Origin of the sequence: Microcoleus sp. FACHB-672 (genome assembly GCF_014695725.1) — a bacterium.
Classification (GTDB): domain Bacteria; phylum Cyanobacteriota; class Cyanobacteriia; order Cyanobacteriales; family Oscillatoriaceae; genus FACHB-68.
Genome location: NZ_JACJOU010000033.1, coordinates 460,856 through 518,526, shown reverse-complemented (window position 1 = coordinate 518,526; position 57,671 = coordinate 460,856). Strand labels below are relative to the sequence as shown.

Genomic DNA, 57,671 nt, shown 5'->3' with positions numbered 1-57,671 from the left:
GATATGATTACTTGAAAGCGCAGCCCGCTTGGAGGTATTAAAGCACTTGTGGTTTTTCTTCACCGGCACGCAAGCTTTCACGATTAACTTCTAACTCTTCTCGCCGCAAGGTTGCTGTGGCGTCTACTGTGTGGCGAGCAACTTCTTTTTAATAATGATGACTTGTTCTCGCACAAAGAATTCTTTGTGAATATCAGCGGTTTCTTTATCAATTTTGATGCCGATAACTTCCCCGCGCGGAAAGCAAGTTCATGCGCCGGCATCACGCGGGCGGAATCGGCTGGAGTTGTTCTTTCAATTACAATTCGCTCTTTTTCAACCGGCACTGAAACTTCAACGATTTTGGCTTAAACCCGCTTGCCAATCACAATCTCCCCTGTCTGATGGCGAGATTTATTGGTAATCAGGCGTTCTTCGTAGAGGTGAAACGTTTGATGTTCCGGCTGATTGAGTTACAGAGGGAGGCCGATCTATTTTTTCGGGAGGAAGAGTGGGTTGATTGCCCTGAGATTTGGGGGGATTCTCTAGAGGGAGTGTGACTTGATTTGGGTACTCTTCATAATTGTAATCAACGGTTACCCCATCCGCATACTCTGGTAATTCTTTTATGTGCTTTTTGTTAAGAATACCTAGGGCATAAACGCGTCGTGTGCGATTGTCGAGCCGGCAGCAGCCAATGGGTATCAAAACTTTTTTCTGAATCCCCCAATTGCTTGTATCAATTACCAGATAGCGGAACCGGCCTGTTAGATCGACGACATCATCGAAAACGGTGCCGATTTTTTCATCCGTCTGACCCGCATATACATCAAAGGTTTGAATATCTTTGCCGCCTAAAACTTTTTGGCGATAGTTGGGATAAAAGTCTTCCAGTTTGACCAGAGCCATGCTGTTATCCCCGCAAATTATTAATATAAGAAAAATATAAAAGTTTGAGCGCCCCAACTTGCTCTCCCTAGAGACTGATTTAGCAGGGTGATATTTTAAAAGATCGCTCGCGAAAAACTGAGTCTATCGCAAATTGTGAACATATTCGATTCTCCTTGGTTAACTTTGTTGCAAGAGCATCGCGCTATTGCGGTGGTTCGTTCCCCCCAAATGGAATTGGGTTTCCAGTTGGCTAAGGCGGTTGCCGCCGGCGGGATGCGTTTAATTGAAATAACTTGGAATAGCGATCGCGCCGGCACACTGATCACCCAATTGCGAGCTGAGTTGCCTGGATGTACGATCGGCACCGGCACCCTATTAACCCTCGCTCAGTTAAAAGAAGCGATCGCAGCCGGCGCTCAATTTTTATTCACTCCCCACACAGAAGAGACGATGATTCACGCAGCAGTTGCAGCCGGCATCCCGATTGTGCCGGGAGCACTTTCCCCCACAGAAATTGTCAGGGGTTGGCAAGCCGGTGCCGATGCGGTGAAAGTGTTTCCCATTTCAGTGGTGGGGGGTGCCGGCTATATTAAAAGCTTGCAAGCACCACTGGGCAACATTCCCCTGATTCCTACCGGCGGCGTCACCTTAGAGAATGCCAGGGAATTTATCGAAGCCGGTGCGGTGGCGGTGGGTTTAGCCGGCGATTTATTTCCCAAGCAATGGGTAGAGGCGCGAGATTGGGAGGCGATCGCACAACGAGCGGATAACCTTTTGCAAAGCTTAAAGAGCGACTAGCGGTCTGCTAATTGCTAATTAATAATGGATCGCTGATAATTTTAGAAGATAGCTTGCCGGCTTAACAGCTCATCAAAAGAAATTCTCCCGATTTGCCGAAATTAGCAGGTAAGCATTTGTAGTTAAATGCTGGAAAAGGCAGATGAGAAGCTTTACAGTTTTAAAATCCCAGGAGTGGTAAACGATGAATAGCACAAACAACGCTTCTTGGTTGCGTCGCTCTGGCACATTCTGGGCCGGTGCCTCGCTAATTGTTTCTACCTTTTGTGCTTGGTCAGCTCCTTTTTTAGCAGAGCCTGCCTTTGCAGATGCTGAGCATAATAAAATTGCAAACGCTATTTTAAATCTACAAGAATCCAGTCAGCGCTGGATTGAAATAGACTTAGCAAAGCAGCGATTAGTTGCCTGGGAAGGTGATAAAAGCGTCTACGCCATCGTCATTTCTACCGGCAAAGACGGAACCCCCACTCCTACGGGCGCGTTTGCCGTTCAAACCAAGCATCGTGTCGCCAGAATGCAAGGGGACGACTATGACGTTCCTGATGTGCCTTTCACTATGTATTATTTTGGCGGTTACGCAATTCACGGGGCGTACTGGCATAACAAATTTGGCACCCCTGTCAGTCATGGTTGCACCAACGTTGCCGTCAATCACGCGGAGTGGTTGTTTAACTGGGCAGATGTCGGAACGCCGGTGATTGTGCATAAATAAATTGCGGAGTGCGGTTAACTGAAATATTGAAGTAATTTCAATAGCAATTAGCAAGCTTGCCCGGAAATTAATTTCCGGGCTAATAGCGAAAGTCTAGTTAAAACTGACTAAAAGCTTAAGTGAGTTTGTATTTCATCCCAAATCCGGTTTCGCTAAACTCTTGTTGTTAACCCCAAACTTCTCAGTAAGCCAGGATTATTAGTTGCGTATAACCGAATTTGGGGTCACCTTTTAGTCTGATTCTTAACTTAATTGGACAACCGGCTTATCTTCCAATAAAGTTTGATTGGTCAGCAAGTCTTCCACCGTAATTTTAAGGAAGCGCCGATCATCTACTTGGAATTGAACTCGGACGCGATCGCTGCCTGGAAAGCCGGGAGGCATCAATTGAGCGATACTGCGTGCGCCTTCTTTATCGTTGAGGGGTTGCACTACAGTTTGACCGCTTGCTAAACTGCGCGTAACTAAACGATCCCCGTCGAAATACACTTCCGTGCCGCCGGTTTGTGCGGCTAACTCCCCAATAATTAATTCAATGCTGGGTTGGTTTTCAACAGAAGCACCTAAAACTAATTCTACCGAGTCGCTCATAGGGTAAGACTGGCCGGCTTGAATTAACGGATGCCAACTGTGGCAGTTTTCGCGCCGGTTCCAGTAGCGAATGCCGTAACTGTGATAGAGAAAATCTTTGATTTCTATACCCTGTGTGAGTTGCAAAGCGCCGATTGCGATTGCTTCAAATGGTTTTTCACAACGAATTTTATCAGCCTCAAAATACTGCTGCACCCAAGTTTGAACCGAGGGAATTTGAACAGTGCCGCCGACTAATAAAACTGCATCAATATCTGAAACTTCAATGCCTTGACGTCGCGCTTGTTGCAAAACTTGAGTCATCGCTTCATCGAGATTTTCAAAAAACTCGTGTTCTTTAAGAATTTCTTCAAATCCAGCGCGATCTAGTTGCAATTCGTAACTTTCTAAGGTTTCATCATCGAAATAAACTTCACTCGCCTGCCGCTGTAAAGAAAGTTGAATTTTTAACCGTTCAGCTAAGCGAGTGGTTAAGGGAGCTTTCGTTAGACCTTGATTGGCGACGAAGTAATCAACGAGCCAGTTGTCAATATCAGTTCCGCCTAAATTTAGGCCGGCTTTTGCCAAAACACGAGCAGTTTTTACCTTCTGTGCGGAAGATTCAGCTAGGGTTTTTTCACCCCATTTGAGAATGAAACCAAGCGGTTTTTTGCTGGTTGCTGCACTACCACCGGCATCTAAGCGCACCAGGGACAGATCCAAGGTTCCGCCACCGAAGTCTACCACCAGCAAAAGCTGCCTGTCTGCCAGCCCATAGCCTAAAGCGGCGGCGGTGGGTTCATCTAGCATCCGCACCACCTCCACCGGCAGCTTTTGACAAACTTTACCTAGCCAGTGGCGATAAGCTTCAAAGCTGTCCACCGGCACGGTTAACACCAGAGATTCGCCCACATCTGGCCAAATTGTTTTCATTTGGTCGATAATTTGGCTTAAAAACCACTCCCCTACCTGCTCAAACGTGACGGTTTTGCCATCGAGTTCGGGGAGAAATCCTTGAATATCGGTGCCAATTCCCCGCTTAAAGCTGCGGAAAAAGCGGGGATCGTTTTTGAGGTCAAGTCCCTTGTCGCGCACTGCTTGACCGGCAACGATCTCACCATGCGCGGCATTTTCAACATAAACCAAACTTGGAATTAAGGGGGGATTCTGTGCCAACTGCACTGAGAGGGCCGGCAGTTTCAGTGTTTCTGCCTGCTGGGTGGCTGGGTTCCAGCGAGCGATGACGGTGTTGCTCGTGCCAAAATCAATAGCGATGGTCATTCTAGCTGTGTTGTTCCCGGGTTGCGAGATACAGAAAAAGGCGTCTTTAGTAGTTTATCTCGTAGGAAAACAGCATAGGCTTGCGCGTCCGAACTCACTAGATGGCTTCCGTCTGAAGTGACCCAATTTTTAAAGGCTGGTGCCGGCAGCCATTCATAAGTATCTGCCGGAAACTCTTCTCGCATGATTTGCTGTATTTGTTTTTCCTCTATCGTGTTCTTAACTTGCTTTTCTCCCGGCAGATCATAGAGGATAATTCGTAACCCTTGTTTTTGCAATTCTGCGATTTGAGTTTTAATCGATTTCGCTGCACTTTTTAAGGTTTGCCGCTCACTTTGCGAGAGTGGCTGCATCTTGGCGCTGATTTGTTGTGCTAGAACTTTTTCTCTCAATTTTGGATTGAAGTTTTCCGCTTGTGCCGGTGGCTCGTTTTTCTCTTCTTTCTTAGCAGATTTCAAGCGATTTTTAACGGCTTGAACCAAAACATCCACAGGTTTATATTCTTGCCGTAACATCGGAAAATGAAGCTGGCTGAAGTGTGACACCGGCTCATAAATCGAGTCAAGCAATTGCTGATCGAGCTTGCGCTCAATTGTTTCGTTAATTTCTACGAGTAATATCGCTGATTTTAATTTTTCTTTCTTCACAATTTCCAGGCCGGTTTGACTAGAACCTCCCGCCATTCCTAAATTAATCACATGACTGCCGATGTCCTTGGGTTTAATCGTAGCAGTTAGAGAGCTACCCACTAAAATCAACTTCGGTGATGGATTTTCATAAACATACTTTTGGGCTTTAATCACATTACTTTGCGCCTGATTGATTCCCGAAGTTGCCGGCACGACTCTCTGTTTCACTAATACATGATACCCTAACAGCAAAAGCAAGCCGATGCTGATCGCTCTGTATATAGAACGAATTTCTGAGGTGGAATCAGTCGAAACCGTTTTAGAATTGGAAGTAGATAAACTCATTAGCGCTCCCCTTATTCAAAATTAAAAGTGCCAGCATAATCCCCATCAACACGTCTTCTAGCAGACGCCAACGCCTCCTTTTTATTGGGTTTAAGCTTTGAGCTTGAAAAGTTTGTAAGGTAGGAAAGTGAGGTAAATGATACAGGATAACCGGCAGAGAAAAAATGAATACTGGAAGGATATGATTGAAATCTGGCTTGATCCAGATATTTCGAGACAAAGTTACCAAGAAGTCCATAGCTTGGTCAAATCGAGGTAATTTAAACAAAAGCCATCCTAAGGAAACAAAACAAAAAACAGATAAAACTTGAAGTGAATCAATTGCAAACTTTTTCCAAGCCGGCAACTCATCTTCAGATTTTTTTATCGATTTCAGTCTGCCAAAAAAGAACCTTTCCAGCGCTAAGCCAATGCCATGAAAAATCCCCCAGACTGCATAACTCCAAGCTGCACCGTGCCAGAGTCCGCCTAAAGTCATCACAACCATCAAATTTATATAAGTTCTAACTTCCCCTTTTCTATTACCTCCCAAAGGGATATATAAGTAATCTCGCAACCAAGTTGATAAGGAGATGTGCCAGCGTCGCCAAAATTCAGAAAGGGAACGAGAAATATAGGGAAAATTAAAGTTTTCTGGCAGAGTATAACCAAAGGCGGCACCTAAACCGATTGCAATTAAAGAGTAGCCGGCGAAATCTGCAAAAATTTGCATTGAGTAGCCGAACAGCAAGACTAAATTTGTTAATGTTCCTAATCCTTGATAGTAGGGATAGTTAATCCAAAATGTATAGTCTTTTAAATTATCGGCAACGACCATTTTTAAGAAATATCCGTAAACCAAGGAACGGAAAACAATCGGCCAAGGGATACTTTGAATAAACTTAGGCTTGACTTGGTCATAAAAATCATTTGCCCTCACAATTGGCCCAGATAAAATCTGCGGAAAGAAGGCCAGAAAGAATGAGGTGTTAACTAAGTGATTTTTCAGGTTGGTGTTAACAAAAGAACGGGTCGGCAGCGAGGTTCCTGCTGCAACCAAATTTTGATGACGAAATACGTCAACAACCAAACTAATTCCTTCAAATGTATAAAACGAAATCCCAATTGGTAAAGGTAAATGTAAAAGGACAGAGATTAAACCGTCTTCAGGCGTAGTGGATGCGTTAAAGATTTTAAGGGAAAGATTGGTGAGTAATGCGCCATATTTAAAAAGAGCGAGAATTGATAAGTTGGCAACGACTCCGCTCAATGCCCAAAAAAAACGCTCCCGGTTTTGAGAAGCGTTAGCAACTTTGTAGCTAGTAATGCCATTAATAAGGATCGAGATTAAAAGTAAAATGAGAAGTGCCGGCGAACTCCACCCATAAAAGATGAAGCTTGCAGCAATTAAAACGGGAACCTGTATTTTCTGAAATTGTGGAATATAATAAATAAAGAAAGTAACGGTAACAAAGATAATAAAAACTGAGCTATTGAATAACATAAGATTGCAACTTAATTTAGTAACATAGGGGTTAAATCATTTCTCTGCTCGGCTTTTCTTCTTAAATAGGAAGTCATTAAAATTTTATGAACTCATGAGAAATTAACCGCTCAATTTTTTTGAGTAAAAATGGGCGATAATGAACATCGACCGGCTCAGGGAAAAGATGTTAAAGGGGCATATTCTAAAAGCTAGGAAACACAGGGCAACATTTCTCAGCCAATGCCGCTTTGCTTTTTTTTATTTATAAAGATATATTAAAGCAACCTGTTCTTTTCCATCTCAGTCTATAGGTAGAAATACTTAACTAAAATAAATCTATCTGGGGTTGTACAGCAACGCCTTTAAAGTTTCGAGGGCGTAAAAAACCCAGAACCTTTGTCAGTTCTGAGTCTGAAGTCCCCAGCCGCCAGAGGCTGTTACAGTTGAGACACGTTGCGGCAAAAAACGCTGACCGAACGTGCCATTCAACTTAAATTAAGATCGCGTTGCGGCGCTTGCCTGACGCACACCGGCATCTGCCCCAGAAAGCGATAGCGGCGGACGTAGGCACAAATAAACTAATGGCCCAAGCACCGGCACCAGTGCAACTGCCCAGAAAACGCGTTGATCCTCAATTCCCCGCCGCGCCATGTCATCGCCTAGCACAGTGGGGAAGAGCAGGCAGAACAAGCAAAACGCCACAGTCATTGCATTCACAAACCGGCTGCTGTGAAACTGCCCAACAAAATCTCCCCAGTCGCCGGCTAGCCAAGCAAATGCAAGCAAAGCAAGGGTGTTGAGGCTGAGAATTACGCCAGTCCAGCGCGAGTCCATCAGCTTGAGAAACGCATCCTTGTCGCCAGAAAATGTTTGATTTGATTCGCGTAGCGCCAAATAGGGAATCAAGCCAATCACGCCGGTTCCCGCGCCGGCAGCGACAAATGGCCAGAAAGGAATCTTTTGCATTCTGCCATCAATAAACAGAACACAGCTATAAATCAGCAGCAAAATGCCAATTAAAGCGAATATGGACAGAATAATCGGGTTGATGGCAGCCCACTGAAGGGTAAATAAATTCTTCAGCAGCGTGATTGAAGCGGCTTGGCGTTCCGGAGTCAAGAAGAAAGCGTAGGCGATAAAGCCGGCCCACAGCAGCCAAAGTGTAATTTTTCTCACCATCGTTTTAGCTCGGTGACATTTACTCTTTACTCTTTTACTTTAAAAGCCTTACAACCGGCTTCCCGACTACCGGCTGCTCAATCTGCAAAAACCGGCCATAAATCAGCGAATCTGATTTTGCTGGATGGCTTGCGGTGCTTGTAACGTCTTGAGCCAAAGGAAGTAACTCTATCTTTCGGTAGATATCACGGATGCCAAATCGTGCATAAGTCTTTCTTTGGAATTATGGCAATTAAAAAAAACATTTCTTAACATGAAGTTACAAAGGGAGTAAAGGAACTCGAACAAGACCTGAAGCCCTTGAAACGGTTGATTAATCGAGATATTTCAAGAAAAAGGGCGGAAACCATGAATAATCAGCAACCTTCCGAACTCTCAATCTTTTTAGGAAACCTCAGAAACGGGATTTGGCTTTTGGGTATCTCCTCTTGGGTATTTGGCATTACCGATAGAAGCATTGCTTCTTTCTCTGATGGCTATTTATCTGCTTTGGATCTGGTTCAATTATTTACAGCGTCTTTCTTTTTTGTGAGTTGGCTGTTTTTGAAGCCGGTGTCGAAAGCTTAATTCCCATTCGCTGTAATATTGCAGTATCGAAGGCGTGAAATCTCCAAAATCGGGTGAATTTCAGGGGCAGCAGAGATAGATTTTTTCCACTGATAAGCGAAATCAAATGATTCAGTTTTTTAGCAAGCAATAAGGTTTTTATTTCGTTCCTTGCAAAAGAACTGACCAAAGGTGGAATGAACGCTGTGGTTTTTTCACAATTGAAAAAGCTGACTGGACTGCCGGCGAAGCGCTATCTAAAAGTGTTTCGAGTTGGGTGATCGCATCGGGTGGCGTCTGCTGCCGCGCTGTCCAGTCGGCAAAATCAATCGGTAAGTCCCATTGTGCGATCGCATTTAATGGCATTCCGATCTCCTCTCCTGCTGCCTGCCACTCGGAGATCATCCAGTCACGACTGTGAGAGGGATCTCGTAATAATTCGACTTGGTTAATAAAGGCTGCGAGTTCCGGTTCTTCGGGTGAAATAATGTCTACGACCAGAAACTGTCCCCCAGCTTTGAGAACTCGGTAAATTTCAGTGATTGCCGGCATTAAGCTAGGGAAGTGATGGGCAACATACCGGCAGGTAACAATATCAAATTGCTGATCTGCAAACGGAAGTGAAGATGCGATCGCTTCTTGGAAATGCACATTGGTAATATTTCGCGCATCGGCTTGCTGGGAGGCTTCTGCAAGCATTCCCTGACTAATATCGACACCGATAACTTCTTGAACGTGCGGTGCGAAGGCAAATGCAGTGTGGCCGGCTGCACATCCGACATCGAGAACTGTCATATCGGGTGCCGGTTTTGCGGCTTCTACCATCAGTTTGAGATCGTGTCCTTTAGCAAAAATTGGCGAGGTGCTATAAGCGCCGGCAGCCCGATCAAACTGTTCTTTAATTTTGTCTTCCGGTTCCATTTTGTTTTTCCTCATTTGGGTTAATTAATCACATTTTTATTTAATTTTAGTGAATTTATAAAAGGCTTTCCGAATATTTATAAGCCTCTTGTAAAACTTTTGATATATCAACCAAAATCCAGCCTTAATTGATTATTTTCATATAAAAAATATTAGATTTATTCAACCCAATCTGATATTTTCTGAGACAGAATTAATTCAGCTTAAAACAATGGATACCCTATTATTTTGAGCGCCCTAACTTTTGTAAAATCGTTTTTCGTAATTTCTGCGCTTGTTTAAAATTCGGATTAATTTGCAGTGCCTTCTCCACAGACTCAAGTGCTTGTTTATTTCGTCCCAGCAAATATAACGCATTGCCTCGGTTATGCCAAGCAGCAGCAGCATCGTCAAGCTTTAATTGAATTGCCTTGTCATAAGAAGCAACCGCATCCTCATAGCGGTTCAAATCCTGTAGCGCATTGCCTCGGTTATACCAAGGACTAGCATAGTCAGGCTTTAATTCAATTGCCTTGTCATAAGAAGCAAAGACCTCTTCGTAGCGTTTTAAGTCCCTTAGCACAGTGCCTCGGTTATTCCAAGTTTCAGCCAAGTCAGGCTTAATTTCAATTGCCTTGTCGAAAGAAGCAAGGGCCTCATGGTAGCGGTTGAGATCGCTTAGCGCATTACCTCGGTTATTCCAAGCATCAGGCTCATTAGGCTTCAATTGAATTGACTGGTCATAAGAAGCAACCGCCTCATGGTAGCGTTTCAACTTCCTTAGCACAATGCCTCGGTTATACCAAGCATCAGCATAGTCAGGCTTCAATTGAATTGCCTTGTCGTAAGAAGTAAGCGCCTCATCGTTGCGGTTTAAGTACCTTAACACTACGCCTCTGCTATACCAAAAATCAGCCGACTTAGGCTTAAATTCAATTGCCTTTAGAGATAAAATCAAAAGAATGCAGCCAATGATCCAGTATCGAAGCTTCATAGTTAACCTAAAAAACTTAAGGGTTAAGGCTAAGATGAACCTTTGACAGATCCTTCTCACTTAACATACTTATGGATTAGAAACTAATCATTATTTGCTAGAAATCTTTAGCAAAAGATTTACAGATTTTAGATTCTCCAACTGCCGACAAATCAACTTGGTGTGGAGAATCTAAAACCCTAGCCTTTACTCTTGATTCTCTAATCCCTCATTAAAACTCGGCCAAATCTGATCGCAGAAAAACAGCGTTCCAGAGGTGACGCAGAGGGAAACCGCCAAAAGATTGAATAAGGGAATACTGATTAAACCCAAACAAACGAGGGCAAAACTCGCAGAAGCCGGCAAACTGCGACGAATGATTCCCAACTTATCTTTAAAACTCAAACGCCGGCGTTCTAAAGGCGCATCTAGAAAATCTAAACAGACAAGTGTAGCAGCTAATACAATGCCGCCGACACTTGCAATTGCTGTGCCAAATCCTGGTAAAAAATTTAGCAGCAATAAGGGCAAACCTACCTGAATTAAAAGCAGCAATTTATTCAATTCAAACAGCAGCGCCCGCCCAATATCGCGAGGAATTGCAGCGACTCCGCCCTCTGCTTTCGGCAGCTTACCCGTGCGTGACAATTCTAACTGTTCCGAGAGTTGCCCGTACCACGGTGAACCCAGAATAACGCCAAATTGCACAAGCAAAAAACCGATGGCAACGAGTAGGAGTGCGACTAACAGAAAGCGCAGCAACCAACCTAACCCAGTGTCTAGAAAATCCAGCACGGATAACCAAGCCGGTAAGCCGGCAATTAAGGCATCTGTGCGAGCATCCAAGGTGGCAACTAAGCCATCAATTCCGTTTAATCCTGGCAAAAGCAGCCCGACATACAAACCAATGCCGGCAACAATATTAACTAAAATGGGAACTAGCACATAGCTCCAAAGACGCGGTGTGCGTCTTAAGAAGACAAGCGCTCGAAATGGATAAGTAGCCCCTGATACAAATCCGACTGGGGCGTGAATTATATTAGACATTTTTTTTGCTCTGACTGTTCTAGGATCTTGTAATCCTAGATTTATATTTTTTATATTTTAACTTCACTTAGTCGCAGGAACGGCGGGATACCTCTGCTGCAAGTTAGGAATTTACTATTTTCTAAGAAATCAGCTTAAATGGGAATTTATGGGTCTTTTAAATTAAGAAAGCTTGATCTAACAAGTGCCAGCCGGCAACCTTGCAAAATAAATTTAATGATCGGGGACTAGATAACTTCTCATCCTCTAACCCCCGAATTTCTGCAATCAATTTCACTTAACCATTCGCGCCTTGACTCACAGATCCCTTGCCAAAAAACTTTGGAGGTTCTGCCATTGTATAAACTTGGGTTTCTGATTCAATTGCTCGCCGCAAATGACCCGGCACCTGTAAAATTCCCAACAAAGTGGTGCCGTCAAACATTCGCAAACCGCCTGTGGTCTGTTTAGCCAAAATCTCGTCAATTTTTTCCGGTTCAGGACGAGTATTAATTGGCGAGGCTGAGGCAACCGCAAAACCCCAAGGAGATCCATAGGTAGGGATGTAGCTGGTGTAAGATTTTACATTGGGGAAAACCGAATTTAAGGTTCGCACAATGCGAGCGTGAAGCTTCATTTCAGACGGAGAAACCGGCCCTGCTTGCACAACAAAAAACCCGTTTGGTGAGAGCACGCGCTGGACTTTCTCGAAATATTCCTTGGTAAATAGCTGGAAAGATGGGCCAGATTCGATAGGATCGGAAAGATCGGAAATGACGACATCCCACCGATCATCGGTGGTATCTAAGAAATGCAAAGCGTCACCGATAACAACTTCGGTACGAGGATCATCAAATGCATTTTGGTGCATTTCTGGCAAATGCTGGCGGCAAGCTTCCACCACTTCGCCATCAATGTCAATCATGGCAACTTTCTCAACGGTTTTCCAGCGCAGCACTTCCCTCACTGTCGCGCCTTCACCACCGCCAAGGACAAGCACTTTTTTCGGTTCCCCGTGAAATATCATAGCGGGGTGTACGAGTGGCTCGTGGTAGAGAAACTCGTCGCCGGTGCATGATTGCCATTTGCCGTCGAGCACCAGTCCTTTGCCGTAAGCGCCGGTTTCCACGACGTACATTTCTTGAAAATCAGTTTTTTTGTAGGCGAGGACTCGCGTTACCCCGTGAACATAAATGTCCCAAGGCGTAATGTACTCGCTGATCCAAATATCGGCACGAAGCTCACTACCGGCCATGCAATCCCCCTCCTCTTCTTTAATTACACAGACCGTAAGAAATACCACAAAATGGGGTATCGTTGCTAGTCCGCAGGATACGAATAAGCAAGATAAGGCTGAAAAGGTCAAGGGTGAAAGAAAAAATTGTTTGCGACAGGCAGCTAATGGACGAGCATTTTCAGGAATAAATGACTAAAATTTTAGCAATTCTGCTATTTTTTTGTTAGCTTGACTCAGGATAAACATTTGGCTTTTTCGCTTTTGTAAAACTGGTTCTTAACTGTCCACCAACCCATGATATTTTTATTTTTTAAAGCTTTGCAAGAGGTGGAATAACTAAGGTACAACTATAGGAAGGTTGGGTCAAGGGAAAAGAGGGAAGGGTGAAACAAAAGACTCTCTGTTGACTTCTCCCTGTAGAGAAAATCGCCGGCACACACAAGCGAGAGGTGCGAAACACCAGCAATGAACCAAAAATTTGTGGGTAAACCGTGGCTAGACGCACGCATTAGAAACATACTGACGCCTCTGCTTTGGACTCAATCTGTGTCTAATGCCGGTGATTACGGAACATGGCGGCATAATTTTATACAAAATCGGCTGCGCTTAGGATTGTGGATTGCCTTTACCTCTTTCTTGACATTTACCGGCCTTGAGGTGAGAAATCATTTTTTTAAACCAGACCAGTTTAACTTTAGTTGGGTGGTGACCCAAATTACTGTGGAATTGAGTTTGCTAGTCTGTTTTGCATTTCTGCGCTCAACGTTTGGTCAAAAATATCCAGGTTTAGCATTCCTAATTTTCTCTTGGTCTGTCACACTTAGCCCACATATTAGAGGGACATTTAGTGGTGTTTTAGAGCCTTCTATTCTTGTGTGGCCTTTAATGTTTTTCGGTCAAGCAACGCTGATGCCGGTCCACTGGCGTTTGCACTTAATTTCCCAATTAGGAGTGTTAGTTTACTGTGCCGGCACCACAGCAGCGCTGAATTTGCAGGTCAAAATGCCGGCTCCTTGGCTGACACCGGCAGCCTTATATTTATATATGTTTTGGATTTGTTTTATTTGCGACCTTTCAGTATATTTATATGAGCGCGTCCAGCGAGCTGAATTTAACGCTCGCCAAGAATTAGAACTTGCCTACGTGGAACTGACAGCAGAAAAGGAACGCTCAGAACGTCTGCTACTTAATGTTTTGCCAGAGTCTATTGCAGTTCGGTTGAAACAAGAGCACCAAACGATTGCCGAAAGTTTTACAGATGTCACGGTTTTGTTTGCAGATATTGTGGGTTTTACTGAACTATCCTCGCAGATTTCACCCCCTGAATTAGTTGAGTTGCTTAACCAAATCTTCTCAGCATTTGATCATCTAGCAGAGGAGCATGGGTTGGAGAAAATTAAAACCATTGGGGATGCCTACATGGTTGTTGCCGGCCTGCCGGTGCCTCGAAAAGATCACGCTCAGGCGATTGCTAACATGGCACTAGATATGCAGCAGGCATTAGATCAATTTAATGCCAGAACGGGGCAATCCTGTCGAATTCGTATCGGCATTAGCACCGGCCCTGTGGTTGCGGGTGTGATCGGGATCAAAAAGTTTATTTATGACTTGTGGGGAGATACGGTAAACATGGCAAGTCGCATGGAATCCCAAGGAATTGCCGGCTGCATTCAAGTCACCCACTCAACTTACGATTGTTTAAAAGATCGCTATCAGTTTAAAGAGCGAGGAATCATCCACGTTAAAGGCAAAGGTGAAATGACAACTTATTTACTGACTGGCAAAAAATGAAACATTTAATTGCCTGTTTTTTGATTTATGCTCAAATTTTGAGCCTTAAAACTAACTAAAAATTTTATTTTTAAACAATCTTGCTAAGTAAAATCTTTTTTGGTACTATTTACATAGTGCAAATTAGTGTTATTCAAAAAAAAAGAAAGATTGATTTAAAAACACCAAATGTTACTAAAAAATTGCCTAATATTTAAAAATTGTAATTTTTCTTAGATGAAATTCAGAATAAGAAGTCTATAACATAAAGTTTCCTAATGCAGTACAAGCAACTCGGCCAAAGCGATTTATCCATTTCTGAAATTTGTCTTGGCACAATGACTTACGGGCAGCAAAACACAATTGAGGAAGCCCATCAGCAGCTTGATTATGCGGTTGCTTGTGGGGTTAATTTTATTGATGCAGCTGAAATGTATCCAGTGCCGGCACAAAAAGAAACTCAGGGACGCACTGAAGAATATATCGGGCAGTGGTTAACAAAACAGCAACGGGATCAGTTAATTATTGCAACAAAAATTGCCGGCCCGACTCGCAGTATGTCTTGGATTCGAGGAAAAAACCGGGCAATTAACCGGCAGAATGTTGAGCAAGCAGTCAATGACAGTCTTAAACGACTGCAAACCGATTATATTGATTTATACCAAATTCACTGGCCTGATCGCTATGTCCCGTTGTTTAGTCAAACAGCTTATGAACCTCATTTAGAACGGGAAACTATACCCATTGCCGAACAGCTTACGATTTTTGCGGACTTAATTAAAGCCGGCAAGATTCGCTATCTGGGTTTGAGCAATGAAACGCCTTGGGGAGTGGGTGAGTTCTGTCATTTATCCAAGCAGTTAGGATTGCCGCCGGTGGTGTCTATTCAAAACGCTTATAATTTGCTCAATCGCGTATTTGATAGTGCCTTAGCAGAAACCTGCCGGCGCGAAAATGTGGGATTACTCGCTTACAGCCCCTTGGGATTTGGCACACTCACCGGCAAATACCAGCAAGCGCCACCAGCAAACGCACGGATGACTTTATTTTCCAACTTTGGTAGCCGGTATCTTAAACCAAATACAAGTAAAGCTGCCGCAGCTTATATAGAAATTGCCAACAAATATCAGTTGAGTCCGGCTAAAATGGCTTTGGCATTTGTACGATCTCGCTGGTTTGTCACCGGCACGATTATTGGGGCAACAACTCTTGAACAGTTGAAGGAAAATTTAGAAAGTGTTGAGGTGGTGCTGAATCAGGAAATTCTGGCGGATTTGGAGGCGGTACACGCTCAATATCCCAATCCTGCACCTTGAAGAAAGGATTTTTTTCGCTTAGTAGTTAAAGTTTTGAAAAATTTGATGTTTTAACCGCAGATGCACACAGATAAACGCAGATAAATACAGATAAACACAGAAGCAAAAGTAAATCTTTTGGATGTAAGGGAGAGGTTGCGAAAATTATTAGATTGAATGAAATTGGCTCTTTGCAAAACCCTCCCCTACGCTTAAAGTTGCTGTTTCAAACTCTCTGTTTTAGCTTCAACTTCATTTATCGCGTTCATTTCCCGATCTTCCATTTCTAGTAATTCCTGCACTGAGACAAATCGGTAGCCACGCAGTTTCAATTCAGCAATAATTGGCGGTAAAGCTTGTAATGTTCTTGTGCGGTTGCCGCCTCCGTCATGCAACAGGACAATTCCCCCAGACTGGGCATTATCAAGTACCGCTTTGACTAATAATTGTGGGGAGGTACTTTCCAACCAGTCCAGAGGATCTACTGACCACATAACAACCGCATTCTTCTGGTTTCTTGCGTACTCGGCTAAGCCATTTTCCAGCCGGCCTGCCGGTGGGCGAAAAAGCTGAGTTTTTACACCCGTTACCTGGAAAATGCGATTAGATGTATTATCAATTTCTGTTGCTGCTGTAGCCCCATCCATCTGATGGGTATAATGATGCCAAGTGTGATTGCCAATTGCGTGCCCTGCTGCAACAACTTGTTTGGCAATATCGGGATAGGTTTGTACGTGTTGCCCAATCATAAAGAAAGTAGCCTTGACATCATATTCCTTTAAAATTCCTAACACTTTTGGCGTTTCTATCCACGGCCCATCATCAAAGGTGAGGGCGATAACTTTTTCTTTACTCTGCAGTTGGGAGTGATAAATAACTTTTCCTTGAAATCTTGCCGGCGGTGCATAGATTAGGGGGCGATCTGGTTCCACCGGCACCGGCTTAGCTTCGCTGGGTTTGGGTGTTTGTGCGCTGACTCCCGCTGGGGGTTGCTGTTTTTGCCCAGTAAATTGGATCGGTGCCGGTCGTTGATTTTGAGATAAAGCTTGCCGCCAAGGTAAGTGCGTACCGATGTTGAACAAGCCGGCGACGGCAATCAATGTAATTAATGTTCGTTGCTGCCAGCCAAATGAGTCACGCTCTGCCATATAATATTTGCCTCACTCCTCATATTCAGAGTCGCGGGATTTGGGTAATTTAACCGATAAAATTCTCTTGAATAACCGAGAAATCCGGAATTACTTAACATAAAAAAACACAGACAAATTAACCATTCTCAACGCTAAGGCAAACCGAGTCGGCACACGCTGTTCCCAACAGCCTGGGTTGCCAGAGCGCTGCAGGCAGAGAGTCGAATAGACACGTGCCCTTGCGCCACTCCTCGGTTATAGTGGGCGCACAAGGGCGGCTCAACCAATCTGCCAGAGACAGTAGCGACCCGACTGGCTATAAGAGACCCTTTCAGCTAACAAACTGTTGCTTAGACAGACAAAACTTAATGTGTTAAGGTACTATTTGTAAATTAGATTCAGTTGTAAGATTGTTTCTTGGCTGCGGAATCGCCATAGAATGTTTTCTAGTGTATCGGCAGGCATATCTCTGAAACTGAATCTCTACACTTTTTAATGTTGGAGCTATTCCATGTCGATCTATGTAGGTAACTTGTCCTACGATGTAACGCAAGAGGATCTCGTCTCTGTTTTTGCTGAGTACGGATCTGTCAAGCGGGTTAATCTGCCCACCGATCGTGAAACAGGTCGCCCACGCGGGTTTGGTTTCGTAGAAATGGAAACCGATGCTGAAGAAACGGCGGCAATAGAAGCTTTAGATGGCGCTGAGTGGATGGGCCGTGACCTCAAAGTGAACAAAGCCAAACCCCGTGAGGACGGAGGGGGTGGAGGTCGCAGCGGTGGAGGAAACCGAGGAGGTGGCGGCGGTTACGGCGGAAGAGGTTCGCGAGACCGCTACTAAGGCAGCCTTCATCGCTGACGTTTCCCCTTCCCTGGTAGGAAGTAGGGTCTGTTGTCACTCGTGGTGAACAATTGATAACAGACCATTTGAGCATTTTTAGTAATTAAGGAGAAAGAATGACCCAAGTTGTTCCAGGCGAAAATGAAGGAATTGACTCGGCTTTACGCCGGTTCAAACGCCAAGTTTCCAGAGACGGAATTTTGGCAGATGTCAAAAGTCGTCGGCATTTTGAAACGCCCATAGAAAAACGCAAGCGCAAAGCCGTTGCCGCTCGACGCAAGAGACGTTTCCGCTAAATCAAGTCGCTCTGCTTCGGAAACTGCACACTAGCTTGTTCCGAAGTAGTGGGAAGCTGATCTAGTTTGTACTGATCAAATCATACAGTTAAGGCGGGCATTGCAATTGAGTAATGCCTGCTTTAATTTTAAGTATGAGGCAAACAGAGAGCGTCTAGCTTTCCAATTCCCACAAAGTTTATGCGAGTTGTGCTGAGATGTTTGAGTTTTTGGCAGTAGAAGCCTCTAAACGCGACAACTCCCTTCTCCCTGAAAGTATCCTTATGGGGAAGCGCGAAAGATGGGGAGAAAGACTAAGAGGAATAGAATTCGAGATTAAATGTTTTTGCCAAAGAGCGATTCAAATGTTTCCTGGAGTGATTTGACATCGGCAACTCTAGCTACTAAAAGATTTTCTTGACCGGCATCCTTCAAACGCTCCCGCCAATACTGAATCCTCTCAGAATTATTCATCCAGAAATCTATCACGGTGTCCACCACTTCAGGTTTCTCCCAATGCAGATTTTGGGAAACCGTCTCAATGGATTCAAGAAAAGCATCCAGCGTGCACTTATGAGTTCCCACATATTCCACACGCGGGCGGGGTTGTTGCTGCAAAATTTCTTGTTGTTGATTGAAGAAGTACAGAATGGGAGATACCCCTAGGATGTCGAATGTATAGCTCATAGCCAACTCCTAAATGGTTTCTTGATTAATAATAGAATTGATACCATTTTGCAAAACAGCAGATGGTGATATTTATTACATCCGGAGGATTAAATATTGTTGCATAAGTTACATTTCCTCACAGAGGCCGATCTACTTGAGAGAATTCTCTAGAATTTACAAACAGTGAGTATTGGCATAGGGACAAGCAGGAAAACCTGAAAGTAAAGTCTCATCCTTTACCCTTTATCCTTATCGCTTTTATCCTTGTTTCTAGCTTTAGATTTGTCGCAAGTAGGCCAGTTTTTTTGAGCAACGCACCCGCTGATTGCCTCAATGATATTGACTGAGTTTTGCTGAATTTGGTTTCATCTCCAGTCTGCAATATTTGCTTTCAAAAATTAATACAACTTTGGATAGAATTCTCGTGATTACCTGCTTATTTAGAGCCGACATTAGCACTCCTTGCCCTCTTCTGCTAATCCTTCCCACTAGAGAAGAAGTGGCTAAGCATTGAATTGCTCTATGAAGGAGTGCAAGCGGGTATGTTCGCCTAAAATACAAATTTGATGTGCGTTAGCTTACAATTTAAACTTTAAAATCGTAATGATTCATTTGCCTGTCTGGCTAACCGATGTCAAAGGAGAACTCGCCGCCCTGACTGCCGCATTGGTGTGGGCAGTGTCGTCTGTTGTCTACACTCGCGTTGGCCGGCGCATCGCACCGCTAGAATTAAACCTGAGTAAAGGCGTCATTGCGATCGCACTGATTGTCCTCACCTTATTGTTACGTGCAATTGGGACGGGAAATTTCGCCTCAATGATGCCGGCAATCAACCCCTCTGCCTTCGCCCTGCTTACCCTCAGCGGGGCTTTGGGAATCGGCTTAGGAGATACCGCTTATTTTGCCGCCCTCACCTCGATAGGGCCACGACGGGCACTTTTACTGGAGCAAACCCTCGCGCCCCCATTAGCCGCCATTCTCGCCCTTAGCTTTCTTCAGGAAACCCTCAGCACCGGCGCTTGGTGTGGAATTTTATTAACCATTATTGGCGTCGCTTGGGTGATTGGCGAACGGGTAAACGGCGTAAATAGCGACCCAACTCACCTACGTCAAGGCATTGGCTGGGCATTGTTGGCAGCACTGTCACAGGCAATTGGAGCCGTTCTCTCCCGTGCGGCTTTGGCGAATACGAGTATTAGTCCCTTGTGGAGTACGCTGATTCGGTTGGTGGCTGGGGTGCTGGCGCTGTTGCTGTGGGTATTGCTGAGACGCCAGCCGTTGGAAATCTCACATAAACTGTTGCGATCGCAGCAGGTGTTGGGGGTGATTGTGTTAACCGCCTTTGCCAGTACCTATTTAGGAATTTGGCTGCAACAAATTTCCTTAAAATTTGCGCCGACAGGCATTGCCCAAACTCTCGGTGCCACAAGTCCCTTATTTGTGATTCCCCTAGCCATGCGAGTAGGAGAGTCGGTTAGCCTCCGCGCGATTTTTGGGGTTTTAGTCGCGCTGGCGGGTGTGGGGATCTTGTTCACCCTGCGCTAAAGAGAAACGTTAGCGTTTCAAGGTTAAGGTGAGTCCATCGGCAATTGGAACCGAGCTAAGGGTGATTCGTTCGTCTTGGTGCAGTTTTTCGTTGAGCGTTCGGATGGCTTGCGTGCTGTTATCTTGAACTTGAGGATCGGCAACTCGCCCCCCCCACAGGACGTTATCAATGGCAATTAAGCCGCCAGTGCGAACGAGTTGCAGTGCTCGCTCATAGTAGGCGTCATAGTTTTCTTTATCGGCGTCGATGAAGGCAAAATCAAAGGTGCCGGCTTCACCGGCTGCCAAGAGGTCATCTAGGGTTTGGAGTGCCGGTGCCAGTTTTAAATCAATTTTTTCTGCCACACCGGCTTGCTGCCAATAGCGACGGGCAATGGTGGTATATTCTTCACTCACATCACAGGCAATAATCTTGCCATCAGGGGGAAGTGCCAAGGCGACTGTTAAGGAACTGTAGCCGGTGAAAACACCAACTTCCAGGGTTTTTTTTGCTCCAACCAGCTGCACAAGGAGTGCCATAAACTGACCTTGTTCCGGTGAAATTTGCATCATTGCATAGGGATGATTGGCCGTTTCTTCTCGCAGCCGGTGGAGGATGCCGGTTTCTCGCAAGGAAGCCGATAATAAATAATCGTAGATGCGATCGCTGAGGCCAAGGGTTTGCTTAGACATCGTTAATTTGAGAAATAGAGTTGCCAAAGCTTATCCTAGCGCCGACAAGTAGCGAAGGGTTTAAACCTCGTGCTAATAGGGAAAGTCCTCAAAATTTAGGCATTAGGGTTGTGAGCCGGTTGTAGTTGACTTTAGCGATTAGCCAAAAATTGATTTCTGGTTGGGTTTGCCGGCTTAGCAACAATGCTGAAAGATGTCAGATAGACAAAAAAAGGAGAGGAAAACAGATGCTCAGACTCATTTTGACCGCAATTTTGATAACACTACTAAGTGCTTGTCAGGCAGTTGGCCTTGGCCCCGGTGTTGCTTTGGTCGAACAAGCAATCGCAATGCAGGTCAGCCAAACTCAACAGCAATTGGTGCGGCAATTGGGTCTTTCTCAGCCACCAGAATTAGAAATTATTCGCATTGGAGTTAAGAAGCGAGAGCCGCTGATGATTGAAGATTTACAAGGGTTTCGACTTCGCGGAAATTATGATTTAAAAATTAAGTTGCCGGCTAAAGAAAACTTTCAGCGAAATAAGCCGTTTGATGTATATTTGCAACGTCAACAACAAGCTCAAACTTGGCGTTTAGCGATTCCTGCCGGCAATGAGAATGAGCAAAAATGGACAACTTATTTAATTGAGCCGGTGGGTTATCAGTAGAGGAATTTTATAAAAGTTAGTCAAATTAATAGAAAATTAGGAAAAGGTGAAGTGTTCTCATTGCAAAACGAATACTCCATATCTTCCGGATTATTTATAGGCATTTACCCGCTAAGGGCATATTCAGCTTATCGAATGTTGGCATCTCATTCACCCTATCCTTGAGCTAACTGCTGACTATCCAGCCAAGTCACTAAATCCCCAACCTGGGAAAAATCTAGCAACGCCTCAGCTAAATCCTCTAATTGAGGAATTGATAACTGTTGAATGCACTCTTGCAACTGTGGCTCAACTGTACCGAGTCGCCGGTTGAGTAGGCCCATAATCAGCGCTAACTCTCCTTCCTGTCTTCCTTGTTAAAGTCCTTGTTGAATTCCTTCTTCCATCCAGCTCGTGACAATTTGCATAACTTCCTCCCGTTCCTCTGGTTCAATGCTACCAATTTCAGCCCGGAAAATCTCTGTCTCCTTAGCATTCAGGCGCAGATAAGTGTCAATAAATCCGGAAATTAATTGCATCTGCGCTCGATCTAGTCGTAAAGTTGCCAGCAATTGCAGACACTCAGCTTTTACTCTCGGACGATCCGCCGGCGCTATATTTCTTTTAGCCATCAGCGCACTCGCCACCGGATTTTGATGCCGCTTCATATTGCTCCCCAGCCCTCACATCTGTAAATATCTCTTTATCTACAGGTTCTATAGAATTAATATCTAGATAAGCAATAACCTCTGGAAAAAATAACTCCAAAAACTCCACAAAAAATGTGGATAATAACTTCTTAAACAAGCAATCTTGATCAATCACGTCCAAATCGCTCCACCCAGCATTCGCTCATAGCGCAACTCCAATTCCCGCTTTAACCGGGGCCAAGTATCCAGCGTTGCATCCTTCTGCATCACCTTCTCAGCCGCATCCCGTGCCAGCACCAAAATCTCCTGATCGTCCACCAAACTAGCCAGCACAAAATCCGGCAACCCAGACTGCCGCGTTCCCATCACCTGACCGGGTCCGCGCAACCGCATATCCATCTCGGAAATAAAAAACCCATCCTGGGACTGTTCCAATACCTGCAACCGCTGTTTCGCATCCGCCGTTGCCTTGGGATTGGCCATTAGTAGACAGAAGGATTTGTGGGCACCTCGACCGATACGACCGCGCAACTGGTGCAACTGAGACAGTCCAAAACGCTCCGCATTTTCAATTAACATCACGGTAGCATTGGGCACATCTACCCCGACTTCCACTACAGTAGTAGAAACGAGAATCTTTGTATGACCGTCTCGAAACTTGCCAATTGCGTCTTCCTTCTGGGCCGAATTCAAACGTCCGTGCAGCAACCCCACCGGCACATCTGGAAAAATCACATCCTGTAAGTGCTGATACTCCTCAATGGCTGACTTTAAATCCAGCTTTTCCGACTCTTCCACCAGCGGCAGCACCACATAGGCTTGCCGGCCTTGCACGATTTCCCGACGCAGCAGATCGTAAGCATTTTCTCGCTCACTGCCGGCTAAAACTGTTGTCTGTATCGCTTGCCGGCCTGGGGGTAATTCATCAATTTGACTTACATCCAAATCCCCGTGCAGCGTCAAGGCAAGGGTTCTTGGGATTGGCGTCGCTGTCATTGTCAGTACATGAGCGACCCCTTCCACACCTTTTTGCTGCAACTTCGCCCGCTGCTGCACTCCAAAACGGTGCTGTTCATCGATCACAATCAATCCGAGTTGATGGAAATTCACCCCTTCTTGAATCAGCGCGTGAGTCCCCACTAACACCGGCAGTTCCCCGGTTTCTAACTGCGCGTGAATTTCTCGCCGCTTAGCCGTTTTCGTCGAACCCGTCAGTAATTCCACCGGCAGGTGTAGCAAATTTAACCACGATACCAACTTGCGATAATGCTGCTCTGCCAGCACCTCCGTGGGAGCCATCAGCGCTGCTTGGTAGCCGGATTGAATCGCCGCCAGCATTGCCACCACGGCAACCACCGTCTTACCGGCACCCACATCCCCCTGCACGAGCCGATTCATCGGTTCCGGTTTCTGCAAATCGTTCAGGATATCATTGACCACTCGCTGCTGAGCGTTTGTGAGTTTGAACGGTAATACTTTGTAGAAATCATTGATCAACTGGCCGGTAGAGGCCAGAATCGCACTATTTTGAACTTGGCGCTGATTAGCTCTGCGACTCAGCAATCCCAACTGAAGATAGAAAAACTCATCAAAGACCAGGCGGCGTCGCGCTTCTGCCAAAATATCGCGGTCGGTTGGGAAGTGAATGTTGGAAATCGCCTCCTTCAACTTCATCAACCCATAGCGATCCCGCAAACCCGCCGGCATCGCATCCTGAATCTGGTTAACTGCCGGCATCGCTGCAAGCACGGCCTTTCTGACGACATCGGCCCCCACACCTTCCGTCAGGGGATAAACCGGCAGCACCCGCCCGATTTTCATTGACTCTATCGAGCCGGTGCTGTTGTCTAAAACTTCCATTTCTGGCTTATCCAGAGTTAGGCCATATTTATTGGCTTTCACCAACCCCGACGCCGCAATCACTGCACCGGCAGGGTACATTCGCCTTTGCTGTTCTTGCCACCCGCGATTACTCATGCGACCGACAAGAAATCGGCTAATTTTAAGCTGGCCGGTGCTGTCTTTCAGGACCAGTTCTAGAATCGTTAATTTCTTGTTTTTGGGACTGCTGTAGCAATTGCTGCGCTTTATTGTTGCCACAATCGTCACCGTTTCTCCCGGTTCCAAGTCGCGGATATTCACCTGACGCGCATAGTCAATATGGTCGCGAGGGTAGTAGTAAAGCAGATCCCGGACGGTGTACAAACCTAAGCTGGCTAAGCGTTCCCCATTCCTTGGCCCTATTCCAGATAAGCGAGTCAGCGGTTGGTCAAGGGAGGCAGTCGATGTAGAACTGCTGGCTGCCGGTGCCAAAGGTGCGGTTTTGGGTTGCTTGACATTTGAGCTTGAAGATGATTTCTCCTCGCTTTCCTGCTCCTGATTGGCGTCTCGCCGCAGAAAAACTCGCTGCATCTGAAGTAGAAACACACGGGTATCTGCGATCAAACCCTGCCTGTTCTCAACACTCAGATCGGGATAGCCGGCAAAGGCTGTGGCTATTTCTCCCCACCGTTGCCGATCATTCGGCGATAAGGCTGCCGGCGCTTGGCTGAAACTCAGGTGGAGAAACTCGCTAAAGCGGTATTGTTTGCCCACCAAGTCACTAAAGCCGTTCTCTGCCTCAATTGACAGAGCTTTTTGTAATCGCACCCAATCTGGTTTGTTGTCGATCATGGCTCAGCAGTCAGTGAGGGGTAGGAATGAGCAATCTTTAATTAGGGATGAGCGCTTTAGCGATGAGCGAATCACTGATCAATGTAAGGGCCGGTTTTGCGAATAGATTAACACTCAAAACCTGCTTTTACTACCTGAACGTTATTCCTCAAACCAGCTAGATCGCCATGCCGCCTCTGCTTCTGCAACTGCCCGTTCTCGTTGCTTTTTCTGATAGTCGCGTCCAAGTTGGGTTGCCTTGACTGAAAGCTTCCGAATTTGGTTACGACCGGCCATTACTGTTGAATCGGCAAATTCAATCTCAGACAAGCGTAGATGAATGGCTAGCAGTTGAGTCATCGTAGAATTAGACTCCAGAGAATTTTCGGTTTCCACCAATAAATTTAATAGGTTGGGTGGCCCAGCCACGGCCTCAGCGGCTTCTGCTTTCACCGCCGCTTCTAAAATGGGTTCGGGCAATTTCTTCGAGATGACGCCCGCCTGTTGCAATACCCGGTTTGCTCGCCGAGAGGCTGTTTGCAGGGTTTTAATGATGGATTTTTCGAGCTTCTCTTGCCACTTAGCCAGTTGCACCGGGTTGCTGATCGGGCCGGTCGGTTCATTGCTGAGTGCTGCGAACGTCGGGTTGGCCGATATTTCTGTCGGTTCTAAGTTTAAATCGGTTGTGAGGACAGTTTCTAAAGGGGTGTTAGCCGGCGCTTCTGGCTCACTTTGTACAGACAGGGGATCAAAAGGCGTTAATGGCTCTGTTTCTGGGGGTTCGAGCAGTGTAGCCAGCCCAACTGTAGGCAGGGGCGGTGCCGGCGTTGCGTTCGCTGTTGGGAAAGCTAAAGCTGCAAGCAGATGTTGTTGAGCCTTCTCGGCGACCTTCCGCAGGTCTTGCTGTAGCTGTTGCCGTTGGCTATAGGAAAGCTTAAGAAATGTCTCCGGATGTCCTTGGGTGCAAAGGTGATAACTGGCTAAAATTAACTGCTGCCGCACAGCTTGCCCAAGGGCTGTCAAATAGCTGGAATAGGTACTATAAAATTCTTGTGCGAGTTCTGCAACCGCTTGCTCCAACTCTGTAATATCCCGCTCAATTTGCTCAAGTGCTTTCGCCATAACTTCCAGAATTCAAAAGATAGAATACAGGAGTCAGAATTGCTTCTGAATGCTGAATTCTGACTCCTGACTCTTATTATTTGCCACCCATTTGAGCAGCCACTTCTTCAGCAAAGTTGCTCTCTTGCTTTTCGATGCCTTCACCCAGAACAAACCGCACAAAGCGACGCACCTGGATATTTTCACCCAGTTGCGAAACGGCTTGCTTCACCAACTCTTCAACGGTGATATTTTGATCCCGAATATAGGGTTGATCCATCAAAGACATCTCTTTCAAGCGCTTCTCAATTCTGCCCAAAACGATCTTTTCTTTGATATTTTCTGGCTTGTTTCCCAAATCGTCGCGACCCATTTCAATCGCCTTTTCCTTTTCGGCCACGTCTGATGGGATCTCGTCTACCTTCACGTACTCGACGTTCGGGCAAGCGGCAATTTGCATGGCAATATTGCGTACCAAGTTTTGGAACTCTTCGCGACGGGCCACAAAGTCGGTTTCGCAGTTAACTTCCACCAGCACACCAACTCGACCGCCAGTGTGGATGTAGCTGCCTACCAGTCCTTCTGCTGCCACACGCCCAGATTTTTTATCCGCTGAGGTGATGCCTTTTTGCCGCAGCCACTCACTCGCTTTGGCGATGTCGCCATCATTTTCTGTCAGCGCTTTTTTGCAATCCATCATGCCAGCGCCGGTTTTTTCACGCAGCTCTTTGACGATTTTCGCCGATATTTCCGCCATCTTGCCTTAATCCCTACTTGAATCTGTTAACAAGTACCACGATACAGGCGCTTAGGCTAGAGACTAGAAGCTAGAGTCCAGTCTCTAAACCTAGCGTCTCTATTCCTGAGTTTCCTCTTCCTCTTCGGTATCCGAGTCGCCTTCATAGCTCTCGTCATCATCGAACTCGTCATCTCCGTAGTCCTCGTAGTCTTCTTCGGCTACGGTGTCGAGTTCACCATGACGCCCTTCATAGATGGCATCAGCGAGTTTGCCTAATATTAGCTTAATCGACCGGATGGCATCGTCATTGGCCGGAATCGGGATATCTACCACATCGGGATCGCAGTTCGTATCTAACAGCGACACAATAGGGATATCTAACTTCTGGCACTCTTGTACTGCGTTGTATTCCCGCTTCTGGTCTACGATCACCACGATATCTGGAATTTTCCGCATACTTTTGATGCCGCCCAAATATTTCTGCAATTTGCCGAGTTCGCGGCGCAGCATGGAGGCTTCTTTTTTGGGTCGCAGATCGAGTGCGCCGGTTTCTTCCAGGCGTTCGAGTTCTTTCAAACGATCTACGCGACTTTTGATCGTCGTCCAGTTGGTGAGCATTCCCCCCAACCAGCGTTGGTTAACGAAGTATGCGCCGCAGCGTAAAGCTTCTTGAGCGATAATACCGGCAGCTTGACGCTTTGTGCCCACAAACAGAACTTTCTTGCCCTGCTCTGAAGAAGTCCGCATATAATCATACGCATTTTCTATCAGTTGAGCGGTCTGCACTAAGTCGATGATGTGAACGCCGTTACGCTCAGTGAAGATATAGCGCGACATTTTGGGATTCCAGCGGCGGGTTTGATGCCCAAAGTGAACCCCTGACTCTAATAACTGAGCCAATGAAACGACTGCCATGATTTTTCGATCTCCTAATTCGGGTTAACCTTCCATCCAGGCGGATTTCCCTAAGGAAACACCCGAAGTCCTGAATGTGTGAGATTAGACAACCTTATTAGGTTAACACAAGTGGGTTACTTGTGAATGGGAAGTCTTAGCGAGTAACAAGAAGGCAGATTGAGTGAGGTCAGATCAAAGCCGGTTCTGACAGACATCTTAAAGATTCAATTTTAAAAGTCTTCATTTATTGTTTTTGCTGGGCTTCCGCATAAGCGGCATAAACTCCCTTGACGTTATACCAGTTAAGAAAAACTCGGGCAATTTCTAAAGCAAGTTGGGGCTTGCCTTGATCAATTAACCATTGCAAAAAAGGTGCCATAGTGCGTTCGTTGAGGGTGCCGCCGAGGGAAAGAATTCCCCAAAGGATTCGGTGTATCCCCGTCATTTGAATCATCATTCGCACTTCCCAGGTGGGGTGTTTCTCATAGAACAGAACTCCCATACGACCTCGTTGAATTTCTTTATCAATTAAGTTGGGAAGCTGGGATAGTGCAAAGGGAGGATGCCAGTGATAGCCAACCGCATCGGGGCATTTAATGAGTTTTAATCCTAATTGTTTGAGTCTGACACCGAGTTCTAAATCTTCCCATCCGTAGAGTTGAAAGCGGGTATCAAATAAACCGGCTTTTTCTAACCATTGACGGGAGATGGCGACATTGCCGGTGGCAAAATAGGCGGCTGAAAAATCGGTGAGTTTGTAAGGTTCAGAGGTGGGATTATCAAAGTTACAAGTATTGATAACGCGCCCGTAAGTAAAGACGCGATCAAATTCCTTAGTTCCCTGCACGAGTGCGTCAGCGTGTGCTTGCAGGAAATTTTCAGTAACAACTAAATCGCTATCAATAAAAATAATTGTGTCACCGGCAGCCTTTTCCACCCCCAAATTCCGCGCAGCAGCCGGCCCTTGGTGGTTTTGAGCAAAGGTGCGAACGTGGGGAAACTCATCTGAGTGTTCCGCCAACCATTCTAAGGTGTGATCGCTCGAACCATCATCCACCACCACCACTTCATAGCCGGCGACAGCGCTATTACGAATAAGCTGCTGACGTTCCAAAGCTTTTAGGCACTTTTCTAGAATAGGCCGGCGATTATAAGTTGGAATAACAACGCTGAAAAACACGGTTTGTCAATTATCCTTTGTGTTCTTTAGTTGTCAGTAGCCGGCATTATACAATTACGACCGGCAGCTTTGGCTTGGTAAAGTGCTTTATCGGCACAGCGGTAAAGCAGTTGCAGATCGCCCCCCTCTAGGGGATATTCCACTGCGCCGGCACTGAACGTCACCGCAAACTCACTGCCATTCGAGTCAGGAAACAATTCTTGACCCCATAAAGCCAAAAATTCCCCCAACCGTGCCACCCCGTCTTTTTTGGTCATGCCGTACATTCCCACAATAAACTCTTCGCCGCCCCAACGAGCCACAACATCTTCACTGCGGAATGTCCGCAACAGCATTTCCCCTAGCCGGCGCAACACTGCATCCCCGGCAGCATGACCGTGCAAATCATTAACCTGCTTAAAATGATCTAAATCTAAGATCGCAAAGCACAGAGGTTGATTGTACCTGTCTGCCAGATGCAATAGCTGGTTAAGATCCTGAATTGACTTACGCCGATTTGCCAAGCCGGTTAGGGGATCAGTTTCCGCCATGCTCCGCAGTAGCTGAGTCCGCTCTAAACGGTTGAGAATGCGAGTTACCAATTCTGGCCCTACCACCGGCTTCGTCACATAGTCATCGCCTCCGCAAGCAAACACTTGATGCACGGTGTCAGCATCCGTGTGCGCCGTCAGAAACAGCACCGGCAGACCACTCCAGCGTGGTTCATTCCGCACCACCTGACACAGTTCAATCCCGCTTAACTGAGGCATTTCAACATCTAGAACCAGCAGATCGGGCATACAAGTCTCCAGAGTATCCCAAAACTGGTGGGGATCTTCTAAAGTCGTGAGTTTAAACCCCCAAGGTTTGAGTAAAGTTCGCAGCGCCGCCTGCACATGAGGATCATCATCCACGATCATCACTTTCGACTGGTGGGTGTGGAAACGCTGCAGCACATCCACGACAACATCTGTGATTTGAGACGATGAAATTGGCTTTTGCAAAAAAGCACGTCCGCCCCTGCGGGCCACTTCCAATCGATCAGCAAATCCATCTCTGCCGGTGATCACCAGCACCGGCAGAGATGGCGAACGGTTGGTCAGTTCACTAAGCAACTGCAAGCCTTCAGAAGCTGTCTCAGCACAGGAAAGATCAAGCAGCACAACATCAGGATTTTCGCTAGCAATCGCATCTCTGCCAGTAGCCCAGTCTGGAACGACTTTTGAGCGCATCCCCAAAGCCCGAATCTCTGTCACCAGCTGTTCAGTCAGTTGCTCGTCGCGTTCAATCACCAACAGCACGGAAGGCTCATTGTGGGGGATGGAAGGTAATTGTGCCGGCACAGCCGTGCGATCAAGTGGCTTGTGTTCGAGTTCGGCCCGCAGTGCCTTCACCAACTCAAACAGTTGCGGCACTTGGTCTTGACTCACCGAACCGGCAGAAAATACGTGTTCCAACTTCTGGGCGAGTCTGGAGCCTTCTGGAAAGCCATAAGTACCCAACGATCCGCTGAGTTTGTGGGCTGCGTGTCCAGCGTCTTTGAGCAATTCATCACTCAGCCGGCCTTTTTCCAGCGCAAAGATTGCGTCCTCTATAACATTGACTCGGTTTTTGATTGGCCCTTTGAATTGTTCCCATAGCCGATTAACAGCCGCTTGCGTTTGCTGCTGGGTTGCTGAGGGGACACTTTGAGTCGGCGCGGCTTTGACTGTTAACTGTTTCGTCGCCGGCCCGATGGTTGTGGCAGTGCCGCGCATTCGCCCTGAATGCCGGTTTGAAGCCTCAGAAGCCATTGAATTGGAGACTTTTAAATGTTCATTCAACCTGCCTGAATCTTCACTGCGCGCAGTATTGAGGGGCTTGAGGCGATAGCCCAACCCATAAACCGTCTCGATCAAATCAGTGGGCACACCGGCTCCTTTGAGTTTCTGCCGCAAACCTTTGATGTGCGCTCTAACCGTTTCTTCTGCCGGGGGTTCTTCAAACGACCACAACTGTTCTAAAATAGCACTGCGACTAAAAACACGCGTGCTGTTTCGCAAGAACAGTTCTAACAGTCCGTACTCCTTCGGTGTCAGATGCAGGATTTGCTCTTCATATTTGACCTCACAAGTGCTGGGATCGAGGTGGAGTGAACCCCACTCCAGTACCAGGGGCAAGGGAGAACTTCCCCGGCGCAGTAATGCTCGAATGCGAGCGACCAATTCTTGAGGGTCAAAAGGCTTGACAACATAGTCATCAGCGCCGGCATCAAATCCCATGACCTTATCATCACTGGTATGCTTCGCCGTCAGCAGCAGAATCGGCATACTCTTCTTTGCAGATCGCAGACGCCGGCATAGACTAATGCCATCAAGATTGGGCAGCATCACATCTAGCAAGACCAAGTCATAAGTAAACGTTTCTGCTAAAGCCCAACCAGTTTGGCCATCCCTAGCCACATCAACCGTGTGATGTTGTTCTGTGAGGACTGCCTCCAACACGAGAGCAAGATGTTCATCATCCTCTACCAGTAAAATCTTCATCGTGGGAAGACCGCCTAAAATCTTGAGAGTGGTTTGTCTCCCAGCCGAGTCAGTTCGGGCTGCGGGCAGCAAGGATCGCTCTTAGCCCATCTTAACTCTGCTTTGGGGGGTGGCGCGGCAGCTAGGCGCACAAATCAAAAATAATTGTTAAACAATTTGTGCAGCTTCACCAGCTTTGGTCAGACACTGCCGGCTTATTTACTTAGGGTTCCCCATTTGGTGGCGAGGGCACCTCTTGAGATTGAGCGGCTTTTTTTTGTTTTATAAACTCTTGGAGGGCAAAGCGACGATTGGTCATAAAGCGATTCCAAAAACCAGGAAATAACGTATCCATCGTTTTAGCAATTGACCAGACTTCGATGGCCATCATGTTATAGAACAACCGATCTGAGCTTTTAAGCGCTTCAATCCACTGTTCAAAATTCAAGACCGAACTCGATTCAGGCTCGTCTGCTAAGGGGGGGGTTTCTGGTTCATCCAATTTGGATTGGGGCATCGCGGTCGCGTAGCGTATGCTCTTAGCATACCGCCTCAAGGTTGAGACAATAGTATAAAAGCGCTTTTTGAACCGCTCAGGTTAAGCATTCTCGGCTGGGGATCAGCCGTCAGAGGTCAGTCGTTTGTGGCGCAAAAGGGAACTGACATCTGGGGGCTGACAGCGGTACGGGCGGGTGCGAGAAGTGCGGGCAAACAACCCTTTGCCCCTACTTAGCAGACAATCAGTCGGTCAACGCGCACCCACCAGCCACACAACTGACAACTGACAAAGCACATATCTCAACATGAAGCAACGCTCATTTTTTTCTGTCTTGGCAGCCTTCGTACTGGTGCTGCTACTAATCAGTGCCGGCGGTTTTTACTGGTTGATTAGCAACAGTCCACTGGCTCTTTTTCGCGGGGGTGCGGCAACTGCACCGGCTGCTGCGATGTTTGTGCCCTCCCAGGCACCTGTGATGGTGTCCTTGCTGGTTAATCCAGAACAGCTCGATGCCTTTGGGCAATTGGCCGCACCGCCGGCACAGCGCAGGCAAACGCGTGCTGAACTCGCCCAGTTCAAAGATAGTTTACTCGCCAATACGGGTTTAACCTACGAGCAAGATGTCCAACCCTGGCTGGGGGATGAAATCACCCTGGCTGTTACCACGATTGATATTGATCGCAATTCCCAAAATGGCTCTGTGCCGGGATATCTCCTGGCGCTTGCCACGAAAGATCCAGAACGCAGCCGGGAATTTTTACAGCTGTTTTGGGGTTCTAAAGCCAGCGCCGGCACTGATTTAGTCTTTGAACCTTATGAAGGCACAACGCTGATTTACAATAATCGCGCTAAGTCTGAACAAGGTGGCATTGGCGCAGTTGCCAGTGCAGTGGTCGCCGATCAATTTGTCTTGTTTGCCAACCATCCGAAGGTGCTGCGCGATGCGATTAATAACGTTCTAGCACCGGATTTAAATCTGAGCAGTTCCAGTTCTTACCAACGAGCTTTAGAACGTCTTACCCAGCCTCGAATTGGCTTGACGTTCTTTAATTTGCCCCAACTGGCTGCGTTAAAAAGCCCTGAACTAGCGGTGCTGGGTTCTGAGTCTAACAGCGCACAGGTCTCGAATGAGACGGTGGCTATTGCTCTCGGATTGAACCGCCAAGGTTTATTGGCACAGGCTGCTTTACTGCTCAAAGATCCCCAGCAGGCACCGGCAGCACCGTCTTTGCAAAAGCCGGTTGAGGCATTGCGCTATATTCCGGCGTCGGTGGGGGCACTCGTTGCCGGCAGCGATCTGCGCCAACTCTGGACTCAGATTTCTGAGGGTTTATCAAGCGATGATCCACTGCTGGATTTAATTGAGCAACCGCTGAACCTACTGGGCAATCGCTGGGGCATTGATTTGCCGCAGGATATTTTCAGTTGGGTGCAAGGCGAATACGCTTTGGCGCTGTTGCCCCGGTCCCCGGATGCTGTCAATCCTAACGCTCAGGGTGATTGGATTTTTGTGGCAGAAAAATCGGCAGATTCTTCCCCAAGCATTGAGCATCTAGATGACGTTGCGAAGCAGCAAGGATTTAGCATTGGCTCTGTGATGCTGGAGAATCAATCAATTTCTGCTTGGACTAAACTGAGCACGGCCTCAACTGATGGCTCGAATGCCGGCCCTCTGACACTGAAAGCCCAGGTGCGAGGCGTACACGCCTCGGCGGGTCAGTACGAAATTTTTGCCTCCAACCTTGAGGCGATGGATGAAGCACTCAAGGCTGCTCAGGGCGGTTCTTTACTGACCAGTTCCACCTTCAAGCAAGGAATTGCGCCGCTACCCCAACCAAATTACGGCTATGTCTATCTTGACTGGCCGGCTTCTCGGTTCATTGTCGAGCGGCAGTTGCCCTTGCTCAGGCTGGTGGAATTAGCAGCGAGACCTGTGTTTCAGCATTTGCGCTCACTCAGTGCTAGCAGTACAGGTGGCGAAGCCGGTGTTCGCCTAGGTGATGTGTTTATCAAGCTGGGAGGCTGAAGTTATTATCCTCGCGTCCCGGCGGGAGAAATGCTAAATCTTTGCTTAAAAGCGGATTGAGCAGCAAATAATGGCTGCGGCTGATGGGTTTTGAAGTGAATTTGACTTCAAAACCCTTTTTTTCTCTTTTTTATCGGCTTTCCTGAAATTTTTGCTGCCGGCTCGATCTTCACTTTTTTTTCACGATTGTCTGAACCGGCTGTGAGTTCTAACTTTGCGCTATAGCGAGAAAGTTAGCAATCTTGAATCGGGGGTTTTTAAGTATTATTACTTAAGCACATTTTTTAAATAGCTGATTACGATCAACACAGGAGAGGCAAAAAAAAGCAATACTCTCTCGGCTGAAATTTCAGCGAATCGCCCTACTCCTTTGGGAGAATTTTATGATTCGACTCTTAGTTGGTGTCTTAGTATTTGTCATCAACGTTCTCTACCGTGACCGGCCTTATCCGCGTTTTTACGTGCTGGAAACAGTCGCACGCGTTCCCTACTTTGCTTATATGTCGGTTCTCCACCTTTACGAAAGCCTGGGTTGGTGGCGGAAAGCTGATTGGCTGAAGGTGCATTTTGCCGAATCTTGGAATGAACTGCACCACCTATTGATCATGGAATCTTTGGGAGGTAACAGCCGGTGGACAGATCGGCTTCTGGCTGGGAGTGCGGCGCTTGTTTACTACTGGGTGGTTGTCGCGCTTTATATGGTCAGTCCTCGCGCTGCCTATCACTTCATGGAGCTTGTAGAAGGGCACGCTTATCACACTTATGATGAATTCTTGAAAACAAACGAAGCGATGCTGAAAGCTCAACCGGCACCGCAGGTTGCAGTCAGTTACTACCGCGACGGCGATCTCTATATGTTTGATGAGTTCCAAAGCTGCAGCGTGGCTGAGTTACGGCGTCCGAAAGTAGATAATCTTTATGATGTGTTCGTTAACATCCGCGATGATGAAGCGGAACACGTCAAGACAATGGTGGCTTGCCAGCATCCAGAGGCTCAGAATACGTTCCAAAGCCCTCATTCATTGGTTCCCGCCCGTGCAGAGGTTGTGCTGCCGCCGGTTGAGGAGAAAGTAACTGAGCTGGTGAACTAAGAGAAATGTATTTTGAAGCGTGAAGAGCAGAAAAATTTGGATTTTCAGGCTTTAGGAATAAGTGAAGAATAAAGGGTGAAGAGATGATCTTTTCACCCTTCATTTTTATTTAAAATAGGCATCCTAAATAGCTGGGGGGGTAACAAGGAAGCTGAAACCTTGACAGAGAAAGGATGAGAGCTAGGTAAACAAAAAAAAGGTGGGTCGGCTATAGTGACAAGCAAACCCAAACATCAAAAAATACTAATGCAATTTTATCACGAGCATCTCGAGAAGCAACTGGGCCGCGCCCAGTTCCTGATGTTGCTGATTCTAATCAATATCATTCAAGCTCAAAAACAAGTCAGACTAGAAACCATAGCGAGAGTGTTTCCGCTGTGGATAACTTGTGAAGGAAGACGCAGAAAGATACAAAGATTCTTAGATTTACCGGGCTTAACGATTAGTAGCTTATTGTGGCCTATCATTAGTGATTGGCTCTTGAACTCGGTGCCAAAAAAGTCGAAACAGAAGTTATACCTAGCAATTGACCGCAGCCAGTGGAAAAATATCAACTTGCTAATGGTGAGCGTGATTTGGTCAAAAAGAGCCATTCCCTTAGCATGGAGATTACTGCCGCACTTAGGCAATAGTAACTTTGAGGAACAAGAAAGCGTACTCTCCTCAGTCTTATCAAGATTCAAGGACTATCAAATAGTTGTGCTAGGAGACCGAGAGTTTTGTTCTCTAGATTTAGCCAGATGGCTCCAGGCAAGGAATATCGGATTTTGTTTAAGATTGAAAAAGAATACCTGTGTGGAAGTCGAAAATCAAATTTGGCAGCGATTGGATGAGTTAGGAATTAAACCGGGAGTCTGTGTCTACTATCAAGGCAGGAGAATCCGGAAAACCGGGCCAGTTTCAGGATTTGCCCTGGCAGCTAAATGGAAAAGAAACTACCGGGTTCTGACCACAAAAGGCCCTTGGTTTATCTTAACGAATTTGGAAAGTTTAACGGTTGCCATTGCCGCTTATAAAAGAAGAATGGGTATTGAAGAGATGTTCCGAGACTGTAAAAGTGGGGGTTATAGATTAGAAAGCACTGGATTAAGAGGAAAGCGATTAAACGCAATGATTTTGGTGATGTCTCTGGCTTATTTAGAGTCAACCCTGCGAGGAGGTGAAATCAACAGACATCAAGGACAAAAATATGTCTGTCGTCCCAAAGAATCCGGGAGAATCTATCGAAGACGCAGTACATTTGGTGTTGGGTTAGATGGAGGAAACTGGGTAAAAAACTTGGAACAACATCAGCAAGATGCCGCAGAATTAACCAATTTGTCTCCCCATAAACGCCGATTTTATCAGCGAGGTATAAGGACGCAAACCATTATCAGCTCTATCTTGTAGCTCTCTTGTTACCCCTTCAGCCTAAATAGTAAGATTTATAGCGGGCAAGATGCTTGCACTATTTCAGGGTGATGCTCATTAACCAATCAGAGAGGATTGCTATATTAAAAGAAAAGTATAGTCACTCATTTTTAAATTTTTACCTCTTATGCTAAATCCCTATTTAAGAACTTTTTTGAGTTTCGTTTGAATTTTGCCCATTTTGCAAATACTTAAACTCTTGCAAAAATCTCAAATTGGAAATTTGCCTTAAACACCAGCCGTTGACCCATCTGTGTTTATCTATGGTTAAAAAAAGACTTTTGCAAGAAGCCCACTGATTAGAAGAGGGGGTAGGCACAAGGGCACCACCCCTACAGAAATCAGGATTAATAACACTCTTCTACTAGCACCTAGTTACGCTGCACCCTTTACTTTTTAAAGTAAGTTTTGAAAATGTCGTGGGCGATAGGAGCAGCAGCAACCCCACCGTAGCCGCCATTTTCCACGACAACGGCAATCGCAATTTCTGGATTTTCTGCCGGCCCAAAGGCAACATAATTGGCGTTGTCTTCCTGTCCGGGGACTTCAGCCGTGCCGGTTTTACCGCCCGTGAGGGGAATCGAACCATCATTGAGTTGCTGGCCGGTGCCTTTTTGCACAACTGCAACCAGTCCTTTGCGAATGGCTTCAATGGTTTCAGGTTTTAGGCCGGTTGGCTCAGGCTTGGTCTCGGCTGTGTTGGTTTGAGAAGCCAGCAGATGGGGTTTGACGCGCTTGCCACCGTTGGCAATTGTCGCCACCATCACGGCCATTTCTAAAGGCGTCGTCAGAACTAAGCCTTGGCCAATGGACATACTGACGGTATCACCGGCATACCAAGGTTCACCAAAAAGCTGCTCTTTCTCTGCCGGCGTCGGTAGAGAACCGTGATTGCCGCCTTCAAGTCCCAAAAGGTTTAAATCGGTTGTCTCACCGATCCCCAGCCGCTTTCCCCATTTCGCAATCTCTTCCGGGCCGGCTTCTATGCCAACTTGATAGAAAAAGGTGTTGCTGCTGTAGGCAAAAGCGTCTTCAAAACCGATCACGCCAAAACCGCCCTTATATTCGTGGAACGAGATGCCACCAATGGTTATAGAATCGGCAGTTGACACGTATGAGTCGGGACTGAACTTGCCTGACTCCATGCCGGCGGCTGCGGTGACAATTTTAAAGGTGCTGCCGGGGGGGTAACCTTGAAGCGCTCGATTTAGGAAGGGATTATCTTTGCTTTGAAGTTCATCCCATTCAGCATCGCTTACCTGACGGGTGAACAGGTTGGGATCAAAGCTTGGCCCACTGGCCATTGCTAAAACAGCGCCGGTTTTGACATCCAGTACAACGACAGCGCCTCGACGTTGGCCGAGGGCTTTTTCAGCGGTTTTTTGGAGTTCTAGGTCTAGGGTTAACTGTAGCGGCTCTCCAGCGACGGGATTTTCCACCCCGGTCTCGCGCAATTCCTCACCGCTAGCATCCACCTCGATTAGACGGCTACCCCAAACTCCACTCAACTTCGAGTTAACCAAGCGTTCGATTCCCATTTTGCCAACGAGCATCCCCATCGGATAGTCTGGGTTGGCTTCCAAGTCGTCTTCGCTGGCTTCCCCGATGTATCCGAGGACGTGACCGGCTAGCTCGACTGTGGGATAGTAGCGGCTAGATTCAGGACGAATCTCGACCCCCCGAAATTCTGTGGCTCGTTCTGCCAGCGCCACGAAAGCATTTTGGTTGATATTCCGGCTAATCCGCACCGGCATCGTCGATTTAAAACCGGCTTTCTGTAATTTTTGCAGGATCTGCGCGGCGGGAATATTCAGCAGAGGACTCAGCTGGTGCGCTGTCTGAGTCCATTGGGTTGCTAGTTGTTCCTTGGGCCACAAGTACACGGCACGAGATAGCCGGTTTGCTGCTAACAGTTTGCCTTTTCTGTCGAGTATATTGCCGCGTTCAGAGCGGATCGGTACTAGCCGAAGGCGGTTGCCTTCGGCTTTTTGCCGGTTCTGTTGGCCTTGTATAAGTTGCAGATGCGCCAGACGAACAACGCATCCGCCCATCAGGAAACTTACGAGCAGCATCATTAAAATTCCCTGATGGGTTCGGTGACGCCGGCGCTCTGCTTCGCGCAGCAGGCTTGTGCTAAATCCGCGCTCTCCCGTGTCAAAAAAAAGTCCGCTAGCGATCTTTAGCGCATCCCGGACAGGGCTTGTAATACTGCCTGATTCAATCTGTTGTTTTTGATACATTCCCCTGCTCAGTATGCTGAATATTTTTGCCAGATGTTCGTTGTCACCGTCAGCAATCAGTTGTTATTTACCACTGATCGTTAATGGTTGACAACTGATATAAACCCGGATTTAATCATGCCGGCTCATTGTGCTTTTCATTGGGGATAATTCACCCTTACCGGCTTAGCCTTAAAGCGGTAAAAGTGGAAAAAAGTGCCCCACCGGCCCGGTGCCATGACCGATTGATAAGGCGTGTTTCAAAGCCTCGGTGACGTAATCTTTTGCCAGTTTGAGTGCGGTTGGGGAGGTGTGCCCCAATGCCAAATTGGCTGCGATCGCTGCTGAGAGTGTGCAGCCGGTGCCGTGGGTGTTGGGTGTATCCACTGTTACCGTTGTTACGGTTTTTAATGTTTCCCCGTCAAACCAAACATCGACACCACGCAGATGATTGCTCATTCCTCCGCCTTTGACTACGACGGCTGCCGGCCCGAGATTGTAGATGCGCTGGGCGGCAGTTTGCATATCCTCTAGGGTATGAATCTCTAATCCGCTTAACAGTTGGGCTTCGTACCGATTCGGCGTAACTATCGCAGCCTTGGGGATCAGCCTCTCCCGCAGAGTGGCGACGGCATCATCATCAATAAGCTGAGCGCCGGTGCGCGAAACCATAACGGGATCGACGACCAAGTTAGTTAAACCCCAAATCTCTACTTGCTCTGCCACGGCTGCAATAATTTCCTGGTTGAGCAACATCCCTGTTTTAGTTGCTCGCACTTCCATATCTTTGACAACTGCCTCTATCTGGGCAACGACTGCCTGCGGTGATAGAGCGTCCACTCGTGTCACGCCTAAAGTGTTCTGGGCTGTCACACAGGTGATGACACTGCTGCCGTGGACGCAGTGAAAGGCAAATGTTCGGATATCTGCTTGAATGCCGGCACCGCCGCCGCTATCTGAACCCGCAATCGTTAAAGCAACTGGCACGTTTGCTCTGGTTGCATCTGTCATACCCAGAAGTGTTTCATTGGATTGCCGACAGTTTCTCTCGCTGTGTCAGCCGCTATCGCTAAATCTGACATGATTGATTGAACATCCACTTCAGTGTACTGAGACTTCGTCTAATTCTTTATTTATGTTATATTAGTCTTTCTAAATTTCCATATAAATTTTACTTATGATATCAAGCAATTAGACAGTCCTCAAAATCGGCTCGCTTCTATCTCCTATATTTTTCGCAGAGAAATATTTTTGTAATCTTTAATACTTTTATGTAAAAATGATTGCCAAAATTTAAAAGTCGTGCAATTGGATTAAATGAAAGCCAAGGCCGAATTGCTCTCTTTCTTCGCCAGTTGCCATCGCCGAAGCCTAGGCTGATGATTCTTCATCTTTTTTATGAAAGTTTCAAGCTCCAAGCTAAATTGGAGGATATGAAACTAGAACAAGAAAGCATAAAATAAACGCGTATAAAAATCAATTTTTATAAAAAAAATTCTTAAAATATTTTCAAGTAAGACCGAAAGGCGGTAAAAAAAGGTTACTGAGCTGGATAAAAGCAGCCCATTATGACTCCGCAAAATATCAAATTGCCTTGACTTTCATTTACCACCGGCAGGCGGTCTGCAAGCGACACAAACCGCCCTGCCGACATTAAATTACAACGTCCAACGGTTACACCGGCTTCACATAAGATAGCCACGTTTGAACCGGCTCAAATCCCACCGAGTCATAAAGCCGCCTTGCACCTGTCATGCTATCCGCATCAACTGCCAGTTTCACTGTACCCACACCGGCAGCTTTTAACTGATGCATTGCCGCTAGTAACAGCGCCCTTCCCAACCCCAACTTGCGGAAGCTGGGCCCCGTACCCAACCAATGAATCCAGCCTTCGTTACGTCCGCTTTCGCTATTCTCTTCTGGACTAATGCCGGCATAGCAAAAGGCAGCCAGCTTACCATCTGGTGCTAAAGTAATCAAATTTAAATCTGCCCGGTAGTGGGGATCGCTCAACCAATGCTTCAGCGTTGCCACCGTTAAGTCGTGGTGGTTCCAGTGATCAATAAATGAGTCATTGAAACACTCCACCCATGCTTCCATATCTCTGTCACCGCCTAGGGGACGCAGGGTGAAACCGGCGGATAATTGCGGTGCTGGAATGGCCCGATCTAGCCGGCACGTCATTGTTAAGAAGTGGCGATCAACCTTAAACTGGTGCTGTTCTAGGACTGCGATCCGATCTGTGATGTCATCGCGGCTGCTGCTTCGCAACTTTGCCGGCAGTCTTCGCTCTTTTGTCACTTCCAACATTCGCCTCTCACTCCAACGGATAATATCCGTTTCTAGACGATCTTCGTGTGCCTTGGGGTGAACGTAAAAATAGAGGTAGCCATCGATGGCTTCTTTTGCTTCCGGCATTGATATCTGTCCAAACCCCATCAGTGTGCCGGTGTCGTCTTCCCACAAACGCAGATCCCGCGCTTTATCAAATGAGGGTTCATCGAGTTGCAGTGGTAAGTGGGCAATGGAGGTATCTTTATCTAGTTGACCAACTGTTTCACAGCTATTAACTAACTCAGTAATCGCTTTGAGATCGGTTTTGCCCAAGTAGGGGCGTCTGATTAGAACTGTCATAAAAATTGTGATCCGGTTGTAACGGATTGTTGGCTTTCAATTTGTTTAGAAACCGTCTACAAAAATTTGTCTGAATTCCCAAATAATTCCCCGATCTAGCCGACACATTTTCTGAGTAACTTCGCAGAGTATTAGCAAATGCCGGCATTCTTGTGGAAGCGGGTAGAAAAAAGCCAAAGTCCAGCGTGCAGCCGCTTCTCAATTTTTTGAGTTATGCGAAACTCACGCAAGAATTAAAGGTTAAACTTCTTGCAAAGGTTGTTTTTTTGTCTTTTAAACGCAGATAACCGCAGATAATGTTAACGGTTGGATGCGCTTAATGTAGGCTTTTTAGATCTTTGCAAGAGGTTTATCTATGAGCCATTAGCAAGCTTGATAAATGCTAAGGCTTACAGGCTTTTGGCTTTTTCGGTTTGGCTAATATCTTTGGGAGTTAAGTTTAAAAAAGGCTACAGCAGAGCGATCCCCTGGTAGAGAAATGGGGAACACCGGCTGTGGCTCCAATCATGAAGTCACAGCACAAGGGAAGCAGGGAGAAACTATCCCGCTATCCACTATCTGCTGACAAGATTATTAATAAGCGTCGGTATGTTTGATAATAAATTCTTTGAAGCCGTGTCTGATAAAGGTTATAGAAGGTTAATTCACCTCGGTTATGGCGTTCTATCGCCTACTCTAGTGCTGTTTGCCGGCTGCTTGTGCGCCCAGTCTTACCGGGCTGGTGTTTGCACATTGGCCAAAGTTATGCTTGAGTTAACGTTTGTTTAAAGATAAAATGTTGCTAAATCCAGGTGAAGTTTTCCACCTCCAGGGAGGCATCACAAGGTAATTTTACTGTCAATTTTAACACAGCCCAAGTTTTTGTGTACCGGCAACCGAAGTTAGCAAGCTCTAGGTTTTCTTCGTTGCCGATCATAGGAGAGTTCGGGTTCACTATATTTATAGATTAGATAAAAAGGTGAAGTATGAAGCCAATTTCTTGACACTTCACACTTCACTTCCACTTCCCACGGAGACCTGACATCTACTTTTACAGGCTGAGGATCGGCTTTTCCTGACAACTTGCCGGTTAAACTGCGGCAGCAGATTTCAGGGCAAAAATTTTCTCAATCACATCTTCGACAACTTTATCCGGTGTGGACGCGCCAGAGGTGATCCCCACAACAATTTCACCCGCCGGCAGCCAATCTTCTTTGACTTCTAGTTGCCGGTGCAGGGGTTTGTGTTCAATTTGATTGCCGGCACCGATTCGTTCTGCACAGTCGATGTGATAAGACGGAATTCCCCGATCAATGGCAATTTCTTGCAGATGGGTGGTATTAGAAGAGTTATATCCGCCAATCACAACCATTAAGTCCAGCTTATCATCGACTAACTTGAACATGGCATCTTGCCGTTCTTGGGTGGCATCGCAAATGGTGTTGAATGCCAGGAAATGCTGATTGAGCGCAGTTGGGCCATACTTTTTCATCATCGTGCGCTCAAACAGCTTACCAATCTGCTCAGTTTCGCCTTTGAGCATGGTGGTTTGGTTGGCGATCCCTACTTGTTCTAAATCTTTGTCGGGATCGAAGCCGGCTGAACAAGCGTTGCTAAATTTAGCGATGAATTCGTCACGATCCCCACCTTCGAGGATGTAGTTTGCGACATACTCGGCTTCGCGCAAGTTCAACACCACCAGATATTTGCCGGCAAATGAACTGGTTGCCTGTGTCTCCTCGTGGTTGTACTTGCCGTGAATAATTGAGGTGTAATCGCCTTTTTTGTGCTTTTCAACGCTATTCCACACCTTAGACACCCAAGGACAAGTGGTATCGACAATTTTGCAGCCTTTATCGTTGAGGATCTGCATTTCCCCAACTGTGGCACCAAAGGCAGGGAGAATCACCACATCGCCGGTTTCTACGACAGAAAAGTTTTTTTCTCCAGATTCAATGGGGATGAATTTGACTTGCATATCCTGTAGGTGTTGATTCACCGAGGGATTGTGGATGATTTCGTTGGTAATCCAAAGGTTTTCCGTGGGGAAATGCTGTCGGGTTTCGTAGGCGATGGCGACTGCACGTTCAACTCCCCAGCAAAAGCCAAAGGCTTCAGCTAGCAGAATTGTGACGTTGCCGCGCTGTAATTTGTAATTATTCTCCCGGATTTGCTGGATCAGGTTGCTTTGATAGGCGGATTTCATGACGCCGGCAACTTCCTGTTCGTGGCCAAATCCTTTGCGATGATAATTTTCTGACTGTTGGAGCGTCCGTTTGAAAGCTTTTGTATCCATTCTCTCTTGCGTTCCGGATTCTGCTTTAGCGAGCTTCTTTCTAATTTGATTGTAGAATGCCGGTGCGACAGGGGAATTTAAGAGGCTGGGATTTGCGGGTTTAAGGCTGTGTTGCCGGCCAAAAAAATCTTGAGAGGTTGAAAAATGATGCACCCGTGGTTAAAAAAAGATTCTGCATGGCTGTAGTGGATTGTATACCGGCTACCTTTGCACTATGAATTTTATGAGTCAAACAGCCAAGGAAATCAATGTGATGGGTATTCTCTATTTCCGATGCCGGCTCACATTTTACAACAGTTAGGATGGGCAAATAAAGTTGTCACACACTGGCTTATTTTGTGGGGAAGGATTGCGGTTTAAGGGGCAAGGTATCCCTATATCGGTGCAGGGTGACTTGTCTTGTTCAGAATTGTTACGATTGAGGAGTTTTTCGCCTTTGAATTCAGTCTAGTTTGCACCGGCATCCTCGATTATTCCAGCTTTGCAGATTTTACCATGTAATAGAAGAAACGTTAGGATCAGGAAAATCGGTAGAATAATAACTCTGATTTTCATTGGGTAGATTGGCATTTAAGAAAAATATTGACAAGCGAATATGAGGGAATTAAAAGCTAGCTGAGTCACTTCTCTCTTCCACGGCAATGTATGAAGAGGGGTGTTTCCCAGCCTTGCTTTTTTCCGCTCTAGCCTGTTATTCAGTTATTGGGATAAAGTTTAAAAATTATGCAGGTGTGAGGTGAAAAAAATTGAGTAATTACCGGCAAATCCTTAAGCATCGGCATTTTGACGCAAATAAATTTTTTGCGCCTGCCAAATTCTGCCGGCAGCGAGGCAATCTACCGGCACGGTGACGCCGATTGACTGACGCTTTACCTGAAATGAAGCGTTACAGAATACTAAAAGTTGATTACACAAAAAAGTCAAAGGTAAAAGCAATGGTTGTTTACCTTTGACTTTTTTTAGAGATAACGTTCCCTGGGTGTTGCCAGAGCAATCAAGGATCTAGGAGAGCCGGCGCAACACGACCAGCGACCGTCCTGTAACTGGCACAGCCTTATCAGCCGTGTAAACAATACTTCCCGGTTCAATAAAATGAGGCTCCTTGGTATCAATCACAACGTCCCACTCCCGGTCATTGAAGTCAGTTGGTAACTGAAACTCAATCAATTCCCAGTGGGCGTTAAACAATATTAGAAAGCTCTCATCCATGACGCGCTGACCTTGGGGTCCGACTCTGGGAATTTCTTCTCCATTTAAGAACATCCCAACTGCCTTAGCATAACCAACATTCCACTCCTCGTCAGTCATCTCGGTGCCATCGGGGTTGTACCAGCCAAGATCGCTGATAGTTTTGCCGTGGATTGGCCGGCCTTGGAACCACTTGCGCCGGCGAAAAACTGGATGCTTGCGGCGGAAGAAAATGAGCTGGCGGGTGAAATCTAACAGATCGGCTTTGTCTTCTTGAAAGTCCCAGTTCACCCAAGAAATTTCATTATCCTGGCAGTAGCCATTATTATTACCCTTTTGGGTTCGCTCCATTTCGTCCCCATAAACGATCATGGGAATGCCTTGGGAAAGCATCAGCGTTACTAAGAAATTCCGCTTTTGTTGCTCCCGTAACTGTAGGATGTGGGGATCATCGGTATCGCCTTCTGCGCCGAAATTCCAAGAACGGTTGTGACTTTCACCATCACAGTTGCCCTCTCCATTTGCTTCATTGTGCTTTTCGTTGTAGCTGACCAAATCGGAGAGCGTGAAGCCATCGTGGGCAGTGATAAAGTTGATACTGGCATAAGGACTGCGGCCATTTGTCTGATACAAATCAGAGCTGCCGGTGAGGCGGTAGGCAAATTCCCCTAGGGTTTGATCTTCCCCGCGCCAGAAGTCGCGCACTGTGTCCCGATACTTGCCATTCCACTCGCACCACAGTAGCGGGAAGTTGCCGACTTGATAGCCGCCTTCTCCCACGTCCCAAGGTTCAGCAATGAGCTTGACATCGGCGAGTGTGGGATCTTGGTGGATGATGTTAAAGAAAGAAGCCAGACTATCCACCTCAAAGAGTTCTCGCGCTAGGGCGGAAGCGAGGTCGAAGCGGAACCCATCGACGTGCATATCTGTAACCCAGTAGCGCAGGCTATCCATGATTAATTTCAGGATTTGCGGATGCCCGACGTTCAGGGTGTTGCCGCAGCCGGTGAAGTCCATGTAATACCGGCGATCTTCTGGGGACAGCTGGTAATAACAGGCATTATCGATGCCGCGAAATGACAGGGTCGGGCCGTTTTGATTGCCTTCGCCGGTGTGGTTGTAGACGACATCTAAGATGACCTCCATTCCCGCCTTATGCAGGGCCTTCACCATTTCCTTGAATTCCCGGACTTGGTTACCGGGCGTTTTATCGGAACTGTAGGCAAAGTAAGGGGCGAAGTAATTGATGGAGTCGTAGCCCCAGTAATTCTTCAGTCCTTTGTCTGCAAGATGTCCGGGATAGGCTAAAAAGTGATGCACCGGCATCAATTCGACGGCGGTAATGCCAAGGGACTGCAAATGAGAGATCGAAGCAGGATGGGCGAGACCTGCATAAGTGCCGCGCAACTCTTCAGGTATATCCGGGTGCAGTTGAGTGAAGCCCTTGACATGGACTTCGTAAATAATTGATTCGTGGAATGGGATTTGCAGCAGTTCGTCGCCTTCCCAATCAAACGTCTCATCGATCACAACCGACTTTGGCACCAAGTGGGCGCTATCGCCCTCGCTGAAAGACAGGTCTTCGTCTGGATCTTCCCAAGAGTAGCCAAAGAGTTCTGGGCCATTGCCGACATCCCCATCGATTGCCTTGGCATAGGGGTCAATCAGAAGTTTATTCGGATTAAAGCGATGGCCTTGCTCTGGATCGTAGGGTCCATGCACTCGGTATCCATAGGCTTGTCCCGGTGCTACTCCTGGGATATAGCAGTGCCAAACCCAGTTATCGACCTCAGTTAGGGTGAGGCGTTGCTCCTTACCGTCTTTGTCAAACAGACAAAGTTCCACACCCGTTGCGTTTTCTGAAAACAAAGCAAAATTTGTACCTTTGCCATTCCAGTACGAGCCTAAAGGATAGACTTTACCTGGCCACACTTCTAGATGCATATATGGAAATTTAGCTAAAATGGATAGTTGAACAAAATCAAGTCTTTAAAAGACCGCTCCAACCCAAGCTATTGGTTATTAATCTCTTGGTTGACAATTAATTTAATCGTTAATATCTTTTTTAACTTCTGTCAAAAGTATACTTTTATTACAATTTATTTTGTAACCCTGAATACAGTACATTTAGCCATATCACATTGCTTGATTTGTCAATCCTTTGAAAGGAATAAATTTTAAGTAAAGTAAATGCCGGCCCTTACTGTCACCTATATAAAGGTAGAGTTGAAAATAGAACTTAAAAAGAAGTTATTAATACATTATCCAGAGAGGCTCTATAGTATTAGGCCGGCCTAAGCGACGATTCCAACCAGTTTTAAGGCCGCGCTGGATGCTGGTGGGGCAGTAGATTTCGGGAATTCAAAGTTTTGTGAGAAAAATATCCTCTGAGATGGGCAACTTTTAATTTCAAGTTAGCTTGTTTGCGCCGGCATAAAATTTAAATTGAAATTTGTAACTTACTAACTCTTCAAATATCCGTTATTCGTTGCCAATGAAAAATACTTTAAAAATTATATTAAGTTGAAACTTTAAGTATTTTTTGTATCGATCTGAAGATTTCTAAAAAGCGTTTTGTTCCAACTTGCTCGATAGATCGGTTATTTTTCACTGGCTGCCGGTGATCACAGCTTAGAGTTTTATACATTTCCAACTTTTAGCTCAGTTGTTTACAAATTTTAAAAAATCTAATTTTGTAAAATAATTATAATTTATATTAATAGGTTACTTAACCCAAGCCTTTGCTCCCTCATTTTAACGTTTTATTAAGCTGTCAAACTTTGATAGAAAAGTCAGGGCATTTTAATAGTTGATGAGTTCCTCACGCCTTCCTACAGTTTTTGGCCTTAACGACTTTCTGACTTCACACAGAAACCCTACAGTCTTTATCCCATAACTAAGTACAAGTCGATCCGAGTTCATCTGAAACGAGTAAACGAGATCGCATTATAACTCAAGCTTAAACGCAACAGTTCCTGTGGTTGCCGGCAAATTTTCAGCATCCACTGCGCGATCAGCCCAAGTTTTGTCACTTTATTCTCTCAGCGAGAACTAGAAATTTTATGAATGCTATTCTCCCCGGCTATCAACTACTCGAATCGATTCATACCGGCTTCCGAACCGTTATTTACCGAGGTTTGAGAGAATCGGATCACGCGCCCATTATTATCAAAACTTTACAATCTGAGTATCCGACGCTTGAAGATATTACTCGCTTGCGCCATGAATATAAAATTATTCAAACTTTAGAAATTGAAGGAATTGTCAAAGCTTACAGCCTTGAAAGCTATCAGCATGGTTTAGCGTTGCTGCTAGAAGATTGTGGCGGAGTTGCGCTCAAAGATTGGATGAATTCTCAACCCATACCCATTTTATCGTTTCTTTCGATTGGCATTCAATTAGTTTCGACGCTGACAGAACTTCATAAAAATAACATTATTCATAAAGATATTAAACCTCACAATATTATTATTACTCCCTTAAACAGCAAAGTTAAAATTATTGATTTTAGTATTGCTTCAAAATTGGAGCGAGAGAACCCAAGCCTCAGCCATCCGGACTTGCTAGAAGGCACGCTTGCTTATATGTCTCCTGAACAAACCGGCAGGATGAATCGCACGGTTGACTACCGCACAGATTTTTATTCCTTGGGCGTTACGTTTTATGAAATGCTGACGGGTGAAGTACCTTTTGACACACTTGATGCCCTGGAGTTAGTCCATTGTCATATTGCAAAGGTGCCGGTGCCTCCGCATCACCTAAATCCAGAAATTCCTGAAGCGGTTTCCAGCTTGGTTATGAAGTTATTAGCTAAAACCGCAGAAGATCGCTATCAAAGTGCAGAGGGATTAAAATTTGACCTGGAAACGTGTTTACTCAAACTGCAAACAACCGGCACGATTTCTGGTTTTATAGCCGGCAGCGCAGATAAAGCCGGTTTATTGAATATTCCACAAAAGCTTTACGGCAGAGAAGCAGAAGTTTCAACCCTTTTAGAAACCTTTGATCGCGTCAGTTGTGGCAATACCGAAATGATGCTGGTTTCCGGTTACTCCGGGATTGGCAAAACCGTTTTAGTCAATGAAGTTCACAAACCCATTGTCCGGCAACGCGGTTATTTTATTGCCGGCAAATTTGACCAATTTAAGCGAAATATCCCGTTTGCCTCCCTGATTCAAGCTTTTCAGTCATTAATTCAACAATTGCTGACTGAAAGTGAAGCACAAACTCACATTTGGAAAGAAAAACTTTTATCAGCTTTAGCCAGTAACGGGCAAGTCATCATTGATGTGATTCCCGAAGTGGAATTAATTACCGGCAAACAGCCTGCCGTAACCGAACTGGGGGCAACTGAATCGCAAAACCGTTTCAGCCGCGTCTTTAAACAATTTATTGGGGTATTTACAACCGAAGAACACCCCCTGGTTGTCTTTTTAGATGACTTGCAGTGGGCAGATTCAGCCTCGCTTAAATTAATCGAACTGCTGATCACGGATGCGGATAGCAAATATTTATTACTGATTGGCGCGTATCGAGATAACGAAGTGTTTCCCACGCATCCAACGGTGCAAACGATTGAAAAGATCCAAGCTGCCGGCGCAACGGTTAATAATATTGTACTTGAGCCGTTACAACTGATTCATGTTGAAGAATTAATTGCCGAGACTTTAAATGAATCTGTTCGCTCAAAACCGCTATCTGAGCTACTTTTTAATAAAACTCAGGGTAATCCCTTCTTCTTAACGCAACTACTGAAAACGCTTTACCAGGAAAACTTATTAATTTATGAGTTAGCTTCGAGTACGTGGCAGTGGAATCTTGAGCAAATTCAAGTTATTGGCATCACTGATTATAATGTTGTTGAACTCATTGCCCGAAATATTCTCAAACTGCCGGTAGAAACACAGAAAGTCTTAAAGCTGGCTGCTTGTATTGGCAACACCTTTAATTTAGAAGTTTTGAGTGTTGTCAGTGAGGAGTTTTCCTTAGCCGCTGCGGCTCAATTGTGGCCGGCACTTCAGGCTGGGTTGATTTTACCGTTGAGTAATGAGTACAAAATTCCCTTAGCATTTACTCAGGAAGAATCTGCCGGCATTACTTTAACCGATATCAAAGTTGACTACAAGTTTTTACATGACCGAGTGCAGCAAGCTGCGTATTCTCAAATTCCTGATGAGCAGAAAAAACAGACCCACTTAAAAATCGGTCAATTACTGCTGCAAAATACAACGCCAGAGGAACGAAAAGAAAATATTTTTGCTTTAGTGAATCAACTGAATTACGGCATAGATTTACTTACTTCTGAGTCAGAAAAATATGAGTTGGCTGAGCTAAATTTAATAGCGGGACAGAAAGCCAAAGCCGCAACCGCCCATGATTCTGCCGTCAAATATTTGAATGTCGGTTTAGGACTTCTCGCCTCAGATAGCTGGGAATGTCAATATGCTCTGACGTTTACCCTTTACTTAGAAACCGCAGAAGCCGAATACTTAATCGGTAACTTTGAGCAATTGAATCAGCTTTCTGAGGTTCTCCTAAAATGTGCAAAAACACTCCTCGAAAAAGTTAAGGTCTACGAGCTAAAAATTCAGTTTGATATCGCTCAAAGTCAGTTGCAATCAGCGATAGATACCAGCGTTAGCGTTCTGGAAATGTTTGGGGTTCACCTAGAGCAAGAACCGCCTCAAAATTTGATTATTGATGATTTAGCTGATCTGCCGGCAATGACAGATGCCGAAAAACTCGCGTCCATGCGAATATTAAAGACGAGCGTGACAGCGGCTTATCTCGGCAATGCGGCGATGCTGGCACCGATTCTTTTTACGATGATCTCTTTGTCTATCCGCTACGGAAATTCACCCGAATCCGCTTACGCCTATGTTTGGTATGGCTGTCTCTTATCTGGGGCAATGGGAGAGATAGAGTCGGGCTATCAATTTGGTAAACTAGCCGTTCCTTTGTTGAAAAAACTTGACTGCAACACCCTAAAATCTAAGATTATTTGTATATTGTATGCCCTGATTAATCACTGGAAAAATCATATTAGTGAAAATCTAGAACCGTTGCTCGAAGGGACTCAAAGCGGTTTAGAAGTTGGAGATTTAGAATTTGCTAGCCATGATGCTGCGAATTATTGCAATTTCGCATTTTTTAAAGGTGAACAACTGGAAAAAATGGAAATTGAACATGAAAAATACCTTGCTTTAACCATCAAATGCAAGCAAGATTATGATATTAATTTTATCAAAGTCTATGGTCAACTGATTAAAAATCTTCTTGGCAAAGCCCCAGATAAATTGCGTTTATCCGGCGATGTTTTTAATGAAGAAGAAATGCTTCCCATCATTAAAGAAGGTAACAATGGAACTTTACGATTGCTATATTATGTTGCTCAAACCATTCTTCTTTATTCATTTAAAGATTACAAAGGAACAGTAGCCAGCGCAACTTTAGCAGCCCAAAATGCCCATTTCGGTGTGGGAACCATTCATAATATCTTTTACAACTTCTACCACTCTCTTGCTCTCCTCGCACTGTATCCAGCAGCCGAAGCAAAGGAAAAAGAAGAATACCTTAGTCAAGTGGTAGCCAATCAGGAAAAAATGAAGACATGGGCATTTCATGCGCCGTCAAATTTCCAGCATAAGTATGACTTGGTAGAAGCGGAGAAAGCGCAGGTTTTGGGACTGCGGGAAGAAGCAATCGATTATTACGAACGGGCAATTCAAGCCGCCAAAGCGCAGAAATATATCCAAGAAGAAGCGTTAGCCAATGAACTGGCGGCAGAGTTTCATCTATTCCTTGGCAGAGACAAGATCGCTAAAACTTACATGACTGATGCTTATTATGGTTATATCCGTTGGGGTGCTAAAGCAAAAGTTGAAGATTTAGAAGAACGATATCCCCAATTACTCGCCTCAGTCCTTAACCAGAAAATGAGTGAAAAGACCGGCGAGACAATTATGCAAACAATTCAGGGAACCATCACTGCCACCGGCTCAGAAATTTCAGAATTTCTCGACTTGGCAACGGTGATGAAGGCATCGCAAGCAATTGCAGGGGAAATTGTACTGTCTAACTTGCTCGACAAGTTAATGAAGATTTTGATAGAGAATGCCGGCGCACAAACCGGCTCCCTTATCTTGCCAAAGAACGGGGAATTCTTCATAGAAGCAACCGGGACTAAAGATGAAGTGCAAGTGCTGCCATCTCTTCCCCTGTCAACCAGTCAGCAGCTACCTGTCTCGGTGCTGAATTATGTCATCAGAACTCAGAAAGATGTTGTTTTAAATGATGCAAGCAGTGAGGAAATCTTTAAGACTGACGCCTACATCATCCAACACAAAATTAAATCGTTACTGTGTACGCCTATTTTCTATCAAGGCAAAGTTACTGCGATTCTTTACCTAGAAAATAATCTAGTTGCCGGTGCTTTTACGCCGAAACGCGTAGAAATATTGCGGATGCTATCGACGCAAGCCGCAATAGCCATAGAAAATGCCACACTTTATCACACCCTAGAAGTCAAAGTAGAAGAGCGAACTGAGGAATTACAACAAAAGAATTCGCACCTACAGATAGAAATAAAAGAGCGCCAACGAGCCGAGAAAACAGCAGAAGCCGCGAACCAAGCCAAGAGCCGATTTCTCGCCAATATGAGCCATGAATTACGAACTCCCCTCAATGGTGTTTTAGGTTACGCTCAAATCCTCAAGCGTGACAAAAACTTAACGCCCCAGCAAACGACTGGAGTTAACATTATTCATCAATGCGGGGAACATCTTTTAATGTTAATTAATGATGTTTTAGATCTTTCAAAGATTGAAGCTGGAAAAATGGATATCAACCTGACAGAATTTCATTTTTCACAGTTTCTCCAAAGCATCGTTGAAATTTGTCGCATTCGGGCCGAACAAAAGGGAGTTTCCCTAAACTACGAACCCATAACTCAGCTTCCTATAGCAATTCTTGCTGATGAAAAAAGGTTGCGGCAAATTGTGATAAATTTACTGGGAAATGCTGTTAAGTTTACGGAAGCAGGCGGCGTTACCTTCAAAGTTGGATACGTTAATGATTCCTCGTTTATTGCTCATGATTCATCCCCATCACCCTTAACTAAAATTCGCTTCCAAGTGGAAGACACCGGCATCGGGATTGCACCGGAAAAATTATCTAAAATATTTTTGCCCTTCGAGCAGGTAGGCGATACCGCTCATCAAACCGAAGGAACCGGCTTAGGATTAGCAATTAGCCGGCAATTAGTTGAAATGATGGGGGGTGAATTAAAAGTTGAAAGTGCTGCCGGTAAAGGCAGTGTTTTCTGGTTTGATATAGAATTAACCGAAGTTGAAGGATGGGCTAAATACCAAAAACAAGCTGAAAAAATTATTCGAGGATATGCCGGCGCTAAGCGTAAAATATTAGTAGTAGATGATAAATGGGAAAATCGTTTTGTTGTCGTTAACTTGTTAGCGCCTCTGGGATTTGAAGTCAAAGAAGCGACTGACGGGGAAGATTGTTTGAACAAAGCGGCTGCTTTTCATCCCGATTGCATTTTCACCGATTTGGTTATGCCGGTTATGGATGGCTTTGAAGCCATAAGGAGGATTCGCAAATCACCCGAACTTAAAAATGTGGTCATTATCGGCACTTCTGCCAGTGTTTTTGAGGCAGAAAAGGAGGGAAGTTTAGAAGCGGGATGTGATGCTTTTATCCCGAAGCCGATTCGTGCCGAAGACCTTTTTGAATGCTTAAGCCGCCTGCTTAATTTAGAATGGATTTATGAGTTAGAAGTGATCGCTCCTGATTCTTCCGTCCCAACGATTCCTGAAAGCAGCCAAGAGAAAGAAGTCATTGCGCCTCCTGCTGAAGAACTTTCGCTCTTTTTAGAGTTTGCCATGAGTGGCGATTTACAGGGAATTCAAAAGCAAGCCGGAGAACTCAAGAATTTATCGCCTCAATTCGCTGCTTTTGCTAATCATCTAATTCAGTTGGCTAACGATTTTGAAGAGGAAAAAATTCTAGAGTTCGTACAGCAATCCTTGGAGGTCCAATCATGAGCGCAGATTCTTCTAATTTTGGCCCAATTCTCATTGTTGATGACAACCCAACTAATTTACAACTGCTCTTTGATTGTTTGACGACTGCGGGATATAAAGTTTGGGTCGCTCGAAGTGGTCAAAGTGCAATTAAAAAGGTCGAATATTCCCCGCCTGACTTAATTTTACTCGATGTACTAATGCCGGGTATAGATGGCTTTGAAACCTGCCGGCATTTAAAAGCTTCTGAATCAACAAAAGATATCCCTGTCATTTTTATGACAGCATTAGCCGATACAGAAAATAAAGTTAAAGGCTTTAGTGTCGGCGCAGTCGATTACATCACCAAGCCGTTTCAGCAAGAAGAGGTGTTAGCTCGGGTTCAAACTCATTTGAGCATCCGAAATCTAACCAAAAAACTCCAAGTTCAAAACGAACAATTACACCAAGAAGTTACGGAGCGTAATCAGCTAGCAAGCGAGCTAGAAAGACGAGTGGAAGAGCGAACCGAAGAGTTGTCACAAACTAACTGCCGTCTGCAACAGGAAATTGAAGAGCGATACTTAGCTGAGCAAACATTGCAGCGTTCGCTTGTCAAACTTCAACAAGCTCAAAGCCAATTAATTCAGAGCGAAAAAATGTCTGCTATTGGGCAAATGGTTGCCGGTGTTGCTCATGAAATTAACAACCCAGTTAACTTTATTTATGGCAACCTATCTCACGTTAGCGACTATATTGAGGATCTAATTGGTATGCTCAGATCCTATCAAGAAGTTTATCCTGAAGCAGAACCCAAGATTGCTGAAGCAGCAGATGATATAGACTTAGAATTTTTGATTGAAGACTTGCCAAAAATGCTGAGTTCAATGCAAGTCGGTGCGGAGCGGATACGCGAGATTGTTTTGTCTTTGCGGCGTTTCTCTCACCAAGATGGATTTGAAATGAAGCCGATGAATATCCACGAAGGCATTGACAGCACGTTGATGATTTTGCACAGCCGGCTGAAATTTAAGCAAGATCGCCCTGCCATTGAAATCATTAAAGAGTATTCTCCTAACTTCCCACTTGTCGAGTGTTATGGCGGCGAGATGAATCAAGTTTTTATGAATATTCTTGCTAACGCAATTGATGCGATAGATGAGTGTAACCAGCACAGGAGCGCGGAACAAATAAAAGCTTATCCAAGTTGCATTCGGATTTACACTCAGGTAATGGAGGGTAACCGGGCAATTATCCGAATTAAAGATAATGGATCTGGGATAGCCCCTGACGTCACTCAACACATTTTTGATCCTTTTTATACCACTAAAGCGCCAGGAAAAGGGACTGGAATTGGATTGTCAATTAGCTGGCAAATTGTAGTAGAAAAACATGGAGGAAGTTTGCAATGTATTTCAACGCCGGCACAAGGCACAGAGTTTGTGATTGAACTTCCGATTTCTCAAGCATATCAAGCAATGATCGCCTCATAGATTACTAGATTATTCATTGATTATTCACAGCATCTAACTTTTCCAAAGCAATTAGATAGTTTTTGCTGGAAATAAGCACGACGATGTGCCAAAACTGAGGCAGATTCAGGCCGGCATGACTTTTTGTCATATTTCTGTGTGTCTGCCGGCTTGCTAAATCGCCGTTCGAGCTTCAGTTAATCAGCGAAAAAATAATCCAAGAAAGGTATTAGCTGAAGTTAAACGATGAGTGGGTTCAGCTCAAGACAGGCTGCCGGCAGAAAATGAGGCAAGCGCTTTCTCTTAGTGCCGTTAACATCCTAGCTACATAATAATACAAAATCATTCCTTAAAAAAATGTAGTGTTTGATACAAGCCACAGATAAATATAGAGACGTTATCAAAATTTTTGAATGTTAAAATAACACTTTAAAATTAAGATTTTAAATAAAAATTATAAAAGCAAAAATTGCTAAATTATTGCAATCGTTCATTAAAGAATATCAAGTAAAGGCGAACAAATTGACATCTCTTTTCTCTCAAAAGGTGCATTTAGAAAATTTTTTAGGCTTTCTAAGCCGAGTTTAAAACTTATTAAATGAAAATCAAAATTGAAGGTATCAAAGAAGACCTTAAAAATCAAAGCCTGCTCAAAATTTAATTAATGAAGCATTTTAAGCATTTAAAAAAGGTTTGAAAGAGGTTAAAAAAATTTGAATTTACCTTAAGGTCGATCAGTTGGTATGAGTAAAGCCATAATTACTCACAGAAGTGTAAACAAACTCTTGTGAGTAATTATGGCTTTAACTAAGGTGAACGCAGGAAGGTGCTAATTCAGTCGGCTGATGTTATCCCTAAAAATCGTGAGCAGACATTGGATAACAAAGCGCTCACAAGGGAAACCAAACTCGCTTACTCCTTAGTGAAGCTCAGCCCAGAACCAAATTCTTCACCATAACCTTCTTCACCATGTTCGTTGATATCCACACCTTGGTCTTCAACGACCGGCTTAACTCGCAGTTCCATGAATGATCCTAGAAATTTGAGAATAACAAAGGTGCCAACACCTGCAAAAACATAGGTGGCGACGATAGCGATAATTTGTTCAACCAACTGCGACGGGTTATTGAAAAACAAGCCGTTGTCTCCAGCAGCGTTAACCGCTTTTGTGGCAAAGAGACCTGTTAGAAGCGCCCCGACAGTCCCACCAACACCGTGAATGGGAAAGGTGTCTAAAGAATCATCAAATTGCCACTTCGCTCGCAGGCTGACCGCATAGAAACAACAAATTGCCGTAATTGATCCAATGAGGAGAGCTCCTAGAGGAGTGACATATCCTGCTGCTGGGGTAATACCGACCAATCCCGCCAGAAAGCCGCTAGCAATACCGATGGCAGTTGGCTTGCCTCTCAGTATCCATTCCCACAGTAGCCAAGTTAGACCACCGGCAGAGGCGGAAACCATTGTCGCCACAAAAGCAACGGTTGCTAAACCACCGGCTGCTAAAGCGCTGCCGGCATTAAACCCAAACCAACCAAACCACAGCAACCCAATTCCCAATAAGACATAAGGCACATTATGGGGGGCTGCCGGTCGCACCATAAAGCTTTTGCGTGGCCCAATCATCCAAGCAGCAACCACCGCAGAAACACCGGAACTGATATGGACAACTGTGCCGCCGGCAAAGTCTAAATCTCCAATCGCACCGAGCCAGCCTTTACCCCAAACCCAGTGAGCCAAAGGAGAGTAGATTAAGGTTGACCACAGGAGGATAAACCAGAAATAGGCTTTAAAACTTATCCGCTCCACAATCGCCCCAGAGATCAGCGCCGGCGTGATAATGGCAAACATCATCTGGTAAACCATGAACACCTGATGCGGAATCGTTGGCGCATAGCCAACTGGATCGGGTTGGTCGAATGCCACGTTATTCAAGCCAAACCAGTTTAAGCTCCCAATAATTGGGTTGGCGTTGACAGTAGCGGCATCTCCAGGGTTCACACCAGGTATCACTGAAGTTGGGGCGAAGGCAAGACTGTAACCCCACAGCGTCCAGGTCACTCCGACGACAGCCATCAGGAGTAGGCTCATCATCATAGTATTGAGTACGTTGCGAGAGCGTACCAGTCCTCCATAGAAAAACGCCAGTCCAGGCGTCATCAGTAGGACTAGAGCTGAGCAGATTAACATAAAGGCGGTATCGCCTGTGTCGATAGGAGAGTCTGCGGTTTCTGCTGCAACCGTTTCTTGTTGGCGAGTTGCATCTGCTGGAGCGACTGGCGGCTCGGTAGACGTTGCCGGCGCGGATATTGCCGGTGAGGGAGTAGCTGGAACAGTTTGTTCAGCCGAAGGGCTGGCAGGAGTGAGCAGTTCTGTCGCCGCCGGCTCTGGAGTGGGTTCATCTTGGGAAAGGACATTTCCCATCAGGGGGATCACGAGTATCCACAGTGCGATGATGCCGGTTAGTACCTTTTTAAACACGTTCTTACCTTCTTACCTTTTGAAGCGATGACTTAGAATTTCACCAATTTTTAACTGGGTAATTCCGTATTAAAGGATACAAATGCTCCGTTTACAAGTTTATATAATCGCGAAATTTTACTTTTGCACATCTAAATCTCTTGTCGCTCTATCAAGCACTGCATTTACATTTAGTTTTTGAATGATTTATGAATGTTCTCTCAAAGCCGGTGTGCAGGAAGGTATCTGCACCATACAAGATCGCTGCACAAAATAGCAATTTTTGCAAGCCAAAAATATTTTCAAGATAGTGCGGCTGTGTGA

The 57,671-nt window shown here is 45.6% G+C and carries 45 protein-coding genes; 15 read left to right on the top strand and 30 right to left on the bottom strand.

What is annotated here, in order from left to right; all coding sequences use genetic code 11:
- Positions 1-111: 111 nt before the first annotated feature.
- On the top strand, positions 112-351 hold the full coding sequence (locus H6F56_RS26645; RefSeq protein WP_242032161.1) for a hypothetical protein: 240 nt from the start codon (positions 112-114) through the stop codon (positions 349-351).
- On the opposite strand, the gene H6F56_RS27410 is transcribed toward H6F56_RS26645, so the two are convergent.
- Positions 348-404, bottom strand: a complete 57-nt coding sequence (locus tag H6F56_RS27410; protein WP_416361012.1) for a hypothetical protein — start codon at positions 402-404, stop codon at positions 348-350. The two genes, H6F56_RS26645 and H6F56_RS27410, sit on opposite strands and share 4 nt — an antisense overlap.
- Complete coding sequence (locus tag H6F56_RS26635; protein WP_242032160.1) at positions 394-888, bottom strand: PRC-barrel domain-containing protein; 495 nt, start codon at positions 886-888, stop codon at positions 394-396. The genes H6F56_RS27410 and H6F56_RS26635 overlap by 11 nt, the downstream gene beginning before the upstream one ends.
- Before the next feature lie 141 nt (positions 889-1,029).
- Here H6F56_RS26635 and H6F56_RS25285 point away from each other — a divergent pair, with 141 nt between their 5' ends.
- Together H6F56_RS25285 and H6F56_RS25280 are read left to right on the top strand one after the other, a co-directional pair.
- Entirely contained in the window at positions 1,030-1,668 is a 639-nt protein-coding gene (locus H6F56_RS25285; protein WP_190675071.1) for a bifunctional 4-hydroxy-2-oxoglutarate aldolase/2-dehydro-3-deoxy-phosphogluconate aldolase, read from the top strand.
- A gap of 184 nt (positions 1,669-1,852) precedes the next feature.
- Positions 1,853-2,380, top strand: coding sequence for a L,D-transpeptidase (locus tag H6F56_RS25280; RefSeq protein WP_190674716.1), 528 nt, complete (start codon positions 1,853-1,855; stop codon positions 2,378-2,380).
- A 243-nt stretch (positions 2,381-2,623) separates the two neighbouring features.
- Here the strand turns inward: H6F56_RS25280 and H6F56_RS25275 are convergent, their stop codons facing one another.
- The 4 genes from H6F56_RS25275 to H6F56_RS25260 form a co-directional block, all read right to left on the bottom strand.
- Positions 2,624-4,231 (bottom strand): Hsp70 family protein, encoded by a 1,608-nt coding sequence (locus H6F56_RS25275; RefSeq protein WP_190674713.1) that lies wholly within the window; start codon positions 4,229-4,231, stop codon positions 2,624-2,626.
- The gene (locus H6F56_RS25270; protein ID WP_190674710.1) at positions 4,228-5,205 is read right to left on the bottom strand and encodes a hypothetical protein; all 978 of its coding nucleotides are present in this window, start codon (positions 5,203-5,205) and stop codon (positions 4,228-4,230) included. The genes H6F56_RS25275 and H6F56_RS25270 overlap by 4 nt, the downstream gene beginning before the upstream one ends.
- Complete coding sequence (locus H6F56_RS25265) at positions 5,180-6,688, bottom strand: MBOAT family O-acyltransferase (RefSeq protein WP_190674707.1); 1,509 nt, start codon at positions 6,686-6,688, stop codon at positions 5,180-5,182. Before H6F56_RS25265 ends, H6F56_RS25270 begins: the two co-directional genes overlap by 26 nt.
- Before the next feature lie 477 nt (positions 6,689-7,165).
- A complete protein-coding gene (locus H6F56_RS25260; RefSeq protein ID WP_190674704.1) occupies positions 7,166-7,849 on the bottom strand; it encodes a hypothetical protein in 684 nt (227 codons plus the stop codon).
- 348 nt (positions 7,850-8,197) lie between these two features.
- Between H6F56_RS25260 and H6F56_RS25255 the strand changes: the two genes are divergently transcribed.
- The gene (locus tag H6F56_RS25255; RefSeq protein ID WP_190674701.1) at positions 8,198-8,416 is read left to right on the top strand and encodes a hypothetical protein; all 219 of its coding nucleotides are present in this window, start codon (positions 8,198-8,200) and stop codon (positions 8,414-8,416) included.
- 138 nt (positions 8,417-8,554) lie between these two features.
- Here the strand turns inward: H6F56_RS25255 and H6F56_RS25250 are convergent, their stop codons facing one another.
- From H6F56_RS25250 to speE, 4 genes are all read right to left on the bottom strand, one after another.
- Positions 8,555-9,316, bottom strand: coding sequence for a class I SAM-dependent methyltransferase (locus tag H6F56_RS25250; RefSeq protein ID WP_190674698.1), 762 nt, complete (start codon positions 9,314-9,316; stop codon positions 8,555-8,557).
- Positions 9,317-9,539: 223 nt separating this feature from the next.
- Positions 9,540-10,289, bottom strand: a complete 750-nt coding sequence (locus H6F56_RS25245) for a tetratricopeptide repeat protein (RefSeq protein WP_190674695.1) — start codon at positions 10,287-10,289, stop codon at positions 9,540-9,542.
- Between the two features lie 186 nt (positions 10,290-10,475).
- Positions 10,476-11,315, bottom strand: coding sequence for an EI24 domain-containing protein (locus H6F56_RS25240; RefSeq protein WP_190674691.1), 840 nt, complete (start codon positions 11,313-11,315; stop codon positions 10,476-10,478).
- Between the two features lie 277 nt (positions 11,316-11,592).
- Complete coding sequence (gene speE, locus H6F56_RS25235; protein WP_190674687.1) at positions 11,593-12,549, bottom strand: polyamine aminopropyltransferase; 957 nt, start codon at positions 12,547-12,549, stop codon at positions 11,593-11,595.
- A gap of 447 nt (positions 12,550-12,996) precedes the next feature.
- On the opposite strand from speE, the gene H6F56_RS25230 reads away from it, so the two are divergent.
- Together H6F56_RS25230 and H6F56_RS25225 are read left to right on the top strand one after the other, a co-directional pair.
- Positions 12,997-14,322, top strand: coding sequence for an adenylate cyclase (locus H6F56_RS25230; RefSeq protein WP_190674683.1), 1,326 nt, complete (start codon positions 12,997-12,999; stop codon positions 14,320-14,322).
- A 257-nt stretch (positions 14,323-14,579) separates the two neighbouring features.
- Complete coding sequence (locus H6F56_RS25225; protein WP_190674680.1) at positions 14,580-15,617, top strand: NADP(H)-dependent aldo-keto reductase; 1,038 nt, start codon at positions 14,580-14,582, stop codon at positions 15,615-15,617.
- A gap of 191 nt (positions 15,618-15,808) precedes the next feature.
- Here H6F56_RS25225 and H6F56_RS25220 read toward each other — a convergent pair whose 3' ends face one another.
- Positions 15,809-16,744 carry a polysaccharide deacetylase family protein gene (locus tag H6F56_RS25220; protein ID WP_190674677.1) on the bottom strand — a complete coding sequence of 312 codons (936 nt, stop codon included), beginning with the start codon at positions 16,742-16,744 and terminating at the stop codon, positions 15,809-15,811.
- A gap of 493 nt (positions 16,745-17,237) precedes the next feature.
- Here H6F56_RS25220 and H6F56_RS25215 point away from each other — a divergent pair, with 493 nt between their 5' ends.
- Together H6F56_RS25215 and rpsU are read left to right on the top strand one after the other, a co-directional pair.
- The gene (locus H6F56_RS25215; RefSeq protein WP_190674674.1) at positions 17,238-17,567 is read left to right on the top strand and encodes an RNA recognition motif domain-containing protein; all 330 of its coding nucleotides are present in this window, start codon (positions 17,238-17,240) and stop codon (positions 17,565-17,567) included.
- A gap of 116 nt (positions 17,568-17,683) precedes the next feature.
- Positions 17,684-17,863 carry a 30S ribosomal protein S21 gene (rpsU, locus tag H6F56_RS25210; RefSeq protein ID WP_190674671.1) on the top strand — a complete coding sequence of 60 codons (180 nt, stop codon included), beginning with the start codon at positions 17,684-17,686 and terminating at the stop codon, positions 17,861-17,863.
- A gap of 315 nt (positions 17,864-18,178) precedes the next feature.
- Here the strand turns inward: rpsU and H6F56_RS25205 are convergent, their stop codons facing one another.
- Positions 18,179-18,529, bottom strand: coding sequence for a hypothetical protein (locus tag H6F56_RS25205; RefSeq protein WP_190674668.1), 351 nt, complete (start codon positions 18,527-18,529; stop codon positions 18,179-18,181).
- 585 nt (positions 18,530-19,114) lie between these two features.
- On the opposite strand from H6F56_RS25205, the gene H6F56_RS25200 reads away from it, so the two are divergent.
- On the top strand, positions 19,115-20,056 hold the full coding sequence (locus H6F56_RS25200; RefSeq protein WP_190674663.1) for a DMT family transporter: 942 nt from the start codon (positions 19,115-19,117) through the stop codon (positions 20,054-20,056).
- Positions 20,057-20,065: 9 nt separating this feature from the next.
- Here H6F56_RS25200 and H6F56_RS25195 read toward each other — a convergent pair whose 3' ends face one another.
- Positions 20,066-20,728, bottom strand: a complete 663-nt coding sequence (locus tag H6F56_RS25195; protein ID WP_190674660.1) for a class I SAM-dependent methyltransferase — start codon at positions 20,726-20,728, stop codon at positions 20,066-20,068.
- Positions 20,729-20,955: 227 nt separating this feature from the next.
- Between H6F56_RS25195 and H6F56_RS25190 the strand changes: the two genes are divergently transcribed.
- Positions 20,956-21,375, top strand: coding sequence for a hypothetical protein (locus tag H6F56_RS25190; RefSeq protein WP_190674657.1), 420 nt, complete (start codon positions 20,956-20,958; stop codon positions 21,373-21,375).
- 155 nt (positions 21,376-21,530) lie between these two features.
- Here H6F56_RS25190 and H6F56_RS27160 read toward each other — a convergent pair whose 3' ends face one another.
- The 10 genes from H6F56_RS27160 to H6F56_RS25150 form a co-directional block, all read right to left on the bottom strand.
- On the bottom strand, positions 21,531-21,698 hold the full coding sequence (locus tag H6F56_RS27160; protein WP_309236637.1) for a DUF4351 domain-containing protein: 168 nt from the start codon (positions 21,696-21,698) through the stop codon (positions 21,531-21,533).
- Positions 21,699-21,731: 33 nt separating this feature from the next.
- A complete protein-coding gene (locus H6F56_RS27155) occupies positions 21,732-22,022 on the bottom strand; it encodes a hypothetical protein (protein WP_309236636.1) in 291 nt (96 codons plus the stop codon).
- Entirely contained in the window at positions 21,979-22,179 is a 201-nt protein-coding gene (locus H6F56_RS27150) for a hypothetical protein (RefSeq protein WP_309236635.1), read from the bottom strand. Before H6F56_RS27150 ends, H6F56_RS27155 begins: the two co-directional genes overlap by 44 nt.
- Positions 22,176-24,677: an ATP-dependent DNA helicase RecG gene (gene recG / locus H6F56_RS25180; protein WP_190674654.1), complete on the bottom strand. Its 2,502-nt coding sequence runs from the start codon at positions 24,675-24,677 to the stop codon at positions 22,176-22,178. Before recG ends, H6F56_RS27150 begins: the two co-directional genes overlap by 4 nt.
- Positions 24,678-24,818: 141 nt before the next feature.
- Positions 24,819-25,778, bottom strand: a complete 960-nt coding sequence (locus H6F56_RS25175; protein ID WP_190674650.1) for a hypothetical protein — start codon at positions 25,776-25,778, stop codon at positions 24,819-24,821.
- Between the two features lie 76 nt (positions 25,779-25,854).
- A complete protein-coding gene (gene tsf, locus H6F56_RS25170) occupies positions 25,855-26,514 on the bottom strand; it encodes a translation elongation factor Ts (protein ID WP_190674645.1) in 660 nt (219 codons plus the stop codon).
- Between the two features lie 99 nt (positions 26,515-26,613).
- The gene (gene rpsB, locus H6F56_RS25165) at positions 26,614-27,411 is read right to left on the bottom strand and encodes a 30S ribosomal protein S2 (RefSeq protein WP_190674642.1); all 798 of its coding nucleotides are present in this window, start codon (positions 27,409-27,411) and stop codon (positions 26,614-26,616) included.
- Between the two features lie 226 nt (positions 27,412-27,637).
- Positions 27,638-28,573 carry a glycosyltransferase family 2 protein gene (locus H6F56_RS25160; protein WP_190674639.1) on the bottom strand — a complete coding sequence of 312 codons (936 nt, stop codon included), beginning with the start codon at positions 28,571-28,573 and terminating at the stop codon, positions 27,638-27,640.
- Between the two features lie 26 nt (positions 28,574-28,599).
- Positions 28,600-31,149: a response regulator gene (locus H6F56_RS25155; RefSeq protein ID WP_242032159.1), complete on the bottom strand. Its 2,550-nt coding sequence runs from the start codon at positions 31,147-31,149 to the stop codon at positions 28,600-28,602.
- Between the two features lie 130 nt (positions 31,150-31,279).
- Positions 31,280-31,573 (bottom strand): hypothetical protein, encoded by a 294-nt coding sequence (locus H6F56_RS25150; RefSeq protein ID WP_242032158.1) that lies wholly within the window; start codon positions 31,571-31,573, stop codon positions 31,280-31,282.
- A gap of 286 nt (positions 31,574-31,859) precedes the next feature.
- On the opposite strand from H6F56_RS25150, the gene H6F56_RS25145 reads away from it, so the two are divergent.
- The 3 genes from H6F56_RS25145 (at position 31,860) to H6F56_RS25135 (ending at position 36,061) form a co-directional block, all read left to right on the top strand.
- The gene (locus H6F56_RS25145; protein WP_190674634.1) at positions 31,860-33,581 is read left to right on the top strand and encodes a DUF3352 domain-containing protein; all 1,722 of its coding nucleotides are present in this window, start codon (positions 31,860-31,862) and stop codon (positions 33,579-33,581) included.
- A 383-nt stretch (positions 33,582-33,964) separates the two neighbouring features.
- A complete protein-coding gene (locus tag H6F56_RS25140; RefSeq protein WP_190674632.1) occupies positions 33,965-34,672 on the top strand; it encodes an alternative oxidase in 708 nt (235 codons plus the stop codon).
- 246 nt (positions 34,673-34,918) lie between these two features.
- On the top strand, positions 34,919-36,061 hold the full coding sequence (locus H6F56_RS25135; protein WP_199313242.1) for an IS4 family transposase: 1,143 nt from the start codon (positions 34,919-34,921) through the stop codon (positions 36,059-36,061).
- Between the two features lie 410 nt (positions 36,062-36,471).
- On the opposite strand, the gene mrdA is transcribed toward H6F56_RS25135, so the two are convergent.
- The 6 genes from mrdA to glgX all read right to left on the bottom strand — a co-directional run bounded on the left by mrdA (position 36,472) and on the right by glgX (position 46,342).
- The gene (mrdA, locus tag H6F56_RS25130) at positions 36,472-38,322 is read right to left on the bottom strand and encodes a penicillin-binding protein 2 (protein WP_190674629.1); all 1,851 of its coding nucleotides are present in this window, start codon (positions 38,320-38,322) and stop codon (positions 36,472-36,474) included.
- Positions 38,323-38,493: 171 nt separating this feature from the next.
- Entirely contained in the window at positions 38,494-39,312 is an 819-nt protein-coding gene (gene thiD / locus H6F56_RS25125) for a bifunctional hydroxymethylpyrimidine kinase/phosphomethylpyrimidine kinase (protein ID WP_190674626.1), read from the bottom strand.
- 663 nt (positions 39,313-39,975) lie between these two features.
- Entirely contained in the window at positions 39,976-40,935 is a 960-nt protein-coding gene (locus H6F56_RS25120) for a GNAT family N-acetyltransferase (RefSeq protein ID WP_190674623.1), read from the bottom strand.
- Positions 40,936-42,004: 1,069 nt separating this feature from the next.
- Entirely contained in the window at positions 42,005-43,210 is a 1,206-nt protein-coding gene (locus H6F56_RS25115; RefSeq protein ID WP_190674620.1) for a 4-hydroxy-3-methylbut-2-enyl diphosphate reductase, read from the bottom strand.
- A gap of 768 nt (positions 43,211-43,978) precedes the next feature.
- Positions 43,979-44,125 carry a hypothetical protein gene (locus tag H6F56_RS25110; RefSeq protein ID WP_206753427.1) on the bottom strand — a complete coding sequence of 49 codons (147 nt, stop codon included), beginning with the start codon at positions 44,123-44,125 and terminating at the stop codon, positions 43,979-43,981.
- A gap of 87 nt (positions 44,126-44,212) precedes the next feature.
- Positions 44,213-46,342 (bottom strand): glycogen debranching protein GlgX, encoded by a 2,130-nt coding sequence (glgX, locus tag H6F56_RS25105; RefSeq protein ID WP_190674614.1) that lies wholly within the window; start codon positions 46,340-46,342, stop codon positions 44,213-44,215.
- A gap of 1,118 nt (positions 46,343-47,460) precedes the next feature.
- On the opposite strand from glgX, the gene H6F56_RS25100 reads away from it, so the two are divergent.
- Together H6F56_RS25100 and H6F56_RS25095 are read left to right on the top strand one after the other, a co-directional pair.
- On the top strand, positions 47,461-53,457 hold the full coding sequence (locus tag H6F56_RS25100) for a hybrid sensor histidine kinase/response regulator (RefSeq protein WP_190674611.1): 5,997 nt from the start codon (positions 47,461-47,463) through the stop codon (positions 53,455-53,457).
- A complete protein-coding gene (locus H6F56_RS25095; protein WP_190674607.1) occupies positions 53,454-54,908 on the top strand; it encodes a response regulator in 1,455 nt (484 codons plus the stop codon). The genes H6F56_RS25100 and H6F56_RS25095 overlap by 4 nt, the downstream gene beginning before the upstream one ends.
- Positions 54,909-55,799: 891 nt before the next feature.
- On the opposite strand, the gene amt is transcribed toward H6F56_RS25095, so the two are convergent.
- Positions 55,800-57,368 (bottom strand): ammonium transporter, encoded by a 1,569-nt coding sequence (gene amt, locus H6F56_RS25090; protein WP_309236634.1) that lies wholly within the window; start codon positions 57,366-57,368, stop codon positions 55,800-55,802.
- Between the last annotated feature and the right edge of the window lie 303 nt (positions 57,369-57,671).

Bases quoted from the DNA above. Each gene is read 5' to 3' on its own strand.
- H6F56_RS26635 (WP_242032160.1), bottom strand. From the start codon at position 888: ATGGCTCTGGTCAAACTGGAAGACTTTTATCCCAACTATCGCCAAAAA.
- H6F56_RS25280 (WP_190674716.1), top strand. From the start codon at position 1,853: ATGAATAGCACAAACAACGCTTCTTGGTTGCGTCGCTCTGGCACATTC.
- H6F56_RS25275 (WP_190674713.1), bottom strand. From the start codon at position 4,231: ATGACCATCGCTATTGATTTTGGCACGAGCAACACCGTCATCGCTCGC.
- H6F56_RS25270 (WP_190674710.1), bottom strand. From the start codon at position 5,205: ATGAGTTTATCTACTTCCAATTCTAAAACGGTTTCGACTGATTCCACC.
- H6F56_RS25265 (WP_190674707.1), bottom strand. From the start codon at position 6,688: ATGTTATTCAATAGCTCAGTTTTTATTATCTTTGTTACCGTTACTTTC.
- H6F56_RS25260 (WP_190674704.1), bottom strand. From the start codon at position 7,849: ATGGTGAGAAAAATTACACTTTGGCTGCTGTGGGCCGGCTTTATCGCC.
- H6F56_RS25255 (WP_190674701.1), top strand. From the start codon at position 8,198: ATGAATAATCAGCAACCTTCCGAACTCTCAATCTTTTTAGGAAACCTC.
- H6F56_RS25250 (WP_190674698.1), bottom strand. From the start codon at position 9,316: ATGGAACCGGAAGACAAAATTAAAGAACAGTTTGATCGGGCTGCCGGC.
- H6F56_RS25245 (WP_190674695.1), bottom strand. From the start codon at position 10,289: ATGAAGCTTCGATACTGGATCATTGGCTGCATTCTTTTGATTTTATCT.
- H6F56_RS25240 (WP_190674691.1), bottom strand. From the start codon at position 11,315: ATGTCTAATATAATTCACGCCCCAGTCGGATTTGTATCAGGGGCTACT.
- speE (WP_190674687.1), bottom strand. From the start codon at position 12,549: ATGGCCGGTAGTGAGCTTCGTGCCGATATTTGGATCAGCGAGTACATT.
- H6F56_RS25230 (WP_190674683.1), top strand. From the start codon at position 12,997: ATGAACCAAAAATTTGTGGGTAAACCGTGGCTAGACGCACGCATTAGA.
- H6F56_RS25225 (WP_190674680.1), top strand. From the start codon at position 14,580: ATGCAGTACAAGCAACTCGGCCAAAGCGATTTATCCATTTCTGAAATT.
- H6F56_RS25220 (WP_190674677.1), bottom strand. From the start codon at position 16,744: ATGGCAGAGCGTGACTCATTTGGCTGGCAGCAACGAACATTAATTACA.
- H6F56_RS25215 (WP_190674674.1), top strand. From the start codon at position 17,238: ATGTCGATCTATGTAGGTAACTTGTCCTACGATGTAACGCAAGAGGAT.
- rpsU (WP_190674671.1), top strand. From the start codon at position 17,684: ATGACCCAAGTTGTTCCAGGCGAAAATGAAGGAATTGACTCGGCTTTA.
- H6F56_RS25205 (WP_190674668.1), bottom strand. From the start codon at position 18,529: ATGAGCTATACATTCGACATCCTAGGGGTATCTCCCATTCTGTACTTC.
- H6F56_RS25200 (WP_190674663.1), top strand. From the start codon at position 19,115: ATGATTCATTTGCCTGTCTGGCTAACCGATGTCAAAGGAGAACTCGCC.
- H6F56_RS25195 (WP_190674660.1), bottom strand. From the start codon at position 20,728: ATGTCTAAGCAAACCCTTGGCCTCAGCGATCGCATCTACGATTATTTA.
- H6F56_RS25190 (WP_190674657.1), top strand. From the start codon at position 20,956: ATGCTCAGACTCATTTTGACCGCAATTTTGATAACACTACTAAGTGCT.
- H6F56_RS27160 (WP_309236637.1), bottom strand. From the start codon at position 21,698: ATGGGCCTACTCAACCGGCGACTCGGTACAGTTGAGCCACAGTTGCAA.
- H6F56_RS27155 (WP_309236636.1), bottom strand. From the start codon at position 22,022: ATGAAGCGGCATCAAAATCCGGTGGCGAGTGCGCTGATGGCTAAAAGA.
- recG (WP_190674654.1), bottom strand. From the start codon at position 24,677: ATGATCGACAACAAACCAGATTGGGTGCGATTACAAAAAGCTCTGTCA.
- H6F56_RS25175 (WP_190674650.1), bottom strand. From the start codon at position 25,778: ATGGCGAAAGCACTTGAGCAAATTGAGCGGGATATTACAGAGTTGGAG.
- tsf (WP_190674645.1), bottom strand. From the start codon at position 26,514: ATGGCGGAAATATCGGCGAAAATCGTCAAAGAGCTGCGTGAAAAAACC.
- rpsB (WP_190674642.1), bottom strand. From the start codon at position 27,411: ATGGCAGTCGTTTCATTGGCTCAGTTATTAGAGTCAGGGGTTCACTTT.
- H6F56_RS25150 (WP_242032158.1), bottom strand. From the start codon at position 31,573: ATGCCCCAATCCAAATTGGATGAACCAGAAACCCCCCCCTTAGCAGAC.
- H6F56_RS25145 (WP_190674634.1), top strand. From the start codon at position 31,860: ATGAAGCAACGCTCATTTTTTTCTGTCTTGGCAGCCTTCGTACTGGTG.
- H6F56_RS25140 (WP_190674632.1), top strand. From the start codon at position 33,965: ATGATTCGACTCTTAGTTGGTGTCTTAGTATTTGTCATCAACGTTCTC.
- H6F56_RS25135 (WP_199313242.1), top strand. From the start codon at position 34,919: ATGCAATTTTATCACGAGCATCTCGAGAAGCAACTGGGCCGCGCCCAG.
- mrdA (WP_190674629.1), bottom strand. From the start codon at position 38,322: ATGTATCAAAAACAACAGATTGAATCAGGCAGTATTACAAGCCCTGTC.
- thiD (WP_190674626.1), bottom strand. From the start codon at position 39,312: ATGACAGATGCAACCAGAGCAAACGTGCCAGTTGCTTTAACGATTGCG.
- H6F56_RS25120 (WP_190674623.1), bottom strand. From the start codon at position 40,935: ATGACAGTTCTAATCAGACGCCCCTACTTGGGCAAAACCGATCTCAAA.
- H6F56_RS25115 (WP_190674620.1), bottom strand. From the start codon at position 43,210: ATGGATACAAAAGCTTTCAAACGGACGCTCCAACAGTCAGAAAATTAT.
- glgX (WP_190674614.1), bottom strand. From the start codon at position 46,342: ATGCATCTAGAAGTGTGGCCAGGTAAAGTCTATCCTTTAGGCTCGTAC.
- H6F56_RS25100 (WP_190674611.1), top strand. From the start codon at position 47,461: ATGAATGCTATTCTCCCCGGCTATCAACTACTCGAATCGATTCATACC.
- H6F56_RS25095 (WP_190674607.1), top strand. From the start codon at position 53,454: ATGAGCGCAGATTCTTCTAATTTTGGCCCAATTCTCATTGTTGATGAC.